This window comes from Streptomyces sp. ASQP_92 (assembly GCF_025399895.1).
Lineage (GTDB): Bacteria > Actinomycetota > Actinomycetes > Streptomycetales > Streptomycetaceae > Streptomyces.
Genome location: NZ_JAODUA010000021.1, coordinates 57,672 through 103,002, shown reverse-complemented (window position 1 = coordinate 103,002; position 45,331 = coordinate 57,672). Strand labels below are relative to the sequence as shown.

The 45,331-nt window shown below is 71.3% G+C and carries 39 protein-coding genes, 1 pseudogene and 1 riboswitch (1 of these 41 running past the window's edge); of the genes and pseudogenes, 27 read left to right on the top strand and 13 right to left on the bottom strand.

The genetic code is table 11. The features are described from left to right. From N4G70_RS31470 to N4G70_RS31460, 3 genes are all read left to right on the top strand, one after another. The coding region (locus tag N4G70_RS31470; protein WP_261716176.1) for a DNA-processing protein DprA at positions 1 to 501 on the top strand (501 nt) is incomplete at its 5' end. Between the two features lie 243 nt (positions 502 to 744). Continuing rightward, positions 745 to 1,587, top strand: coding sequence for an RNA polymerase sigma factor WhiG (gene whiG / locus N4G70_RS31465; RefSeq protein ID WP_261716175.1), 843 nt, complete (start codon positions 745 to 747; stop codon positions 1,585 to 1,587). An 83-nt stretch (positions 1,588 to 1,670) separates the two neighbouring features. Then, positions 1,671 to 2,225 (top strand): TetR/AcrR family transcriptional regulator, encoded by a 555-nt coding sequence (locus N4G70_RS31460; protein WP_261716179.1) that lies wholly within the window; start codon positions 1,671 to 1,673, stop codon positions 2,223 to 2,225. A gap of 85 nt (positions 2,226 to 2,310) precedes the next feature. On the opposite strand, the gene N4G70_RS37075 is transcribed toward N4G70_RS31460, so the two are convergent. Both N4G70_RS37075 and N4G70_RS37070 read right to left on the bottom strand, forming a co-directional pair. After that, positions 2,311 to 2,502: a hypothetical protein gene (locus N4G70_RS37075; RefSeq protein ID WP_315904314.1), complete on the bottom strand. Its 192-nt coding sequence runs from the start codon at positions 2,500 to 2,502 to the stop codon at positions 2,311 to 2,313. 246 nt (positions 2,503 to 2,748) lie between these two features. After that, positions 2,749 to 2,952 (bottom strand): annotated as a pseudogene (locus tag N4G70_RS37070) (peptidoglycan DD-metalloendopeptidase family protein); the annotation flags it as partial. A 291-nt stretch (positions 2,953 to 3,243) separates the two neighbouring features. Here N4G70_RS37070 and rpsB point away from each other — a divergent pair. The 9 genes from rpsB to N4G70_RS31410 all read left to right on the top strand — a co-directional run bounded on the left by rpsB (position 3,244) and on the right by N4G70_RS31410 (position 13,154). Continuing rightward, positions 3,244 to 4,167: a 30S ribosomal protein S2 gene (gene rpsB / locus N4G70_RS31450; RefSeq protein ID WP_261716173.1), complete on the top strand. Its 924-nt coding sequence runs from the start codon at positions 3,244 to 3,246 to the stop codon at positions 4,165 to 4,167. A gap of 122 nt (positions 4,168 to 4,289) precedes the next feature. Then, a complete protein-coding gene (tsf, locus tag N4G70_RS31445) occupies positions 4,290 to 5,126 on the top strand; it encodes a translation elongation factor Ts (protein ID WP_261716172.1) in 837 nt (278 codons plus the stop codon). A gap of 157 nt (positions 5,127 to 5,283) precedes the next feature. After that, a complete protein-coding gene (gene pyrH / locus N4G70_RS31440) occupies positions 5,284 to 6,072 on the top strand; it encodes a UMP kinase (protein ID WP_261716171.1) in 789 nt (262 codons plus the stop codon). A 123-nt stretch (positions 6,073 to 6,195) separates the two neighbouring features. Further along, complete coding sequence (gene frr, locus N4G70_RS31435) at positions 6,196 to 6,753, top strand: ribosome recycling factor (protein WP_120727660.1); 558 nt, start codon at positions 6,196 to 6,198, stop codon at positions 6,751 to 6,753. Beyond that, entirely contained in the window at positions 6,753 to 7,862 is a 1,110-nt protein-coding gene (locus N4G70_RS31430) for a phosphatidate cytidylyltransferase (RefSeq protein ID WP_261716170.1), read from the top strand. The genes frr and N4G70_RS31430 overlap by 1 nt, the downstream gene beginning before the upstream one ends. 90 nt (positions 7,863 to 7,952) lie before the next feature. Further along, positions 7,953 to 9,059: a 23S rRNA (adenine(2503)-C(2))-methyltransferase RlmN gene (gene rlmN / locus N4G70_RS31425; RefSeq protein ID WP_120721116.1), complete on the top strand. Its 1,107-nt coding sequence runs from the start codon at positions 7,953 to 7,955 to the stop codon at positions 9,057 to 9,059. 65 nt (positions 9,060 to 9,124) lie between these two features. Continuing rightward, a riboswitch (TPP riboswitch) is annotated at positions 9,125 to 9,243 on the top strand. A gap of 82 nt (positions 9,244 to 9,325) precedes the next feature. Further along, positions 9,326 to 10,423, top strand: coding sequence for a thiamine ABC transporter substrate binding subunit (locus N4G70_RS31420; protein WP_261716169.1), 1,098 nt, complete (start codon positions 9,326 to 9,328; stop codon positions 10,421 to 10,423). 77 nt (positions 10,424 to 10,500) lie between these two features. After that, positions 10,501 to 12,114, top strand: a complete 1,614-nt coding sequence (locus N4G70_RS31415; RefSeq protein WP_261716178.1) for an iron ABC transporter permease — start codon at positions 10,501 to 10,503, stop codon at positions 12,112 to 12,114. Continuing rightward, positions 12,114 to 13,154 (top strand): ABC transporter ATP-binding protein, encoded by a 1,041-nt coding sequence (locus tag N4G70_RS31410; protein WP_261716168.1) that lies wholly within the window; start codon positions 12,114 to 12,116, stop codon positions 13,152 to 13,154. The genes N4G70_RS31415 and N4G70_RS31410 overlap by 1 nt, the downstream gene beginning before the upstream one ends. A gap of 232 nt (positions 13,155 to 13,386) precedes the next feature. Here the strand turns inward: N4G70_RS31410 and N4G70_RS31405 are convergent, their stop codons facing one another. The 6 genes from N4G70_RS31405 to N4G70_RS31380 form a co-directional block, all read right to left on the bottom strand. Further along, positions 13,387 to 14,301, bottom strand: a complete 915-nt coding sequence (locus N4G70_RS31405) for a hypothetical protein (RefSeq protein WP_261716167.1) — start codon at positions 14,299 to 14,301, stop codon at positions 13,387 to 13,389. 109 nt (positions 14,302 to 14,410) lie between these two features. After that, positions 14,411 to 15,574: an LOG family protein gene (locus N4G70_RS31400; protein WP_261716166.1), complete on the bottom strand. Its 1,164-nt coding sequence runs from the start codon at positions 15,572 to 15,574 to the stop codon at positions 14,411 to 14,413. Between the two features lie 395 nt (positions 15,575 to 15,969). Continuing rightward, positions 15,970 to 17,127: a hypothetical protein gene (locus N4G70_RS31395; protein WP_261716165.1), complete on the bottom strand. Its 1,158-nt coding sequence runs from the start codon at positions 17,125 to 17,127 to the stop codon at positions 15,970 to 15,972. Next, the gene (locus tag N4G70_RS31390) at positions 17,109 to 17,846 is read right to left on the bottom strand and encodes an ABC transporter ATP-binding protein (protein WP_261716164.1); all 738 of its coding nucleotides are present in this window, start codon (positions 17,844 to 17,846) and stop codon (positions 17,109 to 17,111) included. Before N4G70_RS31390 ends, N4G70_RS31395 begins: the two co-directional genes overlap by 19 nt. Before the next feature lie 171 nt (positions 17,847 to 18,017). Continuing rightward, complete coding sequence (locus N4G70_RS31385; RefSeq protein ID WP_120721110.1) at positions 18,018 to 19,397, bottom strand: aspartate aminotransferase family protein; 1,380 nt, start codon at positions 19,395 to 19,397, stop codon at positions 18,018 to 18,020. After that, on the bottom strand, positions 19,382 to 19,927 hold the full coding sequence (locus tag N4G70_RS31380) for an Lrp/AsnC family transcriptional regulator (RefSeq protein WP_261716163.1): 546 nt from the start codon (positions 19,925 to 19,927) through the stop codon (positions 19,382 to 19,384). The genes N4G70_RS31385 and N4G70_RS31380 overlap by 16 nt, the downstream gene beginning before the upstream one ends. 192 nt (positions 19,928 to 20,119) lie before the next feature. Between N4G70_RS31380 and N4G70_RS31375 the strand changes: the two genes are divergently transcribed. The 3 genes from N4G70_RS31375 to N4G70_RS31365 all read left to right on the top strand — a co-directional run bounded on the left by N4G70_RS31375 (position 20,120) and on the right by N4G70_RS31365 (position 23,544). After that, a complete protein-coding gene (locus N4G70_RS31375; RefSeq protein WP_261716162.1) occupies positions 20,120 to 21,559 on the top strand; it encodes a gamma-aminobutyraldehyde dehydrogenase in 1,440 nt (479 codons plus the stop codon). A gap of 205 nt (positions 21,560 to 21,764) precedes the next feature. After that, positions 21,765 to 22,961, top strand: coding sequence for a PotD/PotF family extracellular solute-binding protein (locus N4G70_RS31370; RefSeq protein ID WP_261716161.1), 1,197 nt, complete (start codon positions 21,765 to 21,767; stop codon positions 22,959 to 22,961). Between the two features lie 61 nt (positions 22,962 to 23,022). After that, entirely contained in the window at positions 23,023 to 23,544 is a 522-nt protein-coding gene (locus N4G70_RS31365) for a hypothetical protein (RefSeq protein ID WP_261716160.1), read from the top strand. Between the two features lie 203 nt (positions 23,545 to 23,747). On the opposite strand, the gene N4G70_RS31360 is transcribed toward N4G70_RS31365, so the two are convergent. Beyond that, positions 23,748 to 24,431, bottom strand: a complete 684-nt coding sequence (locus N4G70_RS31360; protein WP_261716159.1) for a glycerophosphodiester phosphodiesterase — start codon at positions 24,429 to 24,431, stop codon at positions 23,748 to 23,750. A 170-nt stretch (positions 24,432 to 24,601) separates the two neighbouring features. Then, positions 24,602 to 25,633, bottom strand: a complete 1,032-nt coding sequence (locus N4G70_RS31355) for an adenosine deaminase (RefSeq protein ID WP_261716158.1) — start codon at positions 25,631 to 25,633, stop codon at positions 24,602 to 24,604. 138 nt (positions 25,634 to 25,771) lie between these two features. On the opposite strand from N4G70_RS31355, the gene N4G70_RS31350 reads away from it, so the two are divergent. Next, a complete protein-coding gene (locus N4G70_RS31350) occupies positions 25,772 to 26,497 on the top strand; it encodes a DUF4190 domain-containing protein (protein WP_261716157.1) in 726 nt (241 codons plus the stop codon). Between the two features lie 99 nt (positions 26,498 to 26,596). Here the strand turns inward: N4G70_RS31350 and N4G70_RS31345 are convergent, their stop codons facing one another. After that, positions 26,597 to 27,160, bottom strand: coding sequence for an NADAR family protein (locus N4G70_RS31345; RefSeq protein ID WP_261716156.1), 564 nt, complete (start codon positions 27,158 to 27,160; stop codon positions 26,597 to 26,599). 181 nt (positions 27,161 to 27,341) lie between these two features. Here N4G70_RS31345 and N4G70_RS31340 point away from each other — a divergent pair, with 181 nt between their 5' ends. The 8 genes from N4G70_RS31340 to N4G70_RS31305 all read left to right on the top strand — a co-directional run bounded on the left by N4G70_RS31340 (position 27,342) and on the right by N4G70_RS31305 (position 37,279). Further along, positions 27,342 to 28,877 carry a gamma-aminobutyraldehyde dehydrogenase gene (locus N4G70_RS31340; RefSeq protein WP_261716155.1) on the top strand — a complete coding sequence of 512 codons (1,536 nt, stop codon included), beginning with the start codon at positions 27,342 to 27,344 and terminating at the stop codon, positions 28,875 to 28,877. 51 nt (positions 28,878 to 28,928) lie between these two features. Continuing rightward, positions 28,929 to 30,212, top strand: a complete 1,284-nt coding sequence (locus N4G70_RS31335) for a spermidine/putrescine ABC transporter substrate-binding protein (protein WP_261716154.1) — start codon at positions 28,929 to 28,931, stop codon at positions 30,210 to 30,212. Positions 30,213 to 30,333: 121 nt separating this feature from the next. Then, complete coding sequence (locus N4G70_RS31330; protein ID WP_261716153.1) at positions 30,334 to 31,485, top strand: ABC transporter ATP-binding protein; 1,152 nt, start codon at positions 30,334 to 30,336, stop codon at positions 31,483 to 31,485. Further along, positions 31,482 to 32,396, top strand: a complete 915-nt coding sequence (locus N4G70_RS31325; RefSeq protein ID WP_261716152.1) for an ABC transporter permease — start codon at positions 31,482 to 31,484, stop codon at positions 32,394 to 32,396. The genes N4G70_RS31330 and N4G70_RS31325 overlap by 4 nt, the downstream gene beginning before the upstream one ends. Next, positions 32,396 to 33,199 (top strand): ABC transporter permease, encoded by an 804-nt coding sequence (locus tag N4G70_RS31320; RefSeq protein WP_261716151.1) that lies wholly within the window; start codon positions 32,396 to 32,398, stop codon positions 33,197 to 33,199. The genes N4G70_RS31325 and N4G70_RS31320 overlap by 1 nt, the downstream gene beginning before the upstream one ends. Positions 33,200 to 33,228: 29 nt before the next feature. After that, entirely contained in the window at positions 33,229 to 34,650 is a 1,422-nt protein-coding gene (locus N4G70_RS31315; protein WP_399037515.1) for an NAD(P)/FAD-dependent oxidoreductase, read from the top strand. A 237-nt stretch (positions 34,651 to 34,887) separates the two neighbouring features. Beyond that, entirely contained in the window at positions 34,888 to 35,367 is a 480-nt protein-coding gene (locus N4G70_RS31310) for a hypothetical protein (protein ID WP_261716150.1), read from the top strand. Between the two features lie 97 nt (positions 35,368 to 35,464). Continuing rightward, on the top strand, positions 35,465 to 37,279 hold the full coding sequence (locus N4G70_RS31305; RefSeq protein WP_261716149.1) for a chitinase: 1,815 nt from the start codon (positions 35,465 to 35,467) through the stop codon (positions 37,277 to 37,279). Here N4G70_RS31305 and N4G70_RS31300 read toward each other — a convergent pair. Next, a complete protein-coding gene (locus N4G70_RS31300) occupies positions 37,230 to 38,027 on the bottom strand; it encodes a phosphatase PAP2 family protein (protein ID WP_261716148.1) in 798 nt (265 codons plus the stop codon). The two genes, N4G70_RS31305 and N4G70_RS31300, sit on opposite strands and share 50 nt — an antisense overlap. 101 nt (positions 38,028 to 38,128) lie before the next feature. After that, positions 38,129 to 39,463: a 4-aminobutyrate--2-oxoglutarate transaminase gene (gabT, locus tag N4G70_RS31295; RefSeq protein ID WP_261716147.1), complete on the bottom strand. Its 1,335-nt coding sequence runs from the start codon at positions 39,461 to 39,463 to the stop codon at positions 38,129 to 38,131. 247 nt (positions 39,464 to 39,710) lie between these two features. On the opposite strand from gabT, the gene N4G70_RS31290 reads away from it, so the two are divergent. The 3 genes from N4G70_RS31290 to N4G70_RS31280 all read left to right on the top strand — a co-directional run. Further along, positions 39,711 to 42,056 carry an ATP/GTP-binding protein gene (locus tag N4G70_RS31290; RefSeq protein ID WP_261716146.1) on the top strand — a complete coding sequence of 782 codons (2,346 nt, stop codon included), beginning with the start codon at positions 39,711 to 39,713 and terminating at the stop codon, positions 42,054 to 42,056. Positions 42,057 to 42,178: 122 nt separating this feature from the next. Then, the gene (locus tag N4G70_RS31285) at positions 42,179 to 43,735 is read left to right on the top strand and encodes a PucR family transcriptional regulator (RefSeq protein ID WP_261716145.1); all 1,557 of its coding nucleotides are present in this window, start codon (positions 42,179 to 42,181) and stop codon (positions 43,733 to 43,735) included. 228 nt (positions 43,736 to 43,963) lie between these two features. After that, a protein-coding gene (locus tag N4G70_RS31280) for an aldehyde dehydrogenase family protein (protein ID WP_261716144.1) crosses the window boundary here: on the top strand, positions 43,964 to 45,331 show its 5' portion. Its footprint extends 78 nt past the window's final position; only the first 1,368 of its 1,446 coding nucleotides appear in the window; it begins with the start codon at positions 43,964 to 43,966; its stop codon lies off the right edge, out of view.

Below are 45,331 nucleotides of genomic sequence, written 5' to 3'. Positions count from 1 at the left end.
TTCATCCTGCGCAACCGCGTCATCGCCGCCCTCACACGCGGAACCGTCGTCGTCGAGGCCGAGTACCGCAGCGGCTCCCTCGTCACCGCCCGCGCCGCACAGAAACTCGGCCGCTACACCATGGGCGTCCCCGGCCCCGCCACCAGCGGCCTCTCCGCGGGCGTTCACGAACTCCTGCGCGGCGAAGCGGTCCTGGTCACCGACGCCGAAGAAGTCGTCGAACTCGTCGGAGACATGGGAGAACTCGCCCCCGCCCGCCGCGGCCCCGTCCTGCCCCGCGACCTCCTCGCCCCCGACGCCGCCCGCGTCCTGGAAGCCCTGCCCGCCCGCGGCGCCGCACCCGCACGCGACCTCGCCCGCGAAGCCGGAACCAGCGCCGACGAAGCACTCGGCCGCCTCTACGAACTGCACGCCCTCGGCTTCGTCGAACGAGTAGGAGACGACTGGAAGTTGACGCCGACCGCGCTCCACCCCGCCGGAACGCGGCGAGGCGGTGCTTGACCAGGGGCATTCGGGTGACAAGGTGAGAGGGCGGCGTCCACCACGGGCCGCACAGCAGCGCTTTCGGGGCCCACACGCGGCGCTGCCTCCCCCACCTGCGCAAGCGCCGAAAGCCACCCGAGCGACCGGGCCCGATCACCCGGCCTTCGCGCACCGCGACGGCCCAGTCACGCTACGCTCACGAGGACCCCCGACCGGAAACAGCCCCCGCTCACGTCACAGCAGAACGGCTCAAGGCAACGCATGCCCCAGCACACCTCCGGGTCTGATCGCACGGCAGCGCCCCCGGCTGCCCGCGGCAGCGGCACCGTGCGGCCATCGGCACCCTCGTCCGTCGACGAGCTGTGGCGGTCGTACAAAGCCACCGGCGACGAGCGGCTGCGCGAGCAGTTGATCCTGCACTACTCGCCCCTGGTCAAGTACGTCGCGGGCCGCGTGAGTGTGGGCCTGCCACCCAACGTCGAACAAGCCGACTTCGTCTCCTCCGGGGTCTTCGGCCTCATCGACGCCATCGAGAAGTTCGACATCGAGCGGGCCATCAAGTTCGAGACGTACGCCATCACCCGGATCCGCGGCGCGATGATCGACGAACTGCGCGCCCTCGACTGGATCCCGCGCTCCGTACGCCAGAAGGCGCGCGCCGTGGAACGCGCCTACGCCACCCTCGAAGCCCAGCTCAGACGCACCCCCTCGGAGCTCGAAGTCGCCTCCGAGATGGGCATCGCCGTCGAGGAACTGCACTCCGTCTTCAGCCAGTTGTCGCTCGCCAACGTCGTGGCCCTCGAAGAACTGCTGCACGTCGGCGGCGAGAGCGGCGACCGGCTCAGCCTCATGGACACCCTCGAGGACACCTCCGCGGACGACCCCGTCGAAGTCGCCGAGGACCGCGAACTGCGCCGACTGCTCGCCCGGGCGATCAACACCCTCCCCGAACGCGAGAAGACCGTCGTCACGCTCTACTACTACGAAGGCCTCACCCTCGCCGAGATCGGCAACGTCCTCGGGGTCACCGAGAGCAGAGTGAGCCAGATCCACACCAAATCGGTGCTCCAGCTACGGGCCAAACTGGCGGACGTCGGGCGTTGAGAGCCCCGGACGAATCGTCCCTGCCGACCCCGTTCCGCGCCCGGCCGTAAAGTGGAGCAGTGCCCAGGATCCGAGCGGCCTCCGTGGCCGAGCACCGCACCATGCAGCGCGACGCCCTGCTGGACGCCGCACGCTCACTGCTGTCCGAAGGCGGGACGGAAGCGCTGACCTTCCCCGCCCTGGCCGAGCGCACCGGCCTCGCCCGCTCGTCCGTGTACGAATACTTCCGCTCCCGCGCCGCGGTCGTCGAAGAACTCTGCGCCGTCGACTTCCCGCTCTGGGCCGCCGAAATCGAAGGCGCCATGCAGCGGGCCGACACCCCCGAGGGCAAGGTCGAGGCGTATGTACGCCACCAGCTCGGCCTCGTCGGCGACCAGCGCCACCGCGCCGTCGTCGCCATCTCCGCCAGCGAACTCGACGCCGGCGCCCGCGAAAAGATCCGGGCCGCCCACGGCGGCCTCATCGCCATGATCGTCGAGGCGCTCGCCGACCTCGGCCACACCCAGCCGCCCCTGGCCGCGGTCCTCCTCCAAGGGATCGTCGACGCGGCGGTGCGCCGCATCGAACAAGGCACGACCGACCCGTCCGCCATCGCGGACGCGGCAGTGGCGATGGCGCTGCGCGGGGTCGGGGGCTGAATTTCCACTGACCTTCTGGGGGCCTCCCCCCCCCGCCCCCCACCCCCTCCCTCCCCCCCAACCCCACCCCCCGTCTCCCCACCCCTCACCCCGGCTCAGCCACCCCCGCCACCGGCAGCAGCCGGGAGTGCGCGGCGCGATGGAGCAGCAACAGGGGATTGAGGTAGGTGTCGCCCCGCAGCAGTCCCCAGTGCAGGCAGCCCTGGGGGCAGTGGGAGGGCGCCTCGGAGGTGGTGGCCACCACCTCGCCCGCCGCTACTTGGGCGCCCTCCTTCACGAGGGGCTGGACTGGTTCGTAAGTAGTCCTCAACGGGGTGTTCAAAGGGGCTCTCGGCAAAGTTCTCATCCAGCCTGTCGACCCACCTGCTGACCAGCCCGTCGACCAGCCTGTCGACCCGCCTGCTGACCAGCCCGCCGACCCAACACTCGACGCATCCGCCCTTCCCCGACCCGCACTCCCCGCGCCGCCCACTCCCGCCCCCGACCCGTCCCCACCTCCCCTCGCCAAAGTGATCGTGAGAACCCCCCGTCCCGCGACCTGGCCCGCGAAGGTGACGCGGCCGGGGGCGGCGGCGCGGACGGGGGTGCCGGGGGGTGCGGCCAGGTCGACGCCTCGGTGGCCGGGGCCGTAGGGCGTGGCTGGTGGGGCCCAGGGGTGGATGACGGTGGGTGGCAGGACGGGCCAGGTGGCCGCGGCTGCCAGGGCGAGGAGGAGTGTTCGGTGCATGGGTACAGGGTCCCGGGCGGGGGCGGTTCGGGGGGATCTTGGTCGTGGGCTGTGGACAACCAGGTGGTTGTGGACAACGCCGTCACCCGGCACTGTGCGGGTCCCGTACACTTCATGTGGCGATCCGGGTGACCGGATCGACTTCGCACGCCCCGCCGGCGGTCTCACCACCATCGTCGGCCACGCCTCTCGGTCCTTATCCCCTCAGGGTTCAGGGCGCGGCGTACCGGGGCGTCAGGCGCGGCAGCCGACCGGCGGCCGTGGTAACCGAGTACCTCAAGGAGTACGGCCATGGCCGTCGTCACGATGCGGGAGCTGCTGGAGAGCGGCGTCCACTTCGGTCACCAGACCCGTCGTTGGAACCCGAAGATGAAGCGCTTCATCTTCACGGAGCGCAACGGCATCTACATCATCGACCTGCTCCAGTCGCTGTCGTACATCGACCGCGCCTACGAGTTCGTCAAGGAGACCGTCGCGCACGGCGGCTCCATCATGTTCGTCGGCACCAAGAAGCAGGCGCAGGAAGCGATCGCCGAGCAGGCGACGCGCGTGGGCATGCCCTACGTCAACCAGCGCTGGCTCGGCGGCATGCTGACCAACTTCTCCACCGTCTACAAGCGTCTGCAGCGCCTCAAGGAGCTCGAGCAGATCGACTTCGAGGACGTCGCGGCCTCGGGTCTCACCAAGAAGGAGCTCCTGGTCCTCTCGCGCGAGAAGGCCAAGCTGGAGAAGACCCTCGGTGGTATCCGTGAGATGTCGAAGGTTCCCAGCGCCGTCTGGATCGTCGACACCAAGAAGGAGCACATCGCCGTCGGTGAGGCGCGCAAGCTCCACATCCCGGTCGTCGCGATCCTCGACACGAACTGCGACCCCGACGAGGTCGACTACAAGATCCCGGGCAACGACGACGCGATCCGTTCCGTCACCCTGCTCACCCGCGTGATCGCCGACGCCGTCGCCGAGGGCCTCATCGCCCGTTCCGGCCAGGCCACGGGCGACTCGAAGCCGGGCGAGAAGGCGGCCGGCGAGCCGCTCGCCGAGTGGGAGCGCGACCTGCTCGAGGGTGACAAGAAGGCTGACTCCGAGGAGTCCGCCGAGGCGCCCGCCGCCGACGCCGCTCCGGCCGACGAGGCCGAGAAGCCGGCCGAGGCCGCTGCTGAGGCTCCGGCCGCCGAGGCCACCGAGGCTCCGGCCGCGGACGCCGAGCAGGCCTGACCCCTTAACCGGGAACCACAGGTTCGGTAGTTGACGGCGGGGGCCACAAGCCCCCGCCGTCGACCCGTAGCCCCGCAGATCTTCGTAGATCTTTCTAGACTCCGAGAGAGAAACACAGACTCATGGCGAACTACACCGCCGCTGACGTCAAGAAGCTCCGTGAGCTCACCGGCGCCGGCATGATGGACTGCAAGAAGGCCCTCGACGAGGCCGACGGCAACGTCGACAAGGCCGTCGAGGCCCTGCGCATCAAGGGTCAGAAGGGCGTCGCCAAGCGCGAGGGCCGTTCTGCCGAGAACGGCGCCGTCGTGTCCGTCATCTCCGAGGACAAGACGTCCGGCGTGCTGGTCGAGCTGAAGTGCGAGACGGACTTCGTCGCCAAGGGTGACAAGTTCCAGGCCGTCGCCGCCAAGCTGGCCGAGCACGTCGCCGCCACCTCCCCGGCCGACATCGCCGCGCTGCTCGCCTCCGAGATCGAGGCCGGCAAGACCGTTCAGGCGTTCGTCGACGAGGCCAACGCCAACCTCGGCGAGAAGATCGTCCTGGACCGCTTCGCGCAGTTCACGGGTGGCTTCGTGGCCGCGTACATGCACCGCACCATGCCTGACCTGCCGCCGCAGATCGGTGTCCTTGTCGAGCTCGACAAGGAGAACGCCGAGGTCGCCAAGGGCGTCGCGCAGCACATCGCCGCGTTCGCGCCGAAGTACCTCACCCGTGAGGACGTTCCGGCCGAGGTCGTCGAGACCGAGCGTCGCGTCGCCGAGGAGACCACCCGCGCCGAGGGCAAGCCCGAGGCCGCGCTCCCGAAGATCGTCGAGGGTCGCGTCAACGGGTTCTTCAAGGACGCCACGCTGCTTGGCCAGCCGTACGCGCTGGACAACAAGAAGTCCGTCGAGCAGGTTCTGAAGGAGGCCGGTGTCACCCTGAAGCGCTTCTCGCGCATCAAGGTCGGCATCTGAGTCCGTTCGGCGTTCGACACTGGACCCCGCTAGGGTCTGAGGCAGTCGTTCGCGCACGCGACGGACGACCGCAGATCTGACGAGGAGGCCATTGCCGCTAGGGACTACGAGTACCCACCGGCAATGGCCTTCTTCGTATGTGCACGAGGAGATCCCCATGAATCAGGGCGCGGACGCAGCCAAGGCCGATCACTCGGCCGACCACAAGCGCGATGACGACAAGGTGGCCGGACGCTTCATGCTGAAGCTGTCCGGCGAGGCGTTCGCCGGAGGCGGGGCGCTCGGTGTCGACCCCGACGTCGTGCACAACATCGCCCGAGAGATCGCCGCCGTCGTCCGGGACGGCGGGCAGATCGCCGTCGTCATCGGCGGAGGCAACTTCTTCCGGGGCGCCGAGCTCCAGCAGCGCGGCATGGACCGGGCCCGCTCGGACTACATGGGCATGCTCGGTACGGTGATGAACTGCCTCGCCCTCCAGGACTTCCTGGAGAAGGAGGGCATCGACTCGCGCGTCCAGACGGCCATCACGATGGGCCAGGTCGCCGAGCCGTACATCCCGCTGCGGGCCGTGCGCCACCTGGAGAAGGGGCGCGTCGTCATCTTCGGCGCGGGCATGGGCATGCCGTACTTCTCCACCGACACCACCGCCGCCCAGCGCGCCCTGGAGATCGACGCCGAGGCCATGCTGATGGGCAAGAACGGGGTGGACGGGGTCTACGACTCCGACCCCCGGATCAACCCCGACGCGGTGAAGTTCGACGCGCTGGAGTACGGCGAGGTCATCACGCGGGACCTGAAGGTCGCCGACATGACCGCGATCACCCTGTGCCGCGACAACAACCTCCCGATCCTCGTCTTCGAGCTCCTGACGGCCGGCAACATCGCGCGTGCCGTCAAGGGTGAGAAGATCGGCACTCTCGTGAGCGACCAGGGCACCCGGGCCTGACCGGGGGATGGACAATCCCCTGCCGGTCGGACACCGTGCAGGGAAAGACGCTGGTTATCCAGGGCCCAAGGCTCAGGTCGCCCTGAGCACTCCCGGCCCACCCAAGACATGCAGGAGCAAGTGGTGATCGAAGAAACCCTCCTCGAGGCCGAGGAGAAGATGGAGAAGGCCGTCGTCGTGGCCAAGGAGGACTTCGCCGCGATCCGCACCGGGCGTGCGCACCCGGCGATGTTCAACAAGATCGTGGCGGACTACTACGGGGCGCTGACGCCGATCAACCAGCTCGCGTCGTTCTCCGTGCCGGAGCCGCGCATGGCGGTCGTGACGCCGTTCGACAAGAGCGCGCTGCGCAACATCGAACAGGCCATCCGCGACTCGGACCTGGGCGTCAACCCCAGCAACGACGGCAGCATCATCCGCGTGAACTTCCCGGAGCTGACCGAGGAGCGCCGCAAGGACTACATCAAGGTCGCGCGCACCAAGGCCGAGGACTCCAAGGTGTCGATCCGCGCCGTGCGCCGCAAGGCCAAGGACGCCCTCGACAAGCTCGTCAAGGACAAGGAGTCCGGCGAGGACGAGGTCCGCCGTGCGGAGAAGGAGCTCGACGACACCACCGCCAAGTACGTGGCGCAGGTCGACGAGCTGCTCAAGCACAAGGAAGCCGAGCTGCTCGAGGTCTGATGAACGACTCTTCCTGGGGGGCTCCGCCGAGACCCGAATTCTGGGGAACCCCCGAGGGGCCTTCCCAGGGGGCGTTCCCGGCGGGGCCTGCATACGATGCGTATGACGCCCCGCCCGTGTCGAGGACGCAGCCGATGCCGGTCGTTCCCGACACCCGCGAAGACGTCGAAGTCCGCGATCAACGTGACCTGGGGGCCGCCCTGCCGGGCGGCCCCTACTTCCGCGACGAGACGCCGCAGGAGCCCATGGCAAGCCCTCCGCCCGTGCCCCCCGTGCCTGCCCAGCCGGAGAAGAAGAAGGCGGGCCGTGACCTGCGGTCCGCGATAGGGGTCGGGGTGGGCCTCGGCGCGCTCGTCCTCGCGTCGCTGTTCATCGTGAAGGCCGTCTTCGTCGGAGTCGTCGCGGTCGCCGTGGTCGTCGGGCTGTGGGAGCTGACCAGCCGCCTCGAGGAGCGCAAGCAGATCAAGGCGCCGCTGGTGCCGCTCGCGGTGGGCGGTGCGGCGATGGTCGTCGCCGGATACGTCAGGGGCGCCGAGGGTGCCTGGGTGGCGATGGCGCTGACCTCGCTCGCGGTCCTGGTGTGGCGGATGACCGAGCCGCCGCAGAACTATCTGCGGGACGTGACCGCGGGCGTGTTCGCCGCGTTCTACGTGCCCTTCCTCGCCACGTTCGTCACGATGCTGCTCACCGCGGACGACGGACCCTGGCGGGTACTGACCTTCCTGCTCCTGACGGTGGTCAGCGACACGGGGGCGTACGCGATCGGCTGGCGCTTCGGCAAGCACAAGCTCGCGCCGCGCATCAGCCCCGGCAAGACCCGCGAGGGCCTGTTCGGCGCGGTGTCGTTCGCGATGGTGGCGGGCGCGCTGTGCATGGAGTTCCTCATCGACGACGGCACCTGGTGGCAGGGCCTGCTCCTGGGTCTCGCGGTCGCGGCCAGCGCCACGCTCGGCGACCTCGGCGAGTCGATGATCAAGCGGGACCTGGGCATCAAGGACATGGGCACGCTGCTGCCGGGCCACGGCGGCATCATGGACCGCCTGGACTCCCTGCTGCCGACGGCTCCGGTGGTGTGGCTGCTGTTGGCGGTGTTCGTAGGAACCGGCTGACCTGCGTTTTTGTATCGCTTTGAAGGGTGAGGGCTCGTCGTCCACAGGACGGCGAGCCCTTTTCCGTACGTCTGAGACACTTGAGGAACCATGCCCAAGCCCGGAGAACTCACTTTCGTCGCCCCCCGCGGAGCCAAGAAGCCGCCGCGGCACCTCGCCGACCTCTCGCCCGCCGAGCGCAAGGAAGCCGTCGCCGCGATCGGCGAGAAGCCGTTCCGCGCCAAGCAGCTTTCCCAGCACTACTTCGCGCGGTACGCCCACGACCCGGCCGAGTGGACCGACATTCCGCTCGCCGCGCGCGGCCGCCTCCAGGAGGAGCTGCTGCCGGACCTGATGTCCGTGGTGCGGCACATCTCCTGCGACGAGGACACCACCCGCAAGACGCTGTGGAAGCTGCACGACGGGACGCTCGTCGAGTCCGTCCTGATGCGCTACCCGGACCGGGTCACGATGTGCATCTCCTCGCAGGCCGGCTGCGGCATGAACTGCCCGTTCTGCGCCACCGGCCAGGCCGGCCTGGACCGCAACCTGTCGACCGCCGAGATCGTGCACCAGATCGTCGACGGCATGCGGGCGCTGCGCGACGGGGAGGTGCCGGGCGGCCCGGCCCGCCTGTCCAACATCGTCTTCATGGGCATGGGCGAGCCGCTCGCCAACTACAAGCGCGTGGTCGGCGCCATCCGCCGCCTCACCGACCCCGAGCCGGACGGCCTCGGCCTGTCCCAGCGCGGCATCACCGTCTCCACGGTGGGCCTGGTCCCCGCCATGCACCGCTTCGCCGACGAGGGCTTCAAGTGCCGGCTCGCGGTGAGCCTGCACGCCCCCGACGACGAGCTGCGCGACACCCTCGTGCCGGTCAACACCCGCTGGAAGGTCCGCGAGGTCCTCGACGCGGCGTGGGAGTACGCCGAGAAGTCCGGGCGCCGCATCTCGATCGAGTACGCCCTGATCCGTGACATCAACGACCAGGCGTGGCGCGGCGACCTGCTGGGCCGGCTGCTCAAGGGCAAGCGGGTGCACGTCAACCTGATCCCGCTGAACCCGACGCCGGGCTCCAAGTGGACGGCCTCGCGGCCCGAGGACGAGAAGGCGTTCGTCGAGGCCATCGCGGCCCACGGCGTGCCGGTGACGGTCCGCGACACCCGCGGTCAGGAGATCGACGGAGCCTGCGGTCAGCTCGCCGCCTCCGAGCGCTAGTCCAAGGGGCAGAACGGCCGGGGGCCCTGTCAGGGGCCCCGTGTAACCTGGCCGGAAACATCTGCATATTCCGACAGGGGAGCGCCACAGCGCTGAGAGTGCGGTGCCCGCGAGGGACACGGACCGCAGACCCTCTGAACCTTGCCCCGGTCATTCGGGGTAGGAAGTTCGGCGATTACTCAAGCTGTTGCGCCCTGCCCGCACGACCTCTCGTCGTGCGGGCAGGGCCGCGTCTCTTCCTGGTCATCTCCAGGAGGAATGAACACATGCGCAGTACCAAGAGGCTCGCGGCCGGCGCGATCGCCGCCGCCCTCGGGGTCACCACGCTGGCGGCCTGCGGCGGCTCGGACGGCAAGAAGTCCGGCTCGGGCGAGGCTTCCACCAGCAAGACGGTGACGCTCGTCAGCCACGACTCGTTCGCCGCCTCGGACCCGGTGCTCAAGGCGTTCACCGCCCAGACCGGCTACACCGTCAAGGTCCTCAAGTCCGGGGACGCCGGCGCCGCCCTCAACCAGGAGATCCTCACCAAGGGCTCCCCGCGCGGCGACGTGTTCTTCGGCGTCGACAACACCCTGCTCTCGCGCGCCCTCGACAACGGCATCTTCACGCCGTACGAGGCCAAGGGCCTGGACCGGGTGCCCGCCGGCGTCCAGCTCGACCAGGACAAGCACCGGGTCACGCCCATCGACACCGGCGACATCTGCGTCAACTACGACAAGAAGTACTTCGCGGACAAGAAGCTCAGCCCGCCGCAGTCCTTCGACGACCTGATCAAGCCCGAGTACAAGGACCTCCTCGTCACGGAGAACGTGGCGACGTCCTCCCCGGGGCTCGGCTTCCTGCTCGGCTCGGTCGCGCAGTACGGCGACGGGGGCTGGCAGGACTACTGGAAGAAGCTCAAGGCCAACGGCGTCAAGGTCGTCGACGGCTGGGAGCAGGCCTACAACACGGACTTCTCCGGCTCGGTCGGCGGCAAGAAGGCCAAGGGCGACCGGCCGCTGGTCGTCTCCTACGCCTCCAGCCCGCCCGCCGAAGTGATCTACGCCGACCCCCGGCCCGCCCAGGCCCCCACCGGCGTCGCCACCGGCACCTGCTTCCGCCAGACCGAGTTCGCGGGCCTGCTCAAGGGCGCCAAGAACGAGGCCGGCGGCAAGGCGCTCCTGGACTTCCTGATCTCCAAGAAGTTCCAGGACGACATGCCGCTCCAGATGTTCGTGGACCCGGTCGCCAAGGACGCGGTGCTCCCGCCGGAGTTCACCACGTTCGGCGCGAAGATCACCAAGTCGGCCACCGTCGCCCCCGACACGATCGCCAAGAACCGCGACCAGTGGGTCAAGACATGGTCCTCGCTCGTCCTGAAGTAGAGCGCCCCCGGGACAAGCGGCGCCGTGGCGCGACGCGTCGCGGCGCGCTGCGGGGCAACGCGCTGCGGTTCGGCCTCATGGCCGGGCCGCTCGCGTTCTTCGCGGTGTTCTTCGCCTGGCCCGTGGCCGCCATCGTCGCCAGGGGCCTCACGGCGGACGGCACCTGGCGGTTCGGCCGGCTCGGCGAGGTACTGAGCGACCCCGACATCGCCCACGTCCTGTGGTTCACCACCTGGCAGGCGCTCGCCTCCACCGCGCTCACCCTGCTGATCGCGCTGCCCGGCGCATACGTCTTCGCACGCCTGGACTTCCCCGGCAAACAACTGCTGCGGGCCGTGGTCACCGTGCCGTTCGTGCTGCCGACCGTCGTCGTGGGCACCGCGTTCCTCGCCCTGCTCGGCCGCGGTGGCCTGCTCGACCAGCTCTGGGGGGTACGCCTGGACACCACGGTGTGGGCGATCCTGCTCGCACACGTCTTCTTCAACTACGCCGTCGTCGTACGCACCGTCGGCGGGCTGTGGTCACAGCTGGACCCCCGCCAGGAGGAGGCCGCCCGCGTCCTCGGCGCGTCCCGCCTCGCGGCCTGGCGCAAGGTCACCCTTCCCGCGCTCGGGCCCGCCGTCGCCGCCGCCGCGCTGATGGTCTTCCTGTTCACCTTCACCTCGTTCGGCGTCGTACAGATCCTCGGCGGCCCCACCTTCTCCACCCTCGAAGTGGAGATCTACCGCCAGACCGCCGAACTCCTCGACCTGCCGACCGCGGCCGTCCTGACCATCGCGCAGTTCGCGGCGGTCGGCGCGATCCTCGCCGTGCACGCCTGGACGGTACGCCGCCGCGAGAGCGCCCTCGCGCTCGTGGACCCGGCCCACACCTCCCGCCGCCCGCGCGGCGCCGCCCAGCGCACGCTGCTCGCCTCGGTCCTCGCCGTCGTCGCCCTGCTGATCCTGCTGCCCCTCGGCGTCCTCGTCGAACGCTCCCTGGACACCCCCGACGGCTACGGCCTCGGCTACTACCGGGCGCTCCAGGACGCCGGCGACAACGGCAGCTTCCTCGTGCCGCCCATCGAGGCGATCGGCAACTCGCTCCAGTACGCCCTGGCCGCCACCGTGATCGCGCTGCTCATCGGGGGCCTCGCCGCGGCCGCCCTCACCCGGCGCGGCAGCGGCCGGCTGATGCGCGGCTTCGACGCCCTGCTGATGCTGCCGCTCGGCGTCTCCGCCGTGACCGTCGGCTTCGGGTTCCTGATCACCCTCGACGAGCCGCCTCTCGACCTCAGAACCTCCTGGATCCTGGTGCCGCTCGCCCAGGCCCTGGTCGGCACGCCGTTCGTCGTACGGATCATGCTGCCGGTGCTGCGCGCGGTCGACGGACGTCTGCGCGAGGCGGCCGCCTTGCTCGGGGCGTCCCCGCTGCGGGCCTGGCGGGAGGTGGACCTGCCGCTGATGCGCCGGGCGCTGCTCGTCGCGGCGGGCTTCGCGTTCGCGGTCTCCCTCGGCGAGTTCGGGGCGACCGTCTTCATCGCCCGGCCCGACCATCCGACGCTGCCCGTCGCGGTCGCCCGCCTCCTCGGCCGCGCCGGCGACCTCAACTACGGCCAGGCGATGGCCCTCAGCACGATATTGATGGTGGTGTGCGCGGTGTCGCTGCTCGTCCTTGAACGCGTCCGGACCGACCGGAGCGGGGAGTTCTGATGCTGAGACTCGACGGTGTGACCGTACGGTTCGGCGAGCGGGCCGCGCTCGACGCGGTCGACCTGGAGGTCGCCGAGCACGAGACGGTATGTGTCCTCGGGCCCAGCGGCAGCGGCAAGTCGACCCTGCTCCGGGTCGTCGCCGGGCTCCAGCACCCCGACGCCGGACGGGTGTTGCTCGGCGGCGCCGACCAGGCGGGGGTGGCGGTGCACAAGCGCGGCCTCGGCCTGATGTTCCAGGACCACCAGCTCTTCCCCCAGCGCGACGTCGCCGGGAACGTGGCGTTCGGGCTGCGCATGCGGAGGGCCTCCCGGGCCGAACAGGCCCGCAGGGTGGGGGAGTTGCTCGAACTGGTCGGGCTGCCCGGCGCCGAGCGGCGGGCCGTCGCCGCCCTGTCCGGCGGCGAGCAGCAGCGCGTCGCCCTCGCCCGGGCGCTCGCCCCCTCGCCCCGCCTGCTGATGCTGGACGAGCCGCTGGGCCAGCTGGACCGCACCCTGCGCGAGCGCCTGGTGGTCGAACTCCGTTCACTCTTCGCCCAGTTGGGCACCACGGTACTGGCCGTCACGCACGACCAGGGCGAGGCGTTCGCGCTGGCCGACCGGGTCGTGGTGATGCGGGACGGCCGCATCGCGCAGACCGGGACACCCCTGGAGGTCTGGCAGCGCCCGGCGTCCGAGTTCGTGGCCCGCTTCCTCGGCTTCGAGAACGTGGTTCCGGCGACGGTGACGGGCGAGGTGGCCGCCACGCCCTGGGGAAAGGTGCCGGTCCCGGCGGGCTCCCCCCAGGGCGAGGCCCGCGTCCTGGTCCGCCCGGCGGGTGTCCGGCTCGTGCCGGAGCGCGAGGGGCTGGGGTGCGTGGTGGTCGCGCGCACGTTCCGGGGCAGTCATGTGGCGCTGCGACTGCGGCCGGTGGCCGGGCCTTTGATCGAGGCGGAGTGTGAGTTGGCGTCCGCGCCGGGGGTGGGGGCGGAGGTGGGTGTCGCCTTCATGGCGGGGGGCGTGACGGTCCTGGAGTCTCTTCCCGCCCCGCCCCTTCCCTAGACCCTCCGGGGGTGGTGTTCGGGTGCGGGTGGTAGGTCGCTTCTTGCGCAGTTCCCCGCGCCCCTGAGAAACCCGCTTTCGTGTGCGGGCCGTGAGTGAGTGGTCGCGCAGTTCCGCGCGCCCCTGCGAAGGGGGCCTGGGGCGAAGCGCCAGTGGGCCGGGCCCTTCAACCCCCGCCACGGGTGGGCGGGTGGTCGAACCCGCCGGGGTCGGGGGCGGAGCCCCCGGGGGGTCAGGTGGGGGTGCTCGCCGGTGTGGGGGTGCCGGTCGCGCCGGCCCCCTCCGCGACCCCCTCCGACCCGTACCAGGCCACCGCCACCGCCCCGCCCACCGCGAGGACGAAGCCCAGGATCGCCATCCAGGCCAGGCCCGCCCGGGACGCGTCGCCCAGCCACAGGACGCCGATCGCGCCGGGCAGTACCGTCTCGCCCACCACCAGCGCCGCCGTCGCGCCGTTGACCGAGCCGATCTGGAGGGCCACCGTGTGCAGATACATGCCGCCGACACCGGCGACCGCAATCGCGTACAGCGCAGGGTCGGCGAGCAGCGTGGCGGCGTTGAAGGGGTCGATTCCGTCGAGGATGCGGACGCCGACGCCGAGCGCGCCGAAGCCGAGCCCCGACAGGAGCCCCGCGAGGATCGCGGCGCGGGCGCCCAGCAGGCGTACCACCACCGTGCCCCCGGCCATCAGGGCGAGCGAGATCACCAGCAGCCACCAGTGCGTGGCCGGCGCGGTGTGCCCGCTGCCCTCGTGGCCCGCCGCCGAGGCGAGCAGGACCAGCGCCGAGCAGACCACGCCGATGGACGTCCACTCGGCGCGGCTCAGCCGGATACCGAGGAGTTTGACGCTGAGCACCGCCGTGATCACCAGGTTCGCGCTGATCACCGTCTGGGAGAGGAAGAGCGGGAGCAGACGGGCGGCCAGCGCGCCGAGGCCGAACCCGACGAAGTCGAGGACCGTCCCGACGATGAACTCCCAGGTCGTCGCCGCCTTGGCGGTCGAGGAGAGGCTGGGCCCACCGTGCTGGGTCCGGTCGGCGGCGGCCGCGTCGCGGCGGGCGGACCTGCGGGACCCGACGGCTTGCAGGACCGAGCCCGTGCCGTAACAGACCGAGGCGGCCATGGCGGTCAGCAGACCGAGCAGCACAGATGACTCCGTTCCTGGCGGGGGCAACCGGTTCACCCCACTCCGCTTTACCAGACGTTTGCCTGCGCTTGGGAGTTGCCTGGAAGGCCGATCGTTCTGTCCCGCCGAGCTAGCGGGACAGGCGGGCCAGTGCGTCGGGCGCCTCGGACACCGAGTCGACCAGGGCGATCCGGGCCGCCATCGGACGGTCCTTCGCCAGCGCCTGGAGCAGCGGCCACGTCGGCAGCGACTCCGTCCAGTGCGCCCGGTCGACGAGCACCATCGGCGTCGGCGTGCCCCGCGACTCGTAGAAGTTCGGCGTCGCGTTGTCGAAGATCTCCTGTACGGTGCCGGCCGCGCCCGGCAGGAAGACGACGCCCGCGTTGGAGCGGGCGAGCAGGCCGTCCTCGCGGGTGGCGTTGGCGAAGTACTTGGCGATGGAGTTCGCGAACGCGTTCGGCGGCTCGTGCCCGTAGAACCAGGTGGGGATGCCCACCGAGGTTCCGCCGCGCGGCCACTTCGTACGCACCTCGAAGGCCGCGCGCGCCCAGCGCGACACGGACGGCCTGAACGAGGGCTCCGTACCGAGGAGTTCGAGGGCCGAGTCCAGCATCGCGTCGTCGAAGGGCGCCGCGTACGCGCCGAGGTTCGCGGCCTCCATCGCGCCGGGGCCGCCGCCCGTGGCCACGGTGAAACCGGCGCGGGCCAGGGTGCGTCCGAGGACGGCCGCGCCCTTGTACTCGTCCGTGCCGCGGGCCATCGCGTGACCGCCCATCACGCCCACCACCCGTGCCCCGACGAGCAGTTCGTCGAGGGCGTCGGAGACCGCGTCGTCGTGGATGGAGCGCAGCATCGAGGAGAAGATGTCGCCATCCGTCCTGGTCCGCTGGGACCAGGCGTACGACAGCGCGTCCGGGGTGCGTTCATAGCCCGACGCGAGCCCCTCGAAGAGTTCGGCGGGGGAGTAGAGCGCGCCGCGGTAGGGGTCGAAGGGCAGGTGCGGGACCGGGGGGAAGACCAGGGCGCCGTCGGCCCGGACCTTCGCGGCCGCCTCCGGCTCCATCACGCAGCCGAGGAAGACGGCGCCGGCGGTGTCGGTGGTGAGGAGGGCGGGGGTGCGGGGGGTGAGGTCCAGGGATTGCACGCGGTGGCCGGCGAGGCCTGCGGGGGTGGTGGGATCGGGGTGGTCGGCTCGTCCGGCCCGGGCGGCTTGCTCGACGACCGTGTCGAACTCTTCGAGGGTCTCGATCTCGGTGTCGCTGGCTGCGGGGGGTGTCTTCTCTGTGTCCGGCACGACGCCATGCTAGGTGGGGGGTGAGGGGGGTTGTGGTGCGGGGTGGCCACGGCCCGCGAACGCTTTTCGCGCAGTTCCCCGCGCCCCTTGGAACCCCGCTTTCGTCTGCGCGCCGTGTCCGCTGTTCGCGCAGTTCCCCGCGCCCCTAAAACCCTCGGTCGTGTGCGGACCGTGCCCGCTTCTCGCGCCGTTCCTCACGCCCCTCAAACCCCGCTTTCGGCCGCGGGCTGTGGTCGCTTCTCGCGCAGTTCCCCGCGCCCCTTGACTGCTCGGTGCTGGGGCACCTTCAGCCCGTCCGGCGTTTGAGGACGAGCGCCCTTAAGGCGCGATACGGGGTTTGGGGCGGAGCCCCAAGGGGGTGCCCCTTGCTTAGAACGCGCGCCCCCCGCGGAGCGCTACCGCAGGGGAATCGCCGCCACCTCAGCGATGGTCACCGTCACGGGGGCGAACACCGTCAGCAGGGCCAGGGCCCGGAGCAGCGTGGCGGTTCGCAGGACCGTCGGGGGGGTGCCCAGGGACAGGAGGGCCGCTGTGGTGTGGGCGCGGGCGTGGCGGGATTCCAGGGTGGCGGTCAGCAGCGTGGCCACCGTGCAGCTCATCACCAGCGCCGCGCCGAGGCCGGTGAGCGGGCCGAACGGGTGCGGGCCCGCGCGGTCGCCGTACAGGGTGGCCGCCGCGATCGCCCCGGAGGCCACCGCGCACACCACCCCCAGGGGCCGGCCGATGCGGCGGGCCTCCGCCATCAGGACCCGGCCCGCGAGCAGGCGTGCCGCGCCCGGGCGGGCCAGTTGCAGGAGGCGTCCGCTGAAGTGGGCGAGCGCGGGGCCCGCGAGGGCCAGGCCGAGCGCGGTCAGCGCCCAGCCGGCGAGCACCCCGGCGGGCGCGCCCTCGGGGTGGCCCGGCATCGGGAACGCGGAGCCCCGCGCGCCACTGCCCTCGTACGTCTCGACCGCGAGGCCCGCCGTGACGAGCGCGCAGCCCCAGGGCAGGCCGGACGGCGCGGGCGCCGGCTCCTCGGGGTGCACCGGGTCGGCGGCCGGGACCGGGCGCCGGGCGCTCGGGCGCAGGGCGAGCCCGGCCGCGATGGAGGCGGTCACCGGCAGGACGGCGAGCAGGGTCAGGGCGCCCGCCACCGGCATCGGCTGGTCGGCCGCGAGCAGACCGGCGGCGGCCCCGTCGAAGGGGAGCCCGTTGATGTCGCCGCGCGGATGGAGATAGACCAGGAGCGCCACCGCCGAGCCCAGCGTGCAGGTGACGGCGGTCGACGCGGCGGCGATCGCGGCCAGCCGGGCCGGACCCAGACCCACCGCGGAGAGACCGGGGCGCGGCCGGGTGCTGGGGTCGGTGCGGGCCACCGCGACCGCGAAGTGCACCGCGGCGGCCAGCGGAACCGCGCACCACAGCAGCCTCAGCACCGAGCCGCCGGGATGGCCGACGGCGTAACCCAGTGTGCACAGCAGGAGGAAGCCGACCCCGGCGGACGCGGCGGACACCAGCAGGCGGCGCAGCAGGACCAGGGGGTGGGTACCGCGGGCTAGACGGAGAGCGAGCACGCGGCGATACCCTCCGCATCCGAAGTGCCGGTGTTTTTGCGGGAGTTGACGCGACGGCCGTCGATGAGGACCACGGTGCGGTCGGCCAGCGCCGCCACCTCGGTGTCGTGGGTGGCGAGCAGCGTGGTGATGCGGTGCGAGCGGGCCGCGGTGAGCAGCGTGCGCAGCACCTGGTCCCGGTCGGCGCGGTGCAGGGTCGCCGTCGGCTCGTCCACGAACAGCACGGCCGGCTCGGTGACCAGGGCGCGGGCGATCGCGACGCGCTGGCGCTGCGCCTGGAGCAGCGCGTGCGGGCGCTTCTTGGCGCAGGTGTCGATGTCGAGGCGCTCCAGCCACTCCAGGGCGGCCTTCTTCGCGGTCCGCTGCGCCACCCCGCGCAGGAGCAGCGGCAGGGCCGCGTTCTCCCAGGCGCACAGTTCGGGGACCAGGGTGGGCTCGGGGTCGATCCAGCCGAAGCGGTCGCGCCGCAGCCGTTCGCGGGCCACCGGGCCCAGGGTGTGCACGGGCGCGCTGTTGAACCAGACCTCGCCCTCGTCGGGCACGAGCGTGCCCGAAAGGCAGCGCAGCAGGGTCGTCTTGCCCGAGCCCCGGGGGCCGCCGACGGCGAGGATCTCGCCCTCGCGGACGCCCACGCTGACCCCGGTCAGGGCGGGCGAGCCGCTGTGGGAGTGGTGCAGGGAACGCGCCCACAGCACGTCGTTGTCCGGCGGAGCCACCATGGTGCACACCTCGGTTCAGATCAGATTTCCTGCTCCCCGTACGGGGGAACGAAGGCAGGGCCGATCGGTCACTGGGCACGCTAGGCACTGGGGTGTGGCTGTCCCCACAGCACGCGGCCCGGCCGCGCCCATCTCACTCGGATGGGCGCGGCCGGGCCGGGGCGCGGACGGTCAGAGCTTGGTCCAGGCCTCCGTGAGCACCTGACGCAGGACGCCCTCGATCTCGTCGAAGGTGTTCTGGTCGGAGATCAGCGGCGGGGCGAGCTGGACGACCGGGTCGCCGCGGTCGTCGGCGCGGCAGTACAGGCCGTTGTCGTAGAGCGCCTTCGACAGGAAGCCGTACAGGACGCGCTCGGTCTCCTCGTCGTTGAAGGTCTCCTTGGTGGCCTTGTCCTTCACCAGCTCGATGCCGTAGAAGAAGCCGTTGCCGCGGACGTCACCGACGATCGGCAGGTCGTGCAGCTTCTTGAGGGTGTCGAAGAAGGCGCCCTCGTTGTCGAGCACGTGCTGGTTGAGACCCTCCTTCTCGAAGATGTCGAGGTTGGCCAGGCCCACCGCGGCGGAGACCGGGTGGCCGCCGAAGGTGTAGCCGTGCAGGAAGGTGTTGTCGCCCTTGTAGAACGGCTCGGCGAGCTTGTCGGAGATGATGCAGGCGCCGATCGGGGAGTAGCCCGACGTCATGCCCTTGGCGCAGGTGATCATGTCCGGCACGTAGTCGAACTTGTCACAGGCGAACATCGTGCCCAGGCGGCCGAAGGCGCAGATGACCTCGTCCGAGACGAGCAGCACGTCGTACTTGTCGCAGATCTCGCGGACCCGCTGGAAGTAGCCGGGGGGCGGCGGGAAGCAGCCGCCCGCGTTCTGCACCGGCTCCAGGAAGACGGCAGCCACGGTCTCGGGGCCCTCGAAGAGGATCTCCTGCTCGATCTGGTCGGCGGCCCAGCGGCCGAAGGCCACCGGGTCGTCGGCGTGGATCGAGGCGCGGTAGATGTTGGTGTTGGGCACCTTGTGCGCGCCGGGGACCAGCGGCTCGAAGGGCGCCTTGAGGGCGGGCAGACCGGTGATGGACAGGGCGCCCTGCGGGGTGCCGTGGTAGGCGACCGCACGCGAGATGACCTTGTACTTCGTGTGGTTGCCGGTGAGCTTGTGGTACTGCTTCGCCAGCTTCCAGGCGGTCTCGACGGCCTCGCCGCCACCGGTGGTGAAGAAGACCTTGTTGAGGTCGCCCGGGGCGTAGTTCGCCAGGCGCTCGGCGAGCTCGACGGCCTTGGGGTGGGCGTAGGACCACACCGGGAAGAAGGCCAGTTCCTGCGCCTGCTTGTACGCGGTCTCGGCGAGCTCGTGACGGCCGTGGCCGGCGTTGACGACGAACAGGCCCGACAGGCCGTCCAGGTACTTCTTTCCCTTGTCGTCGTAGATGTAGGTGCCCTCGCCACGGACGATGGTGGGAACGGGCGCGTTCTCGTACGACGACATGCGGGTGAAGTGCATCCACAGGTGGTCGTAGGCGGTACGGCTGAGGTCCTTGCTCACGGCTATCGGGTTCCCCACATATAGGTCTGCTTCTTCAGCTTGAGATAGACGAAGCTCTCGGTGGAGCGCACGCCGGGGAGCGCGCGGATCCTCTTGTTGATCACTTCGAGCAGGTGGTCGTCGTCCTCGCAGACGACCTCCACCATCAGGTCGAAGGAGCCCGCGGTCATCACCACGTACTCGCATTCGGCCATGGCCGTCAGGGCCTCCGCCACGGGGTCGAGGTCTCCCTCGACCCGGATGCCCACCATCGCCTGGCGCCGGAACCCCACGGTGAGGGGGTCGGTGACGGCGACGATCTGCATCACGCCCTGGTCGAGAAGCTTCTGGACGCGCTGGCGCACGGCCGCCTCCGACAGGCCCACGGCCTTGCCGATCGCGGCGTACGGGCGGCGCCCGTCCTCCTGGAGCTGCTCGATGATCGCCAGGGAGACGGCATCGATCGACGTTCCGTTGCTGCGACGCGCAGCGTCCCCCTGAGGGGCGGTGGTCGGGAGGCGGGAGGGCGATCCGCTCCCGGTCCTGGGGTCTGTGCTTCTGCTGGCCACGGAGCAACTGTGCACCCGACTCGTCCGTCCCGCAACCCCAAAGCGATGAAATTCGTTGTTCCGTGACCTCCAGAGAACTGAATCCGAAGTTCGAGGGCGTTGGGTCTGTCGAAAGCGTCGCCTGAGCGATTAGGGTGGGTTGTCTCACCCATCGGACTCATCCACCGGACAACGGACCTGGAGGCCAGCGAAGTGACCACCGAACTGCGTCGTTTGCGCAACTACATCGACGGAGAGTTCCGCGATGCTGCCGACGGGCGGACCATCGAGGTGGTCAACCCGGCCACGGGCCAGGCGTACGCGACCTCGCCGCTCTCCGGCCAGGCGGACGTGGACGCCGCCATGGCCGCGGCCGCCGCGGCGTTCCCCGCCTGGCGCGACAGCACCCCCGCCGAGCGCCAGCGCGTGCTGCTCAAGATCGCGGACGCCTTCGAGGAGCGCGCAGAGGAGCTGATCGCCGCCGAGTCGGAGAACACCGGCAAGCCGATCGAGCTCACCCGCACCGAAGAAGTGCCGCCGATGGTGGACCAGATCCGCTTCTTCGCGGGCGCGGCCCGGCTGCTCGAAGGCCGCAGCGCCGGCGAGTACATGGAGGGTCTGACCTCGATCGTGCGCCGCGAGCCGGTCGGTGTCTGCGCGCAGGTCGCGCCGTGGAACTACCCGATGATGATGGCCGTGTGGAAGTTCGCCCCGGCGCTCGCGGCGGGCAACACCGTCGTCCTCAAGCCCTCGGACACCACGCCCGCCTCCACCGTTCTGATCGCCGAGATCATCGGTGCGATCGTCCCCAAGGGCGTCTTCAACGTCGTCTGCGGCGACCGTGACACGGGCCGCGCGATGGTCGAGCACCGGACGCCGGCGATGGCCTCCATCACCGGTTCGGTACGGGCCGGCATGCAGGTCGCCGAGTCCGCCTCCAAGGACGTCAAGCGCGTCCACCTGGAGCTGGGCGGCAAGGCCCCGGTCGTCGTCTTCGAGGACGCCGACCTCGCCAAGGCCGTCGAGGACATCGCGGTCGCCGGCTACTTCAACGCCGGTCAGGACTGCACCGCCGCCACCCGTGTGCTGGTGCACGAGTCGATCCACGACGAGTTCGTGACCGCGCTCGCCAAGGCCGCCGCCGACACCAAGACCGGGCAGCCGGACGACGCGGACGTGCTGTACGGCCCGCTCAACAACGCCAACCAGCTCCAGCAGGTCAGCGGCTTCATCGAGCGCCTGCCCGCGCACGCCAAGGTCGAGGCCGGCGGCCACCGCGTCGGCGACCAGGGCTACTTCTACGCCCCGACCGTCGTCTCCGGCCTCCAGCAGGACGACGAGATCATCCAGAACGAGGTGTTCGGGCCGGTCATCACCGTCCAGTCCTTCACCGACGAGGCCCAGGCCCTGGAGTACGCCAACGGCGTCGAGTACGCGCTCGCCTCCTCGGTGTGGACCAAGGACCACGCGCGCGCCATGCGGATGTCCAAGAACCTCGACTTCGGCTGTGTGTGGATCAACACCCACATCCCGCTGGTCGCCGAGATGCCGCACGGCGGCTTCAAGAAGTCCGGCTACGGCAAGGACCTCTCGGCGTACGGCTTCGAGGACTACACCCGCATCAAGCACGTGATGACGTCCATCGAGGGCTGAGCCGGGGCCTGAACGACGCGCAGGGGCGGGGGAGTTGATCCCCCGCCCCTTTCGCCGTCCCGCCCCCGGTCGCGGGGTGCCGGGTCCGGTGGCCCCGTCCGCCCGCGTCCGCCCGCGCCCGCCCCGACAGGGTGTCCGGCCTGGGGCGCAGGGCTGGACGCAGCGTCCATTGAAGCGGGTGGGCCCGGGCGGGCATCCTGCGGGAATGCCACCGACCGCGCCCCGCGCCAGCACTCCCTTCTCCCGCCGCACCCTGCTGCGCGCCCTCGGCGGCGGCGCCGCGCTGACGGCACTGGCCGGTTGCGGGGTCCCGGCGGCGTACGTGGCCCCGGGCGAGCGGGCCGGGCGCGACCGCTCGGCGGACGACCGGTCTCTCACCTTCGCCAACTGGCCGCTCTACATAGACGTGGACGACGACGACGCCTCCAGGCGGCCCACCCTGGACGCCTTCACCAAGAACACCGGGATCTCCGTCACGTACACCGAGGAGATCAACGACAACGACGAGTTCTTCGGGAAGATCAGCCCGGCCCTGATGAACCATCAGGAGACCGGCCGGGACCTGATGGTGATCAGCGACTGGATGGCGGCCCGCTTCGTGCGGCTCGGCTGGGTCCAGGAGATGGACCGCGCCAAGCAGCCCAACGTCGCCCGCCACCTCGACCCCCAACTGCGCACCCCCGCCTTCGACGACGGGCGCCTGCACAGCGTCCCGTGGCAGTCCGGCATCACCGGCATCGCCTACAACAAGAAGAAGCTCGGGCGCGAGCTGCGGCAGGTCGGCGATCTGTGGGACCCCCGGCTCGCGGGCAAGGTCACCCTGTTCTCCGGCCTCGACGAGTCCTTCGCGCTCCTCATGCAGGGCAACGGCGTCGACATCACGAAGTGGACCGCGGACGACTTCCACCGGATGTGCGACCAGGTCGAGAAGCAGGTGGCGAACCGGCAGATCCGGCGCTTCACCGGCAACGACTACACCAGCGACCTCAACAAGGGCGACGTCCTCGCCTGCCAGGCCTACAGCGGCGACGTCTTCCAGCTCCAGGCGGACAACCCCGACATCGAGTTCGTGGTCCCCGAGGAGGGCGCGGAGCTGTGGGCGGAGTCGATGATGATCCCCAACCTGGCCCACCACAAGGCCAACGCCGAGGCCCTGGTCGACTACTACTACGACCCCGAGGTCGCGGCCGAACTGGCCGCGTCGGTCAACTACGTCTGCCCTGTCCCGGCCGCCCGCGATGTCCTGGCCTCCTCCAAGGACAAGGACGAGGCCGCGCTCGCCGGCAACCCCCTGATCTTCCCCGACGACACGATGCGCGAGCGCCTCGCGATCGCCCGGGACATCACCTCCGGGGAACGCGCGGAGTTCGCGAAGCGGTGGAACGCGATCGTGGGGCTGTAGAGGGGTGTTAGGGGCGGGCCTCGCATTTTGAACACGTTCAAGCAGGGCGTACGCTGCGGGTATGAGCGAGCGAAGCGCCCTGCTGAGGCGTATACGCGTGTGGGTCGTCGTGTTCGTCGTCTGTCTCGTGCTGAGCGGGCTCACGGCCTTCCCCCTGGTCCACGAACTGCGCTGGACGCAGTCCCTGTTGGCGCACACCCCGGTGGGGGACTGGCTGCCGGGCCTGAGCGCCTGGATCGACCGGGTGCGGGACGGGCTCGACCGCGCCGACGCCGAGTATCCGTTCCTGCTGTACGGGACGGACTGGCTCGCCTTCGCGCACCTCGTGATCGCCGTCGCCTTCTACGGGGTGCTGCGCGATCCCGTACGCAACGTGTGGGTCGTCGAGTTCGGGATGATCGCGTGCGCGGGAATCATCCCGCTCGCGCTGATCTGCGGTCCGGTGCGGGGCATCCCCTTCTGGTGGTCGGTGATCGACATGTCCTTCGGGGTGTTCGGGGTGATCCCGCTGTCCGTGGTGCGGCGCAAGATCAAAACGCTGGAGGCGATGGGGGTGCCCGCAGGGGTGCCGGTCACGGTGTGAGGGGCTCCAGGTCGCCCGTCGTGGAGATCGGATCGCCCGCCGCGAAGGTGTCCCCGGCTCCCCACACGGTCACGGGATCGACATCGCCCCCTGCACCACCAGGGCGAGGCCGATGTCGACCGCCCGGCCGTTCGCCGTTCGCAGCCGTGCTGCCCAGCGCTCCGTGCCCACCCCTGTTGCCCCCGGTTCTCGAATCGCGGCCCTCAGTGCCCGGCCAGGATGCCGCGCAGCACGTCCAGCCGGTTGGTGGTGATCGCGTCCACGCCGTACCCGATCAGGCGGCGCTGGGTGCGGGCCGTGTCCGCGGTCCAGGCCGAGACCAGCATCCCGTCCCGGTGGGCCCGCTCCACCAGGGGCGAACTCACCAGTCCGAAGCGGAAGTTGAGCCAGCGCGGCTTGATGGCGTCGACCAGGGCGGGGCGGGGCAGAAAGGGACGTGCCCAGTTCAGGGCGAGCTCGGCGCCCGGGTCGGCGGCGCGCAGCCGCAGTGCGTCGACCGGGCCCGCGCAGTAGTAGACCCGTTCACCCGCCCCGCATTCGCGGACCGTGTTCACCACCGTGCGGAGCGACTCCTCGGTGGCGCCGGGCAGATCGATCAGCACCCGGTGCGCGCCGGCCGTGATGAGCGCCCGGCGCAGCGTGGGCACCCCGCCGCCGGTCACCTCGCGGACCTCGTCGTACGGCAGCTGGGCGAGCGGGCGGTCGAAGTCCCACAGGCGCTTGAGGGTCTCGTCGTGCAGCAGGACGGGCACGCCGTCGCGCGTGGTGCGGACATCGATCTCGACCGCGTCCGCGCCCCGCTCCAGGGCCGAGGCGATGGAGGGGAGCGTGTTCTCGCGGACGCGGTACGGGGCGCCGCGGTGGGCCACGGCTGTCACGGTGCGCATGGGGTCATTGTGCTGAGCCGTGACTGCTGCGGCCAGCCGGGGCCGGGCGACGGGTGCGGCCGGCCGAGACCGGACCGGGGCGGGTCCGCCCGGGGTTCCCGGTGCCGAGGGGGCTCCGGGGCCGGGGCGGGCCGCCGAGGGGCCCGCCCCCGGTGGTGGGAGACGGGATCTCAGCGGGTGAGCCACTTCGTGGTGTAGTCGTCGATCTCGCCCGCGAGCCTGGTCTTGCCCGCCGGGTCGAGGAAGGACGCCTCGACCGCGTTCTTGGCGAGGTCCGCCACGCCCCGCTCGTCCAGGTCCAGGAGCCGGGCGGCCACCGCGTACTCGTTGTTGAGGTCGCTGCCGAACATGGGCGGGTCGTCGCTGTTGATGGTCACGAGGACACCCGCGGCCACCATCTCCTTGACGGGGTGCTCGTCCAGGTTCGCCACCACCCGCGTCGCCAGGTTGGACGTCGGGCAGACCTCCAGGGCGATCCGGTGCTCGGCGAGGTGCGCGAGCAGCGCCGGATCCTGGGTGGCGCTGGTGCCGTGGCCGATGCGCTCGGCGCGCAGCTCGATCAGCGCGTCCCAGATCGACTGGGGTCCGGTGGACTCCCCCGAGTGCGGCACCGAGTGGAGGCCGGCCGCGATGGCCCGGTCGAAGTACGGCTTGAACTGCGGGCGGGGCACCCCGATCTCGGGGCCGCCCAGGCCGAAGGAGACCAGGCCCTCGGGGCGCACCCCGTCCTCGGTGGCGAGGCGGGCGGTCTCGGCGGCGGCCTCCAGGCCCGCCTCGCCGGGAATGTCGAAGCACCAGCGCAGCACCGTGCCGAACTCGGCCTCGGCGGCCCGGCGGGCGTCCTCGATCGCGTCCATGAAGGCGCGCTCGTCGATGCCCCGGCGGGTGGAGGAGAAGGGCGTGATGGTCAGCTCGGCGTAGCGGATGTTCTGCCGGGCCATGTCGCGGGCCACCTCGTAGGTGAGAAGGCGCACGTCCTCCGGGGTGCGGATCAGGTCGACGACCGAGAGGTAGACCTCGATGAAGTGCGCGAAGTCCGTGAACGTGAAGTAGTCGGCGAGCGCCTCGGGGTCGGTGGGGACCTTCGAGTCCGCGTGCCGGGCGGCCAGTTCGGCCACGATGCGCGGCGAGGCCGAGCCGACGTGGTGCACATGCAGCTCGGCCTTGGGCAGCCCCGCGATGAAGGGGTGCAGATCGGTCATGGGTCCTCCAGGGGTCTGCCGCGAGGGTCCTCGCGGTCGGCGTCGGGCGCCCTTCGCCGGTCGGGGATCATGGTAGGCCGGGCGGACCCGCCCGGAACCCGGGGCCGTAGCATGACGGAACCACGATGGGGGAGGCCCATGTCAGACAACACCCAGCAGCCTTCGGGAGGCCCGGAGCCCCGCGACCCCTGGGCTCCGCCGGAGCACAAGGTCCCGCTGGACAAGCCGCCGGTGCACGACCAGCAGACGGTCATCGCGATGCCCGGCGCTCCCGGCACGGGACAGAACGGCGCCCCGCCCATGGGAGCACCCGGCGCCGCCCCGGCGCAGGGCCCCTACCAGGGTGCGCCCGCGCAGCCGGCTCCGGGCACGCAGCCCACTCCCGGCTTCGGCGCCCCGACCCCGCCGCCCGCGACCGGCCAGGCGGCGCCCGGAAGTTACGGCTACCCCGCCTATCCGCAGCAGACCGCCCAGGGCTACCCCGGGTACCCGAACCAGCAGAGCGGCTACGGCTACCAGGGCTGGACCGGGGGGACCCCACCGCAGAACGGGTTCGGCACCGCCTCGATGGTGCTCGGCATCGTCGCCTGTGTGGCGATGATCTGCACTTGGGGCGTCGGCGGCATCGTCCTCGGCGCGCTCGCGCTGATCTTCGGGTTTCTCGGCAAGGGCCGGGTCGCCCGCGGTGAGGCCAACAACCGGGGCCAGGCCCTGGCGGGCATCATCATGGGCATCGTCGGCATAGTCATCGGCGCCGTGATCCTCGTGCTCATGATCGTGATCGTGGTCAACGCGCCCTCGCACTCCAGCAGTGACGACTACGACTACTCGAACTCCCTGTCGCTGAGTCACTCGGCCCGCTGAGAAGCAACCTCCCGGCCCCTTGAGGAGCCGCCGCACCCCGTCCCGGCGGGCGGGCCCGTACACCGGGCCCCTCCGCCGGGGCCGGGCTCGCCCGCGCTCTCAGCGCAGCCGCTCGCGGGCCTCGGTCAGGGCGAAGCCCAGCAGGTTGAGGCCCCGCCACCGTGAGGGATCCTCCGCCTCCGGGGCGTCCGCGGCCAGGCCGATGCCCCATATACGGTCCAGCGGGCTCGCCTCGACGAGCACCCGGTCCCCGGTGGCCAGCAGATAGCGGCGCAGCGCCTCGTCCTGGCCGAACTTGTGCAGGCTGCCGGCCAGGACGATTCCGTACCGCTCCCGCCGCCACACCGCGTCGTCGAAGCCCCGGACCAGGCGCCCGGCCTTCTTGGCGAGTGCCGGGTTCGCCGCCGTGAGCGCCGCCCGCTCCGCCTCGGCGTCGCCGAACAGGCGCGCCTTGGACGCCATCATCCAGTGCTCGGCCGTCGCGTACTCGACGCCGTCCACGGTGAAGGGCGAGGGCCACCACTGACTGAAGCAGCTCGGGCCGAGCGACCCGTCCCGCCGGGGCGTGTGTCCCCAGAAGTGCAGGAACTTGATCCGCGTACCGTTCGTGACCTGCGCGATCAGCTCGTCCAGTGGCGCGCGGTCCCCCATGATCTCTGCCATGCACGCGAGTCTGGCACGCGCCACTGACACTCCGTCGGGCCAGGTGGGCCGTGACGCGACACATGGTCGACAGATTCCGTCGCGTAACCAAAAGGCAACAACGGAATCACTTGTTGGCCGGATGCACCTCTGTCAGGATCGGCACTCAAATCGAGCTGGAGCTACGAAGAACGTGGGCGACATGGACACCGACACCGGCAATCGCTTCCCCGTGGAGGACCGCTTCCCGGCGCAGGACCGCTTCGCGGCGGGCGCCCAGTACATCGGCGGGCGGCTGCGCCCCGGCACCTCCGGGCGCCACCAGGCGGTCGTCGACCCGGCGACCGGCGAGACGGTCTACACCTACGAGCTCGCGGGCCCCGCGGACGTCGACGCCGCGGTCGCCGCCGCCAAGGAGGCCTTCCCCGGCTGGTCCGGCGCCACCCCGGGCGAGCGCTCCGACGCCCTCCACCGGTTCGCGGGCGTCCTCGCCGAGCGCGCCGAGGAGTTCGCCCGGGCCGAGTCCCTCCAGTGCGGCAAGCCGATCAAGCTGAGCCGGGAGTTCGACGTGCCCGGCACCATTGACAACACCGCCTTCTTCGCGGGCGCGGCCCGGCACCTGGAGGGCAGGTCGGCGGGGGAGTACTCCGGCGACCACACCTCCTACGTACGTCGTGAGCCGCTCGGCGTCATCGGCTCGATCGCGCCCTGGAACTACCCGCTCCAGATGGCCGCCTGGAAGATCCTCCCGGCGATCGCGGCGGGCAACACCATCGTCCTCAAGCCCGCCGAGACCACCCCGCTCACCTCGCTCCTGTTCGCCCAGGCCGCGGCCGAGGCCGGGATCCCGGACGGGGTCGTCAACATCGTCTCCGGCGCGGGCAAGGACGCGGGCGAGCACCTCGTCGGGCACCCGGACGTCGTGATGACGTCGTTCACCGGGTCCACCGGCATCGGCAAGCGCGTCGCCGAGATCGCCACCCGGACCGTCAAGCGCCTCCATCTGGAGCTCGGCGGCAAGGCCCCCTTCCTGGTCTTCGACGACGCCGACCTGGAGGCCGCCGTGCACGGCGCGGTCGCCGCCTCCCTCATCAACACGGGCCAGGACTGCACCGCCGCCACCCGCGCCTACGTCCAGCGCCCGCTGTACGAGGCGTTCGTCGAGCAGGTCGCCGCCCTGATGGAGACCGTCCGTCTCGGCGACCCGTTCCGCGAGGACACCGACCTGGGCCCGCTGATCTCGCACGTCCACCGCGACCGCGTCGCCGCCTTCGTCGAGCGGGCCAGGAGCTATGCGCGGATCGTCACCGGCGGCGAGGCCCCCGAGGGCAAGGGCGCCTACTACCGGCCCACCCTCATCGCCGACGCCGCCCAGGACAGCGAGGTCGTCCAGGCCGAGATCTTCGGCCCGGTCCTGGTCGTGCTGCCCTTCGACACCGACGACGAGGGCATCGCGCTCGCCAACGACACCCCCTACGGCCTCGCCGCCTCCGTCTGGAGCCGCGACGTGTACCGCACGGGCCGGGCCACCCGCGAGATCAAGGCGGGCTGCGTCTGGGTCAACGACCACATCCCGATCCTCAGCGAGATGCCGCACGGCGGCTACCGGGCGAGTGGCTACGGAAAGGACATGTCGGCGTACTCCTTCGAGGAGTACACGCAGGTCAAGCACGTGATGTACGACAACAGCGCGGTCGCGGCGAAGGACTGGCACCGCACGATCTTCGGGGACCGATAGCAGAGGCGGCCCGACCAGGCCACCGAACCCACCCGAAAGGGCATACAGCGCATGGAGCAGTACGAGTCCGAGCACGGCCTCCCCTCCGTTCGAGCGGGAGAGGACCCCCTCTCCGGGGCCCAACTGGCCGCCATCCGGCGCAGCCTGACCAACGGACGGGGCGCCCTGACCCGCCGTTCCCTGCTGCGCGCCTCGGGCATCGGCGCGCTCACCGTCGGCGGCCTCGCGACGCTGAGCGCCTGCGGCATCCCGGCGGCCACCAAGGAGAACGGCGCCGGGCCGTCCAACGCGGACCACTCCGCCCAGGAGAAGGAGGTCAACTTCTCCAACTGGACGCAGTACATGGACATCAGCGACGACAAGAAGCACCATCCGACGCTGGACGAGTTCACCCGCCGCACCGGGATCCAGGTCAAGTACACCGAGGACATCAACGACAACGTCGAGTTCTTCGGGAAGATCAAGCCCCAGCTCGCGGGCGGCCAGGACACCGGGCGCGACCTCATGGTGCTCACCGACTGGCTCGCCGCCCGGCTCATCCGGCTCGGCTGGGCCCAGCAGCTCGACCCGGCCCATCTGCCGCACGCCTACGCCAACTTGGCGCCCCAGTTCCGGATGCCCGACTGGGACCCGGGCCGCGCCTACTCCTACCCCTGGACCGGCATCCCGACCGTCATCGCCTACAACGCCAAGGCGACCGGCGGCAAGAAGGTCGACTCGATCACCCAGCTGCTCGACGACCCGAGCCTCAAGGGCCGGGTCGGCTTCCTGTCCGAGATGCGCGACTCGGTCGGGATGACCCTGCTCGACCTCGGCAAGGACCCCGCGAAGTTCACCGACGCCGACTTCGACGCGGCCATCGGCCGGCTCCAGAAGGGCGTCGACTCCAAGCAGATCCGCCGCTTCACCGGCAACGACTACACCGGGGACCTGGTGAAGGGCGACCTCGCGGCCTGTGTCGCCTGGGGCGGCGACGTGACCCAGCTGCGCGCCGACAACCCGGACATCAAGTACGCGATCCCCGCGGCCGGTTACATGACCTCCAGCGACAACCTTTTGGTCCCGGCGAAGGCCCGGCACCAGAGCAACGCGGAGAAGCTGATCGACTACTACTACGAGCTGCCGGTGGCCGCCAAGCTCGCCGCGTTCATCAACTACCAGTGCCCGGTCGACGGGGTCGGCGAGGAACTCGCGAAGATCGACCCGGCGCTCGCCCAGAACGAACTGATTCTGCCGGACCGCGCGATGGCCGCGAAGTCCCACTCCTTCCGCACGCTCAGCGAGGCCGAGGAGACGGCGTACGAGCAGAAGTTCTCCAAGCTCATCGGAGCGTGAGCGCTCCGCGGGTGCGCTGACTTTCGGCTGCGGGTGCGTCGTGGCTGGTCGCGCAGTTCCCCGCCCCCCTCGGGGCGCTTGCCCCTAACCTCTGTCCTCTCGACCCCCTGGGACCCTACCCATGACTGACAGCACCGCCGGCGGCGACGTTCGCCTCACCGGGATCAGCAAGACGTACGGCTCCTTCACCGCCGTCCATCCGCTCGAACTGACCGTCCCCCAGGGCTCGTTCTTCGCCCTGCTCGGCGCGTCCGGCTGCGGCAAGACGACCACGCTCCGCATGATCGCCGGACTTGAGGAGCCGACCACCGGCACCGTCTTCCTCGGCGACAAGGACGTCACCGACCTGCCGCCCTACAAGCGGCCGGTGAACACCGTCTTCCAGTCCTACGCCCTCTTCCCGCACCTGGACGTCACCGAGAACATCGCCTTCGGGCTGCGCCGGCGGGGCATCAAGTCGGTGAAGAAGCAGGTCGACGACATGCTGGAGCTCGTGCAGCTCGGCGACTTCGCCCGGCGCAAGCCGCACCAGCTCTCCGGTGGCCAGCAGCAGCGCGTCGCGGTCGCCCGCGCGCTCATCAACCACCCCCAGGTGCTGCTCCTCGACGAGCCGCTGGGCGCCCTCGACCTCAAGCTGCGCCGCCAGATGCAGCTCGAACTCAAGCGCATCCAGACCGAGGTCGGCATCACTTTCGTGCATGTCACCCACGACCAGGAGGAGGCCATGACGATGGCCGACACGGTCGCGGTGATGAACGGCGGGCGCGTCGAACAGCTGGGCGCCCCGGCCGAGTTGTACGAGAACCCGAAGACCACCTTCGTCGCCAACTTCCTCGGCACCTCCAACCTCATCGAGGCCGAGGTCGTCGAGGCCGGCGGCGAGGAGCTGGTGGTCAGCGCGGGCGGCGCCACCCTGCGGCTGCCCGGCGGGCGATGTTCGGCCCCCACCACCAGCGGCGGCAAGCTCCTCGTCGGCGTACGCCCCGAGAAGATCTCGCTCGCCCACCGCGACGACGAGGACGCCATCGCGGCGGGCCGCAACCGCGTCACCGGCCGCATCCTCGACTCCTCCTTCATCGGCGTCTCCACCCAGTACCTGATCGACTCCCCGGCGGGCAGCGGCCTTTCGGTGTACGAGCAGAACATCGAGCGCGACACCCGGCTCGTGCCCGGGGCCGAGGTCGTCCTGCACTGGAACCCCGCGCACACCTTCGGCCTGGACGCGGACCAGGCCATCGACGCGGGCGTCGAGAAGGTCGAGGACGCCGCGTGACCGCCCTGGCCGAGGCGCCCGCGGAACCGCCCGTGCGCAAGCCCTCCACCCGCAAGCGGCTCGTCCCGTACTGGCTGCTGCTGCCCGGCATCCTCTGGCTGATCGTGTTCTTCGCGCTGCCGATGGTGTACCAGGCCTCGACCTCCGTACAGACGGGCTCACTCGAGAAGGGCTTCCAGGTCACCTGGCACTTCCAGACGTACTGGGACGCCTTCACGGAGTACTACCCGCAGTTCGTCCGCTCGCTGCTCTACGCGGGCACGGCGACCCTGCTGTGTCTGCTGCTCGGCTATCCGCTGGCGTATCTCATCGCCTTCAAGGCGGGCCGCTGGCGCAACCTGGTCCTGGTCCTGGTGATCGCGCCGTTCTTCACCAGCTTCCTGATCCGCACGCTGGCGTGGAAGACGATCCTGGCCGACGGCGGGCCCGTGGTGCACGCGCTTGGCACGCTGCACGTCCTGGACGTCACGAGCTGGCTCGGCTGGACCGAGGGCAACCGGGTCCTGGCCACGCCGATGGCCGTGGTGTGCGGACTCACCTACAACTTCCTGCCGTTCATGATCCTGCCGCTGTACACCTCCCTCGAGCGCATCGACTCCCGGCTGCACGAGGCGGCCGGCGACCTGTACGCGACCCCGGCCACCACCTTCCGCAAGGTCACCTTCCCGCTGTCGATGCCGGGCGTCGTCTCGGGGACCCTGCTCACCTTCATCCCGGCCAGCGGTGACTACGTCAACGCCGAACTGCTGGGCTCCACCGACCAGAAGATGGTCGGCAACGTCATCCAGTCGCAGTTCCTGCGCGTCCTGGACTATCCGACGGCCGCCGCCCTCTCGTTCATCCTGATGGCGATCGTCCTGGTCATGGTCACCGTCTACATCCGCCGAGCCGGCACGGAGGATCTGGTCTGATGCCCGTTCTCAAGTGGCTGCGCCGCAACCTCGTGGTCATCGCGGGGCTCGCGACGCTCGCCTATCTGATCCTGCCGAACGCCGTCGTCATGGTGTTCTCGTTCAACAAGCCGAACGGGCGCTTCAACTACTCCTGGACGCGGTTCTCCACCGACGCGTGGCAGGACCCGTGCGGGGTTGCCGACATGTGCGGCTCGCTCTCGCTCTCGCTCCAGATCGCCCTGTGGGCCACGATCGGCGCGACCGTGCTCGGCACGATGATCGCCTTCGCCCTGGTCCGCTACCGGTTCCGGGCGCGCGGCGCGATCAACTCGCTGATCTTCCTGCCGATGGCGATGCCCGAGGTCGTGATGGCCGCGTCCCTGCTGACGCTCTTCCTCAACATGGGCGCGCGGCTCGGGTTCTGGACGATCCTCATCGCCCACATCATGTTCTGCCTCAGCTTCGTCGTCACCGCCGTCAAGGCCCGGGTGATGTCCATGGACCCGCGGCTCGAAGAGGCCGCGCGCGATCTCTACGCGGGCCCGGTCCAGACGTTCTGGCGGGTGACGCTGCCGATCGCCTCGCCCGGTATCGCGGCGGGCGCGCTGCTGGCCTTCGCGCTCTCCTTCGACGACTTCATCATCACCAACTTCAACGCGGGCTCCACCGTGACCTTCCCCATGTTCGTGTGGGGTTCGGCGCAGCGCGGCACGCCCGTGCAGATCAACGTCATCGGGACGGCCATGTTCATCATCGCCGTCGTGGTGGTCGCCGCCGGACAAGTCATCGCGACCCGGCGCAAGAACAGCGCGAAAGCGTAACCCACGCAGTTCCTGAGGGAGTTGAAATCATGGCCGTGACCCGTGCCATGAGCAGTGCGGCAACGAAATCTCTCGCGGGCGCCAAGCCCGTACCGTTCTGGCTGGAGGACCCCGGCCGCCCCGAGGCGCTGCCCGCGCTCACCGGCGACGAGAGGTGCGACCTCCTCGTCGTCGGGGGCGGCTACAGCGGGCTGTGGACCGCGCTCATCGCCAAGGAGCGCGAGCCGGGCCGCGATGTCGTCCTCATCGAGGGCAAGGAGATCGGCTGGGCCGCCTCCGGCCGCAACGGCGGCTTCTGCGCCGCCTCCCTGACCCACGGCCTGGGCAACGGCCTTGCCCGCTGGCCCGGCGAGCTGGCCCGCCTCGAGGAGCTGGGCGCGGCGAACCTCGACGCCATCGGCGCCGCGGTCGCCCGCTACGGCATCGACTGCGACTTCGAGCGGACCGGCGAGATCGACGTCGCCACCGAGCCCCACCAGCTCGAAGAGCTGCACGAGATGTACGAGGAGGCGAGCGGGCTCGGCTTCGGCGGACTCGAACTCCTCGACGCCCAGCAGGTGCGCGCCGAGGTCGACTCGCCCACCTTCCTCGGCGGCCTGTGGGACCGCGACGGCGTCGCCATGCTCCACCCCGCCAAGCTCGCCTGGGGTCTGAAGCGGGCCTGCCTGGATCTCGGCGTACGGATCTACGAGCACACCCCGGGGCTCTCGCTGGCCCGGGTCGACGCCGGCATGGGCGTGCGCACCCCGTACGGCAGGATCCGCGCGGAGCAGGTCGCGCTCGGCACCAATGTGTTCCCCTCGCTGGTCAAGCGGCTGCGCCCCTACACGGTGCCGGTGTACGACTACGCGCTGATGACCGAGCCCCTGAGCGCGGCCCAGCTCGCCTCCATCGGCTGGAGCCGCCGTCAGGGGCTGGGGGACGCGGCCAACCAGTTCCACTACTTCCGGCTGTCCGCCGACAACCGGATCCTGTGGGGCGGTTACGACGCGGTCTATCCCTACGGCGGGAAGGTGCGCAGCGAGTACGACGACCGGCCCGAGACCTACGCCAAGCTCGCCGAGCAGTTCTTCCACTGCTTCCCGCAACTGGAGGGGGTGCGGTTCAGCCACGCCTGGGGCGGTGCGATCGACACCTGCTCGCGCTTCTCGGCGTTCTTCGGCACCGCCCACGGCGGCCGGGTGGCGTACGCCGCCGGATACACCGGGCTCGGCGTGGGGGCGACCCGCTTCGGCGCCGATGTGATGCTCGACCTGCTGGCGGGGGAGCACACCGAGCGCACCGAACTGGAGATGGTGCGCACCAAGCCGCTGCCGTTCCCGCCGGAGCCGGTGGCCTGGGCGGGCATCGGGCTCACCAAGTGGTCGCTGGCCCGCGCCGACGAGCGGGGCGGCCGGCGCAATCTGTGGCTCAGGGCGATGGACCGGATCGGCCTCGGCTTCGACAGTTGAGACCCCGGCCCGCCAACGGGGCTTCGGCCCCTGGCAGTTGACTGCCCCCCGACAGTTGAGGGCTTGATCATTTCGTGCGCCCCCGGTCACGCCGGGGGCGCACCCCTTTGGATCATGCCGTGACCCGGTTCACCACCGATGGGTGGCCGAAGTCGCGTCATACCCCGGCCCGAGACCGCTCTCGCTCGTGGACGCACTGGCTGTGCCCAGTGGAGCGGCTCGGATCGGAGGACGGCGATGACTGCCTCGGGGGCAAGGAGCGCGGTGGAATGGCTGGCGTCGGTGGCGCCGGATCCCGACGCCTGCCGGTGGGAATGGGAGCGCAACCCCCACGGGGTCGCGCTCCTTCCGGCCGGCCGGCGCTGGGACGTACTGATTCTGCCGGGCGCGCTCGGGCACCCGACGCTCGATGTGCTGGCCCGGCTGGTGGACCGGCCCGGCCCCGTGCTCGCCGACGCCGGCGACGCGCGGCTGGGCTTCTTCGTGCCGCCCGGCACCGCGGCGGGCTGGCTCGGCACCGGGGTGCGCGGCGTGGGCGGCGGCACCTGGATCGTGGTGCCCCACCCCGGCCGGGCAAGTGCCGGGGTGCGCTGGCTGGTGCCGCCGGACGGCTCGGGCACCCTCACCGACCCCGCCCTTCTGGAGCTGGCGATGCACGAGGCGGCGGCCCGTGCCGCGCGGGAGGGGAGCAGGCGGGAGCGGGGCGAGGAGGACTGAGCGGAGCGATCGGCTGCCGGAAGCCTTGACAAGCCGATTGGTCTGGACCATGTTGTGCGGGCTTCGTGTCTCAATACCCCCTTGCCCGGAGGCAGTTGTGGACCGCACCAGACATCCGGCCCTACGGTCGCCCCTGTGCGCCGCCCTGACGGCGGCCGCCCTCGTCACGGCCGGACTCCTCGCCGCGGCGCCCTCGGCGCGCGCCGCCGACACCGACCTCATCCGCAACGGCGGCTTCGAATCCGGACTCGCCGGCTGGACCTGCACCGCGGGCAGCGGCGCCGCCGTCTCCTCGCCCGTGCACGGCGGCAGCGCCGCCCTGAAGGCCACCCCGGCCGGCAGCGACAACGCGCAGTGCGCCCAGAGCGTGGCCGTCCAGCCCAACTCCACGTACACGCTGAGCAGTTGGGTGCAGGGAAGCTATGTCTATCTCGGCGCGTCCGGCACCGGCACCACGGACGTGTCGACCTGGACCCAGTCCGCGCCCTCCTGGCAGCAGCTGAGGACGAGCTTCAAGACCGGCGCCACCACCACCTCGGTGACCGTCTACACCCACGGCTGGTACGGCACGCCCGCCTATGAGGCCGACGACGTGAGCCTGATCGGCCCCGGCGGCGCGCCCGTCCCGATACCGGCCGCCCCCGCGGGGCTCGCGGTCACCGGCACCACCTCCTCCAGCGTCAACCTCGCCTGGTCGTCCGTCAGCGGCGCCACCGGCTACTCCGTCTACCGCGACGGCGCCAAGGTGGCCTCCGTGAGCGGGACTTCGGCCACGGTCACGGGCCTGGCCCCCGCCACCTCGTACGCCTTCCAGGTCACCGCCACCAACAGCGCGGGGGAGTCGCCCAGGTCGGCCACCGTGAGCGCGAGCACCACCAGCGGCCCCAACCCGCCCGCCGCCGGGCACGCCCTGGTCGGCTATCTGCACGCCTCCTTCGCCAACGGCGCGGGCTATACGCGCATGGCGGACGTCCCCGACGCCTGGGACATCATCGACCTCGCCTTCGGGGAGCCGACCTCGGTGACCTCCGGGGACATCCGCTTCACACCATGTCCGGTCAGCGAGTGCCCCACCGTCGAGCCCCTCGCCGACTTCAAGGCGGCCATCAAGGCCAAGCAGGCCGCGGGCAAGAAGGTGCTGATCTCCATCGGCGGCCAGAACGGCCAGGTCCAGCTCACCACCGCCGCCGCCCGCGACACCTTCGTCTCGTCCGTCTCGAAGATCATCGACGAGTACGGTCTGGACGGCCTCGACGTCGACTTCGAGGGCCACTCGCTCTCCCTCAACACCGGCGACACCGACTTCAGGAACCCGACGACGCCCGTCGTCGTCAACCTCATCGACGCCCTGAAGACCCTCAAGGCCAAGTACGGCTCGCGGTTCGTCCTGACGATGGCCCCGGAGACGTTCTTCGTGCAGATGGGCCACCAGTTCTACGGCTCGGGCCCCTGGGGCGGCCAGGACCCCCGCTGCGGCGCCTACCTTCCGGTCATCCACGCGCTGCGCGACGCGCTCACGCTGCTGCACGTCCAGGACTACAACTCGGGCTCCATCATGGGCCTCGACAACCAGTACCACTCGATGGGCGGGGCGGACTTCCACATCGCCATGACCGACATGCTGCTCACCGGCTTCCCGGTCGCGGGCGACGCCTCCAGGACGTTCCCCGCACTCCGCCCCGACCAGGTCGCCATCGGCCTGCCCGCCTCCACCCAGGCGGGCAACGGCTGGACCAGTCCGGCCGAGGTCACCAAGACCCTGGACTGCCTGACGAAGAAGGCCAACTGCGGTGCGTACCAGACCCACGGCAGTTGGCCGGGCCTGCGCGGACTGATGACCTGGTCCATCAACTGGGACCGCTTCAACGGCGGAGAGTTCTCGAAGAACTTCGGCGCATACCCCTGGAGCTGACCACCAGGAGCGCCCCGCACAGGCAGCAACTGGCGAGCACATCCAGGGGCCAGTGGTAGCCGTGCAGCACCAGACCGATGCCCGTCGCCGCCGTCAGCACCCCCGCGGCGGCGGGCATCACCCAGGCGTGGCGCACCGACGGGGAGAACAGGAGGGCGGCGCACCCGTACGCCACCATCGCCGTCGCCGTGTGCCCCGAGGGGTAGTAGCCGGTCGCGGGGTCGAAGGGGCCCGGCCGCGCGGTCCACTCCTTGAGCGGCACCACAAGCAGCGGCACCAGCGCCATCGTCGCGGCGGCGATCAGGGCCGGCCGGCGCAGCCCGCGCCACAGGGCGTGGCCGATGGCGAGGGCGAGGACCGGCAGGGCGACGGGCATGGACCCGAGGTCGGAGAGGGCCTCGGCGAGCCAGGACGGGCCGTGGCCGGCGAGCGAGGGATCGAGGCGCTCGTCGAGACGGCGCAGCGGGCCGTCCGAGACGACCTGCCAGGTGATGACCGCGAACACGCAGAGCAGCGCGGCGCAGAGGAAAGCCGGCCGCCCCGGAACAGGGGGGGAGGTTCCGGGGCGGCCGCCCGGACCGGTGTACCGCTCGCCCCGGGGGGTGTGGGGCGGTCGGCCGTCCGATCGGTGAGGAGTTCCGGAGCCGAAGGCCCCAGTGGTGTGCGCGAGGGCACGGCCAGGGCGAGGCTGGGGATGCTGCGCCCTGGAGTCGCCCGCAGTCCCCTGCGGGCGGGGTGTTTCTCTCATCCGGGCAAACCGTACGACAGACGCGGGGGGACCGACAGCGGGAACTCCATCCCGCCATTGGCCCCCCACACGTTCTTCACAGGCGGTGTCGGCCGTTCGGCTCAGACGCCGGTGAAGGCCTGCTCGATGATGTCGAGGCCCTCGTTCAGCAGGTCCTCGCCGATGACCAGCGGGGGCAGGAAGCGCAGGACGTTGCCGTACGTTCCGCAGGTGAGGACCAGCAGGCCCTCCGCGTGACAGGCCTTGGCGAGGGCGCCGGCCGCCTCCGGGTTCGGGGTCTTGGAGGCGCGGTCCTTGACCAGCTCGATGGCGATCATGGCGCCGCGGCCGCGGATGTCGCCGATGATGTCGTACTTCTCGGCCATGGTGGCGAGGCGGGCCTTCATGGCCTCCTCGATGCGCTTGGCCCGGCCGTTGAGGTCGAGCTCCTTCATCGTCTCGATCGCGCCGAGCGCGGCGGCACAGGCCACCGGGTTGCCGCCGTAGGTGCCGCCGAGGCCGCCCGCGTGCGCGGAGTCCATGATCTCGGCGCGGCCCGTCACCGCGGCGAGCGGCATGCCGCCCGCGATGCCCTTGGCGGTGGTGATCAGGTCGGGGACGATGCCCTCGTCCTCACACGCGAACCACTGGCCGGTGCGGCAGAAGCCGGACTGGATCTCGTCCGCGACGAAGACGATGCCGTTGTCCTTGGCGAACTGGCTGATCGCGGGCAGGAAGCCCTTGGCCGGCTCGATGAAGCCGCCCTCGCCGAGCACCGGCTCGATGATGATCGCGGCGACGTTGTCCGCGCCGATCTGCTTGTTGATCATGTCGATGGCCTGGGCGGACGCCTCGGCACCGGCGTTCTCCGGGCCGGTGAGCCAGCGGTAGCCGTAGGCCACCGGGACGCGGTAGACCTCCGGCGCGAACGGGCCGAAGCCGTTCTTGTACGGCATGTTCTTGCTCGTCAGCGCCATCGTCAGGTTGGTGCGGCCGTGGTAGCCGTGGTCGAAGACGACGACGGCCTGGCGCTTGGTGTAGGCGCGGGCGATCTTGACGGCGTTCTCGACGGCCTCGGCGCCCGAGTTGAACAGCGCGGACTTCTTGGCGTGGTCGCCCGGGGTCAGCTCGGCGAGCTGCTCGGCGACGGCGACATAGCCCTCGTACGGCGTGACCATGAAGCAGGTGTGCGTGAAGTCCTGGAGCTGGGCGCTCGCGCGGCGCACCACGGCCTCGGCGGAGGCACCCACCGAGGTCACCGCGATGCCGGAACCGAAGTCGATCAGACGGTTGCCGTCGACGTCCTCGATGATGCCGCCGCCCGCGCGCGCGGTGAAGACGGGCAGCGTGGAGCCCACACCGGCGGCGACGGCCGCGAGACGGCGGGCCTGAAGCTCCTGCGACTTCGGACCGGGGATGGCGGTGACGACGCGGCGCTCCTGCGGGATCGCGCTCATGCGGGGCTCCTGGGGTTTTCCTGGGGGTTTTCGGACGCTTCCTTGGCTTTCTTGGCAGGCTAGAGCGCGCGAGCGGGCTGTGGCATGCGCCGTTCGGTAGTGGTGGGGGTGTGTCCCTTGTCCTCGGCGGACAGTTGCCCCGGCCGGGCGCGCGGTGCGCGGCAGCGGTGAACCGCGGTGCGGTGCCACTAGATTGAGCGTTCGCACCGCTCGGAACGGACCTGGCTGGTCAGGGGGCAAGGGGTCGATGGACACCGAAGGCACGTACGACGCACGCGGCACCCGTTCGGGGTCGGTCCCGCGCCCCGCCGGACCGCCTCCGCGCCCGGCACTGCCGCCCCGGCCCGCCGAGGCCCCCGCGGCCGGCGCCCCCACCCTCGGCGACTGGCTGCGCACCCCGCGGGCGGCGGCCGAGCCGGGCCTGTGGCGCTTCGGACACAAGCCGCGCCCCGACGCCGACCCGGAGCGGGTCCCCGACCGGGCCCTGCTCGTCGGCGCGCTCGTCGCCCTGCTCGCGGCCACCCTCGTCTGGTCCCTGTGGACCAACGGCTACGTCCCGCACAGCCGGGTCCTGCTGGAACTGTTCACGCCCGCCGAGTGGTGGCGCTACCCCCGGCCGCCCGAGGCGCTGACCGCGATCGAGGTCTACAACAGCCTCTTCGCCGCGTTGCTGATGTACCTCTTCGGCCGGATGGGCAACTGGCTGGAGGTGTTCCGCCGCTACGCCGTGGACTGCCCCCAGCCCGAGCGGGCCCTGCGCACCGGCCTCGCGGGCGCGGTGGCGGTCTGGCTCGTCATCGGGACCAGCCTCTTCCCGTTCTTCTTCACCATCTGGAACCTGTTCCCGCTGTCCTGGACCACCGGCGACGGCGACCGCACGGTGGCCACGTTCGTCAACTACGCCCTGTACGCGCTGGTCGGCGGCGCGGTGCTGTGGCCCTTCGCCAAGGCCGGCGACTGGCTGGGCCTTGTGCGCAAGCGCAAGGCGCCATCCCCGGCGCAGAGCCCCGGCGCGCCCGCCCCCGTGGCCTCCCCCGCCGACTGGCCCCAGCTGCGGGCCGCGGGACTCACCGACGCCGCCGACCGGCTGGTGGCGGAGGAGCGGTCGGGGCGCATGAACGACGTCGACTGCGTACGCATCCGGCGGGCCTGGGCGACCGTGAAGGCCGACCCGTCCCGGCTCGGCGCGTTCGCCGAGGCCGTCGCGGGCCAGGGCGCGCGGGCCTGTCTGCACCCCTCCGGCGACCGCGACCTGCCCGCCCGGGCGGCCACCCACGACCTGCTCACCTCACAGGTCCGGCTCGGCCGCTACCCCGACGCGGAGCGCACCCCGCCGGCCCGCCGGGGCGCGGGCGCCGCGCTCGACCCGGCCTCGCTCGGCTCCTGTCTGCTCGCCATCGGGCCGTTCGGCTCGGGCAAGACCCGGCACCTGGTGCGGCCCGTCGTCGAGTCGCTCGCGCTCCAGGCGCTCGCCGGCAAGGCCGCCGTCGTCGCGGTGTGCGCGGCGGGCACCCCGCTCGGCCCCGACGACGGCTACGACGTCGTCGTCAAACCCGGCGACGCCTCCTCGGCGTACGACCTCGACCTGTACGGGGGCGCCACCGACCCCGACGAGGCCGCGGCCCTGCTCGCCGAGGCCTTCGCCGGCGACCTGGCCGAGGTCGACCCGCGGCGCGCCGCGACGGCGCTGGCCCAGCTCCTCGGCCCCTACCGCGCGGCCCACGGCCGCTTCCCCTCCGTCACCGTGCTGCGCGAACTCCTCGACGGCTCGCCGGGCGCCCTTGAGGAGCTCAGAGCCCGGCTCGACGGCGAGAAACACCGCGCCTACCACCGTGAACTCGACGCCCGGCAACGGCAGTTGGGGACTCCGGGCGACCCGGGGCTCGCGCTCGCGGCGCGCGTCGCGGTGCTCGACCGCCCCGCCTTCGAGGGGTTCTTCGACACCACCGGCCAGAGCCGTCCCTTCTCGCTGCGCTCCCTGGAGCACCCGCTGCGGGTCCGCGTCGACGTACCCGAACGCGGCCACCCCGAGGCCGCGCACCTGCTGACCCGGCTGATCCTCGCCCACTTCACCGCGGGAGCGACCGCCCGCAGGGACCGCTCCCTCTTCGCCTTCCTGGCCCTCGACGACGCCACACACGCCATCACCGCCGAGTCCGTACGGTCCCTGCAACGGCTGCGGAACTGCAACGCCGGGGTGCTGCTCACCCTGCGCGCGCTCGGCGACGTACCGGAGCGGCTGCACACCTCACTGCTCGGCTCGGTCGGCTGCCACATGGCGTTCTCCGGGGTCAGCACCTGGGACGGGCGGCTCTTCGCGCAGGCGTGGGGCACCGAGTGGGTGGAGACCACCGAGGTCGCCAAGCACACCGTCTTCGCCGACCAGCCGCTCACCCGGGCCGTCCACGCGCTGCGCAAACTCGTCACCGGTAAGGCGGTCACCACCGACGCCGTCACCGTGCGCAAGGTCGAGCGGGAACGCTGGTCGGCCTCCGAGCTCGCCCACCAGGTGCCGGCGGGGCACGCGGTGCTCTCGCTGACCACGGTGCGGGGGGAGCACGCGCCACCGCTCCTGGTGGACCTGCGCGGATGAGGCCGGTATGGCCCCGCCGCGCGGCTCCCCGGAACCTGGACGAGCTGGCAAAATGGGAGTGCACGTTCATACGGGACGTAAAAATCGCCCCCCGTACTTCCTGCCGAAGGTAACCCGCTCCCATGCCCCCCACGCTCGCCTCGCTCGTCCAGCACTCGGCGCTCAAGCTCACCGTGCGCGCGGGCCACGAGCACCTGGACCGCCCGGTGCGCTGGGCCCACGTCAGCGAACTCGCCGACCCCGTCCCGTACATGGAGGGCGGCGAGCTGCTGCTCATCACGGCGATGAAGCTGGACGCCGAGGACCCCCAGGCGATGCGCCGCTATGTGCGCCGGCTGTCCAGGGCCGGAGTGGTCGGGCTCGGCTTCGCCATCGGCGTCACCTACGACACCGTGCCGGACGCGCTCCTCGACGCCGCCCGGGAAGAGGGTCTGCCGCTCCTGGAGGTGCCCCGGCGCACGCCGTTCCTGGCCATCTCCAAGGAGGTCTCGGCGGCCATCTCCGCCGACCAGTACCGCGCGGTCACCGCCGGGTTCGAGGCTCAGCGCGAACTCACGAAGGCGGCGCTCTTCGACGGCCCGGCCGCCCTGATCGCCAAGCTCGCCGCGCACGTCGAGGGCTGGGCGGCGCTGTACGACACCTCCGGCGCGGTCGTGGCCGCCGCACCCGACTGGGCCGCGCGCCGCGCCGCCCGGCTCACCGCGGACGTGGCCCGGCTGCGCGAGCGCACGGCCCCGGCCAGCGTGGTGGTCGGCGACGCCGACGAGGCCTCCGGGGACCGCGTCGAGCTCCAGTCGCTCGGCACCGGGCGCCGGGTGCGCGGCGCGCTCGCCGTCGGCACGGGGGCGCCACTGGGCACCGCGGAGCGCTACGCCGTCCACTCGGCGGTCGCCCTGCTCACCCTCACCACCGAACGCTCCCGCTCGCTCCAGGCGGCCGAACAGCGCCTGGGCGCGGCGATCCTGCGCATGCTGCTCTCCGGACAGCAGGACCACGCCCGCGCGGTCGCCGGGGACCTGTACGGCGGCCTGCTGGACGCGCCGTTCCGCCTGGTCATCGCCGAACGCGGGGGAGACGCCGACGCCGCCTCCGCCGAGCTCGGCGCGCTCGCCGAGACCATGGAGTCGGCCGCGGCCCGCTGCGGTGAGACGGTCCTCGTGGTGCCGGAGGCCGCGCGCCTGGTCGTGCTGGCCGCGGACGGGGGCGAGGCGGTCGCGGCGTGCCTGGCCCATGCGGGCGCCGAGGGCGAGGAAGTCGTCATCGGCCTCTCCGCGCCGGCCGGGCCCATAGCCGCGGCCTCGGCCTACAAACAGGCCGAGCAGGCGCTCTCGGTCGCCCGCCGGCGCGGCAAGCCGCTGGTGGAGCACGAGGACCTGGTGGCGGGATCGGTGCTTCCGCTCCTCGCGGACGACGCGGTGCGGGCGTTCGCGGACGGGATGCTGCGGGCGCTGTACGAGCACGACGCTACGGGGCGGGGCGATCTGGTGGCCTCGCTGCGGGCGTGGCTCTCGCGGCACGGGCAGTGGGACGCGGCGGCGGCGGACCTCGGGGTGCACCGGCACACGTTGCGGTACCGGATGCGGCGGGTGGAGGAGATCCTGGGGCGCTCCCTGGACGACCCCGACGTCCGCATGGAGCTCTGGCTGGCCCTGAAGGCGACGTCGGCCCCCGAGGGCTGACTTCTCCCCACCCCGCCCCTTCCCGAGACCCTCCGGGGGATTCGTCCGGCTGCGGGCCGTGCGTGGCTGGTCGCGCAGTTCCCCGCGCCCCTGGCGGCATCGGTGCTGGTCCGCACCGGCATCTTCAGGCTGTCCGGCTCGGGGAAGCGACAAACCGGCGGGGGGCGGAGTCGAACTGCTCCATGCCGGACAAACGCACAACCCCCCACCCCGCCCTACCGTGAGGGCATGACTTCTACCCACGCCTTCTGGCTCGCCGGCCGCGAGGCCACCGGCGACGACCGCTTCGATGTCACTTCGCCCTGGGACGGCCGTCACGTCGCCTCGGTCAGCGTGCCCACCGACGCCCAGGTCGAGGAGGCCGTGGCCGCCGCGCACGCCGTCGTGGAGGAGTTCGCGGCGACCCCGGCGCACGTGAGGGCCGCCGCCCTCGACCACGTGTCGAAGCGGCTCACCGAGCGCACCGAGGAGATCGCCCAGCTGATCTCCGCCGAGAACGGCAAGCCGATCAAGTGGGCCCGCGGCGAGGTCGGCCGCGCCGTCTCGGTGTTCCGCTTCGCGGCCGAGGAGGCCCGCCGCTTCAACGGGGGCGAGGCCCAGCGCCTGGACACCGACGGCGGCGGGGTGGGCCGCCTCGCCCTGACCCGCCGCTTCCCCAAGGGCGTCGTGCTCGGCATCGCGCCGTTCAACTTCCCGCTGAACCTGTGCGCCCACAAGGTCGCCCCGGCCATCGCGGTCGGCGCGCCGATCATCCTGAAGCCCGCCCCCGCGACCCCGCTCTCGGGCCTGATCCTGGGCGAGCTGCTCGCCGAGACCGAGCTGCCCGCCGGCTCGTGGAGCATCCTGCCGGTCGCCAACGACAAGATGCCGGCCCTGGTGCAGGACGACCGCCTCCCGGTCATCTCCTTCACCGGCTCCGACAAGGTCGGCTACGCGATCATGGACTCGGTGCCGCGCAAGCACTGCACTCTGGAGCTCGGCGGCAACGGCGCGGCCGTCGTCCTCGCCGACTGGGCCTCCGAAGAGGACCTGGACTGGGCGGCGACCCGTATCGCCACCTTCTCCAACTACCAGGGCGGCCAGTCCTGCATCTCCGTGCAGCGCGTGATCGCGGACGCGGCCGTCTACGACCGGCTGCTCCCGAAGGTCGTTGCTGCCGTCGAGGCGCAGGTCACCGGCGACCCGTCCGACTCCGCCACCGACGTCGGCCCGCTGGTCAGCGAGGACGCGGCCAAGCGCGTCGAGTCCTGGGTCGACGAGGCCGTCGCGGCCGGGGCCAAGCTGCTCGCCGGCGGCAAGCGCGACGGCGCCTCCTACGCGCCGACCGTGCTCACCGAGGTCCCGGCCGGCACGACGCTGGCCTGCGAGGAGGTCTTCGGACCCGTCCTGACCGTCCAGAAGGTGGACGGCGAGGCCGAGGCCTTCGCCGCCGTCAACTCCTCCAAGTACGGCCTCCAGGCAGGGGTGTTCACGCACGACGTGCAGACCGCCTTCCGCGCCCACCGGGCCCTGGAGGTCGGCGGCGTGATCATCGGCGACGTGCCGTCCTACCGCGCCGACCAGATGCCCTACGGCGGCGCCAAGGCCTCCGGTGTC

Excerpts from the sequence above, each read along its gene's own strand:
- whiG (WP_261716175.1), top strand. The coding sequence starts at position 745 with ATGCCCCAGCACACCTCCGGGTCTGATCGCACGGCAGCGCCCCCGGCT.
- rpsB (WP_261716173.1), top strand. The coding sequence starts at position 3,244 with ATGGCCGTCGTCACGATGCGGGAGCTGCTGGAGAGCGGCGTCCACTTC.
- tsf (WP_261716172.1), top strand. The coding sequence starts at position 4,290 with ATGGCGAACTACACCGCCGCTGACGTCAAGAAGCTCCGTGAGCTCACC.
- pyrH (WP_261716171.1), top strand. The coding sequence starts at position 5,284 with ATGAATCAGGGCGCGGACGCAGCCAAGGCCGATCACTCGGCCGACCAC.
- N4G70_RS31430 (WP_261716170.1), top strand. The coding sequence starts at position 6,753 with ATGAACGACTCTTCCTGGGGGGCTCCGCCGAGACCCGAATTCTGGGGA.
- rlmN (WP_120721116.1), top strand. The coding sequence starts at position 7,953 with ATGCCCAAGCCCGGAGAACTCACTTTCGTCGCCCCCCGCGGAGCCAAG.
- N4G70_RS31420 (WP_261716169.1), top strand. The coding sequence starts at position 9,326 with ATGCGCAGTACCAAGAGGCTCGCGGCCGGCGCGATCGCCGCCGCCCTC.
- N4G70_RS31415 (WP_261716178.1), top strand. The coding sequence starts at position 10,501 with ATGGCCGGGCCGCTCGCGTTCTTCGCGGTGTTCTTCGCCTGGCCCGTG.
- N4G70_RS31410 (WP_261716168.1), top strand. The coding sequence starts at position 12,114 with ATGCTGAGACTCGACGGTGTGACCGTACGGTTCGGCGAGCGGGCCGCG.
- N4G70_RS31390 (WP_261716164.1), bottom strand. The coding sequence starts at position 17,846 with ATGGTGGCTCCGCCGGACAACGACGTGCTGTGGGCGCGTTCCCTGCAC.
- N4G70_RS31370 (WP_261716161.1), top strand. The coding sequence starts at position 21,765 with ATGCCACCGACCGCGCCCCGCGCCAGCACTCCCTTCTCCCGCCGCACC.
- N4G70_RS31365 (WP_261716160.1), top strand. The coding sequence starts at position 23,023 with ATGAGCGAGCGAAGCGCCCTGCTGAGGCGTATACGCGTGTGGGTCGTC.
- N4G70_RS31360 (WP_261716159.1), bottom strand. The coding sequence starts at position 24,431 with ATGCGCACCGTGACAGCCGTGGCCCACCGCGGCGCCCCGTACCGCGTC.
- N4G70_RS31355 (WP_261716158.1), bottom strand. The coding sequence starts at position 25,633 with ATGACCGATCTGCACCCCTTCATCGCGGGGCTGCCCAAGGCCGAGCTG.
- N4G70_RS31350 (WP_261716157.1), top strand. The coding sequence starts at position 25,772 with ATGTCAGACAACACCCAGCAGCCTTCGGGAGGCCCGGAGCCCCGCGAC.
- N4G70_RS31345 (WP_261716156.1), bottom strand. The coding sequence starts at position 27,160 with ATGGCAGAGATCATGGGGGACCGCGCGCCACTGGACGAGCTGATCGCG.
- N4G70_RS31340 (WP_261716155.1), top strand. The coding sequence starts at position 27,342 with ATGGACACCGACACCGGCAATCGCTTCCCCGTGGAGGACCGCTTCCCG.
- N4G70_RS31335 (WP_261716154.1), top strand. The coding sequence starts at position 28,929 with ATGGAGCAGTACGAGTCCGAGCACGGCCTCCCCTCCGTTCGAGCGGGA.
- N4G70_RS31330 (WP_261716153.1), top strand. The coding sequence starts at position 30,334 with ATGACTGACAGCACCGCCGGCGGCGACGTTCGCCTCACCGGGATCAGC.
- N4G70_RS31320 (WP_261716151.1), top strand. The coding sequence starts at position 32,396 with ATGCCCGTTCTCAAGTGGCTGCGCCGCAACCTCGTGGTCATCGCGGGG.
- N4G70_RS31315 (WP_399037515.1), top strand. The coding sequence starts at position 33,229 with ATGGCCGTGACCCGTGCCATGAGCAGTGCGGCAACGAAATCTCTCGCG.
- N4G70_RS31310 (WP_261716150.1), top strand. The coding sequence starts at position 34,888 with ATGACTGCCTCGGGGGCAAGGAGCGCGGTGGAATGGCTGGCGTCGGTG.
- N4G70_RS31300 (WP_261716148.1), bottom strand. The coding sequence starts at position 38,027 with ATGAGAGAAACACCCCGCCCGCAGGGGACTGCGGGCGACTCCAGGGCG.
- gabT (WP_261716147.1), bottom strand. The coding sequence starts at position 39,463 with ATGAGCGCGATCCCGCAGGAGCGCCGCGTCGTCACCGCCATCCCCGGT.
- N4G70_RS31290 (WP_261716146.1), top strand. The coding sequence starts at position 39,711 with ATGGACACCGAAGGCACGTACGACGCACGCGGCACCCGTTCGGGGTCG.
- N4G70_RS31285 (WP_261716145.1), top strand. The coding sequence starts at position 42,179 with ATGCCCCCCACGCTCGCCTCGCTCGTCCAGCACTCGGCGCTCAAGCTC.